General features: G+C 60.4%; 31 protein-coding genes, 1 tRNA gene and 1 pseudogene. 17 read left to right on the top strand and 16 right to left on the bottom strand.

Features of this window, described 5'->3' with window-relative positions:
- Positions 1-50 precede the first annotated feature (50 nt).
- The 10 genes from PVZ80_RS19285 to PVZ80_RS19240 form a co-directional block, all read right to left on the bottom strand.
- A complete protein-coding gene (locus PVZ80_RS19285; protein ID WP_273864401.1) occupies positions 51-2,006 on the bottom strand; it encodes an acetoacetate--CoA ligase in 1,956 nt (651 codons plus the stop codon).
- Positions 2,007-2,163: 157 nt separating this feature from the next.
- Complete coding sequence (locus PVZ80_RS19280; protein WP_009049626.1) at positions 2,164-2,949, bottom strand: 3-hydroxybutyrate dehydrogenase; 786 nt, start codon at positions 2,947-2,949, stop codon at positions 2,164-2,166.
- A 7-nt stretch (positions 2,950-2,956) separates the two neighbouring features.
- Positions 2,957-4,348, bottom strand: coding sequence for a GntP family permease (locus PVZ80_RS19275; protein WP_016703101.1), 1,392 nt, complete (start codon positions 4,346-4,348; stop codon positions 2,957-2,959).
- A 289-nt stretch (positions 4,349-4,637) separates the two neighbouring features.
- Entirely contained in the window at positions 4,638-6,056 is a 1,419-nt protein-coding gene (locus PVZ80_RS19270; protein ID WP_009049624.1) for a sigma-54 interaction domain-containing protein, read from the bottom strand.
- Positions 6,057-6,354: 298 nt separating this feature from the next.
- Complete coding sequence (locus PVZ80_RS19265; protein WP_124301822.1) at positions 6,355-7,929, bottom strand: ABC transporter ATP-binding protein; 1,575 nt, start codon at positions 7,927-7,929, stop codon at positions 6,355-6,357.
- Positions 7,930-7,972: 43 nt separating this feature from the next.
- Positions 7,973-8,995: an ABC transporter permease gene (locus PVZ80_RS19260; protein ID WP_009049622.1), complete on the bottom strand. Its 1,023-nt coding sequence runs from the start codon at positions 8,993-8,995 to the stop codon at positions 7,973-7,975.
- On the bottom strand, positions 8,995-10,056 hold the full coding sequence (locus tag PVZ80_RS19255) for a microcin C ABC transporter permease YejB (protein ID WP_009049621.1): 1,062 nt from the start codon (positions 10,054-10,056) through the stop codon (positions 8,995-8,997). The genes PVZ80_RS19260 and PVZ80_RS19255 overlap by 1 nt, the downstream gene beginning before the upstream one ends.
- Positions 10,056-11,924, bottom strand: a complete 1,869-nt coding sequence (locus PVZ80_RS19250; RefSeq protein WP_103331789.1) for an extracellular solute-binding protein — start codon at positions 11,922-11,924, stop codon at positions 10,056-10,058. Before PVZ80_RS19250 ends, PVZ80_RS19255 begins: the two co-directional genes overlap by 1 nt.
- 135 nt (positions 11,925-12,059) lie before the next feature.
- Positions 12,060-12,341, bottom strand: a complete 282-nt coding sequence (locus PVZ80_RS19245; protein WP_007924449.1) for a peptidylprolyl isomerase — start codon at positions 12,339-12,341, stop codon at positions 12,060-12,062.
- Between the two features lie 211 nt (positions 12,342-12,552).
- Positions 12,553-13,644: a 3-deoxy-7-phosphoheptulonate synthase gene (locus tag PVZ80_RS19240; RefSeq protein WP_273864400.1), complete on the bottom strand. Its 1,092-nt coding sequence runs from the start codon at positions 13,642-13,644 to the stop codon at positions 12,553-12,555.
- 641 nt (positions 13,645-14,285) lie between these two features.
- Between PVZ80_RS19240 and PVZ80_RS19235 the strand changes: the two genes are divergently transcribed.
- Positions 14,286-15,044, top strand: coding sequence for a carbon-nitrogen hydrolase family protein (locus tag PVZ80_RS19235; protein ID WP_101282761.1), 759 nt, complete (start codon positions 14,286-14,288; stop codon positions 15,042-15,044).
- On the top strand, positions 15,041-15,487 hold the full coding sequence (locus tag PVZ80_RS19230; protein WP_009049617.1) for a GNAT family N-acetyltransferase: 447 nt from the start codon (positions 15,041-15,043) through the stop codon (positions 15,485-15,487). Before PVZ80_RS19235 ends, PVZ80_RS19230 begins: the two co-directional genes overlap by 4 nt.
- A gap of 56 nt (positions 15,488-15,543) precedes the next feature.
- Here the strand turns inward: PVZ80_RS19230 and PVZ80_RS19225 are convergent, their stop codons facing one another.
- Entirely contained in the window at positions 15,544-15,774 is a 231-nt protein-coding gene (locus PVZ80_RS19225) for a DNA-binding protein (protein WP_009049616.1), read from the bottom strand.
- Between the two features lie 81 nt (positions 15,775-15,855).
- Between PVZ80_RS19225 and PVZ80_RS19220 the strand changes: the two genes are divergently transcribed.
- From PVZ80_RS19220 to uvrC, 3 genes are all read left to right on the top strand, one after another.
- Positions 15,856-16,221, top strand: coding sequence for a helix-turn-helix domain-containing protein (locus tag PVZ80_RS19220; protein ID WP_007924437.1), 366 nt, complete (start codon positions 15,856-15,858; stop codon positions 16,219-16,221).
- A 145-nt stretch (positions 16,222-16,366) separates the two neighbouring features.
- Positions 16,367-17,008, top strand: a complete 642-nt coding sequence (gacA, locus tag PVZ80_RS19215; RefSeq protein ID WP_009049615.1) for a response regulator transcription factor GacA — start codon at positions 16,367-16,369, stop codon at positions 17,006-17,008.
- Between the two features lie 2 nt (positions 17,009-17,010).
- Positions 17,011-18,834: an excinuclease ABC subunit UvrC gene (uvrC, locus tag PVZ80_RS19210; RefSeq protein ID WP_273864399.1), complete on the top strand. Its 1,824-nt coding sequence runs from the start codon at positions 17,011-17,013 to the stop codon at positions 18,832-18,834.
- Between the two features lie 8 nt (positions 18,835-18,842).
- On the opposite strand, the gene PVZ80_RS19205 is transcribed toward uvrC, so the two are convergent.
- Entirely contained in the window at positions 18,843-19,259 is a 417-nt protein-coding gene (locus tag PVZ80_RS19205) for a hypothetical protein (RefSeq protein ID WP_080710582.1), read from the bottom strand.
- A complete protein-coding gene (locus PVZ80_RS19200) occupies positions 19,246-20,376 on the bottom strand; it encodes a polymorphic toxin type 44 domain-containing protein (RefSeq protein ID WP_124345094.1) in 1,131 nt (376 codons plus the stop codon). Before PVZ80_RS19200 ends, PVZ80_RS19205 begins: the two co-directional genes overlap by 14 nt.
- A gap of 362 nt (positions 20,377-20,738) precedes the next feature.
- Here PVZ80_RS19200 and pgsA point away from each other — a divergent pair, with 362 nt between their 5' ends.
- From pgsA to PVZ80_RS19150, 9 genes and pseudogenes are all read left to right on the top strand, one after another.
- On the top strand, positions 20,739-21,299 hold the full coding sequence (gene pgsA, locus PVZ80_RS19195) for a CDP-diacylglycerol--glycerol-3-phosphate 3-phosphatidyltransferase (RefSeq protein WP_009049612.1): 561 nt from the start codon (positions 20,739-20,741) through the stop codon (positions 21,297-21,299).
- A gap of 63 nt (positions 21,300-21,362) precedes the next feature.
- Positions 21,363-21,438: transfer RNA gene (locus PVZ80_RS19190), tRNA-Gly, on the top strand.
- 236 nt (positions 21,439-21,674) lie between these two features.
- Positions 21,675-23,531: a tyrosine-type recombinase/integrase gene (locus tag PVZ80_RS19185; RefSeq protein WP_273864398.1), complete on the top strand. Its 1,857-nt coding sequence runs from the start codon at positions 21,675-21,677 to the stop codon at positions 23,529-23,531.
- Between the two features lie 608 nt (positions 23,532-24,139).
- A complete protein-coding gene (locus PVZ80_RS19180; protein WP_273829686.1) occupies positions 24,140-24,511 on the top strand; it encodes a TIR domain-containing protein in 372 nt (123 codons plus the stop codon).
- A 14-nt stretch (positions 24,512-24,525) separates the two neighbouring features.
- Positions 24,526-25,518, top strand: coding sequence for a caspase family protein (locus tag PVZ80_RS19175; RefSeq protein WP_273829687.1), 993 nt, complete (start codon positions 24,526-24,528; stop codon positions 25,516-25,518).
- Between the two features lie 9 nt (positions 25,519-25,527).
- On the top strand, positions 25,528-25,815 hold the full coding sequence (locus PVZ80_RS19170; protein WP_273829688.1) for a hypothetical protein: 288 nt from the start codon (positions 25,528-25,530) through the stop codon (positions 25,813-25,815).
- Positions 25,816-25,885: 70 nt separating this feature from the next.
- A pseudogene (locus PVZ80_RS33865) lies at positions 25,886-26,410 on the top strand (IS66 family transposase); the annotation flags it as partial.
- A gap of 35 nt (positions 26,411-26,445) precedes the next feature.
- The gene (locus PVZ80_RS19155; RefSeq protein WP_273864397.1) at positions 26,446-26,811 is read left to right on the top strand and encodes an NIPSNAP family protein; all 366 of its coding nucleotides are present in this window, start codon (positions 26,446-26,448) and stop codon (positions 26,809-26,811) included.
- 189 nt (positions 26,812-27,000) lie between these two features.
- Complete coding sequence (locus PVZ80_RS19150) at positions 27,001-31,347, top strand: ATP-binding protein (protein ID WP_273864396.1); 4,347 nt, start codon at positions 27,001-27,003, stop codon at positions 31,345-31,347.
- 77 nt (positions 31,348-31,424) lie between these two features.
- On the opposite strand, the gene PVZ80_RS19145 is transcribed toward PVZ80_RS19150, so the two are convergent.
- On the bottom strand, positions 31,425-31,670 hold the full coding sequence (locus tag PVZ80_RS19145) for an autotransporter outer membrane beta-barrel domain-containing protein (protein ID WP_273829691.1): 246 nt from the start codon (positions 31,668-31,670) through the stop codon (positions 31,425-31,427).
- A 145-nt stretch (positions 31,671-31,815) separates the two neighbouring features.
- Here PVZ80_RS19145 and PVZ80_RS19140 point away from each other — a divergent pair, with 145 nt between their 5' ends.
- Complete coding sequence (locus tag PVZ80_RS19140; protein ID WP_273864395.1) at positions 31,816-33,426, top strand: hypothetical protein; 1,611 nt, start codon at positions 31,816-31,818, stop codon at positions 33,424-33,426.
- A gap of 318 nt (positions 33,427-33,744) precedes the next feature.
- Here the strand turns inward: PVZ80_RS19140 and PVZ80_RS19135 are convergent, their stop codons facing one another.
- Entirely contained in the window at positions 33,745-34,062 is a 318-nt protein-coding gene (locus PVZ80_RS19135; RefSeq protein WP_273864394.1) for a hypothetical protein, read from the bottom strand.
- A 314-nt stretch (positions 34,063-34,376) separates the two neighbouring features.
- Here PVZ80_RS19135 and PVZ80_RS19130 point away from each other — a divergent pair, with 314 nt between their 5' ends.
- Positions 34,377-34,925 (top strand): helix-turn-helix domain-containing protein, encoded by a 549-nt coding sequence (locus PVZ80_RS19130; RefSeq protein ID WP_273864393.1) that lies wholly within the window; start codon positions 34,377-34,379, stop codon positions 34,923-34,925.
- Positions 34,922-36,193 (top strand): type II toxin-antitoxin system HipA family toxin, encoded by a 1,272-nt coding sequence (locus PVZ80_RS19125; RefSeq protein ID WP_273864392.1) that lies wholly within the window; start codon positions 34,922-34,924, stop codon positions 36,191-36,193. The genes PVZ80_RS19130 and PVZ80_RS19125 overlap by 4 nt, the downstream gene beginning before the upstream one ends.
- Before the next feature lie 174 nt (positions 36,194-36,367).
- On the opposite strand, the gene PVZ80_RS19120 is transcribed toward PVZ80_RS19125, so the two are convergent.
- Positions 36,368-41,527 carry an autotransporter outer membrane beta-barrel domain-containing protein gene (locus PVZ80_RS19120; RefSeq protein ID WP_273864391.1) on the bottom strand — a complete coding sequence of 1,720 codons (5,160 nt, stop codon included), beginning with the start codon at positions 41,525-41,527 and terminating at the stop codon, positions 36,368-36,370.
- Between the last annotated feature and the right edge of the window lie 301 nt (positions 41,528-41,828).

The following is a 41,828-nucleotide window of genomic DNA, read 5'->3' as shown; positions in this document are numbered from 1 at the left end:
CACGACTCTTCTGTAGGAGCGAGGCTTGCCCGCGATAGGGCCCCCAAGGCCTAGCTGCGCAATTCCACCCGATCGCGAAACTGCTCCAGCGCCTCGGGGTTGGCCAGGGCGTCGGTGTTTTTTACCGGCAGGCCGTGCACCACGTTGCGCACCGCCAGTTCGACGATCTTGCCGCTGATGGTCCGGGGAATGTCGCTGACCGCGAGGATCTTCGCCGGCACATGGCGGGGCGTGGTGTTGGCGCGGATCACCTGGCGGATCTGCTCCTGCAGGGCATCGTCCAGTTGCACGCCGTCCTGCAGGCGGACGAACAGCACCACCCGCACGTCGTTGTCCCATTGCTGACCGATGGCCAGGCTTTCCAGGACCTGTTCGAGTTTCTCCACCTGGCGGTAGATTTCCGCGGTGCCGATGCGCACGCCGCCGGGGTTGAGCACGGCATCGGAGCGGCCGTGAATCAGCCAGCTGCCATGGGCCAGTTGCTCGGCGTAGTCGCCCTGGGCCCAGACCCCGGGGAACTGGCTGAAGTAGGAGGCGCGCAGCTTCTCGTGCCGCGGGTCATGCCACAGGCCGATGGGCATGGCCGGGAAATGCCGGGTGCAGACCAGTTCGCCCTTTTCGCCGATCACCGCCTGGCCCTGGTCGTTCCACACCTCCACCGCCATGCCCAGGCCCTTGCCCTGCATTTCGCCACGGTGCACCGGCAACAGCGGGTTGCCGATGATGAAGCAGGAAATGATATCGGTGCCGCCGGACATCGAGGCCAGGCACAGGTCCTGTTTGAACGCCCGGTACACGTAGTCGAAGCTCTGCGGCGACAGCGGCGAGCCGGTGCTGAGCAGGGTCTTGAGGCTGGCCAGGGAATGGCTTTGGCGTGGCTCGATGCCGGCCTTTTCCAGGGCCACCAGGTACTTGGGGCTGGTGCCGAAAACACTGATGCCTTCCTGGTCGATCAGGTCGATCAAGTGTTCGGGCGCCGGGTGGAACGGCGAGCCGTCGTACAGTAGCACCGTGGCGCCCACCGCCAGGGCGGAGACCAGCCAGTTCCACATCATCCAGCCGCAGGTGGTGTAGTAGAACAGCACTTCGCCGGCGTGCAGGTCGGTGTGCAGGCCGTGCTCCTTGAGGTGCTGCAACAGCACGCCGCCGGTACTGTGGATGATGCACTTGGGCACGCCGGTGGTGCCGCTGGAATAGAGGATGTACAGCGGGTGGGCGAAGGGCACGGCGACGAACTGCGGCTCGCCGCCGGGGCGGTAGAAGTCGTCCCACAGCGCGACCCTGGCCGAGGTGCGGAAGTCTTCGGCGCGGGCTTCGGGCCGCGCGTACGGCACGATGATCAGCTGTTGCAGGGACGGCAGGCGTTCGAGGATTTCGTTGACCTTGGCCGTCTGGTCGATCTGTTTGCCGGCGTAGCGGTAGCCGGCGCAGGTGATCAGCACCTTGGGTTCGATCTGGCCGAACCTGTCGATCACCCCCTGGGTGCCGAAGTCCGGCGAGGAGCTGGACCAGACGGCGCCGAGGCTGGTGGTGGCGAGCATGGCCACCAGGGCCTGCCAGGTGTTGGGCATGCAGGCGGCGACCCGGTCGCCGAGGCCGACACCGGCGGCCCGCAGGCTGTGTTGCAGGCCGGCGACATGGGCCGCCAGCTGATTGTAGGTCAGCTGTTCGCGCTGGCCGTCCTCGTTGATCGCCACCACCGCGACGCCGTCGTCACGGCGCTTGAGCAGGTGTTCGGCGAAGTTCAGGGTGGCGTCGGGGAACCACTGGGCGGCGGGCATATTGCTGCCTTCGATCAGCACCGCGCTGGGGGGCGCATGGAACTCGACATCGAAGAAATCGACTATGGCCTGCCAGAAGGCTTCGCGCTGCTCGATACTCCATTGGTGCAGGGCGGGGTAGTCATCGATGTCCAGGTCGTAACGGTGATTGATCAAGCGCCGGAAGGCTTCCATGCGGGTCTTGCTGATGCGCTCGGCACTGGGTTGCCAGAGTAATTCGGACATGGGTGGCCTCTTGTTTTTCTGCTGCACACACAAAGCTGTTCCAACTCTGTAGCCGCTGCCGCAGGCTGCGATCGACCGGAACGGTCGTGGCGGTCTCAAGGTCGCGGAGGTCCTTCGGACCTATCGCAGCCTTCGGCAGCGGCTACAGGGGTCGCGTTTATTGCGCCAGCCAGCCGCCGTCGATATTCCACGCCGCGCCACGCACCTGGCTGCCGGCCTCACTGCACAAGAATAGGACCAACTCGCCCAGCTGCGAAGGCGTGACGAACTCCAGGGACGGCTGTTTTTCCGCCAGCAGGTCGTGCTGCGCCTGTTGCGGGTCGACACCGGCCGCAGCGCGGTCGTCGATCTGTTTCTGCACCAGCGGGGTCAGGACCCAGCCCGGGCAGATGGCGTTGCAGGTGACGTTGCTGGTGGCGGTCTCCAGGCCGACCACCTTGGTCAGGCCGATCACCCCGTGCTTGGCCGCCACATAGGCGGCCTTGCCCACCGAGCCGACCTGGCCATGCACCGAGGCGATATTGACGATCCGCCCCCAGCCCTTGGCGCGCATGCCCGGCAGGCTCAGGCGGGTGCTGTGGAACACCGACGACAGGTTGATGGCGATGATCGAGTCCCAGCGCTCCACCGGGAATTCCTCCACCGCCGCCACATGCTGGATGCCGGCGTTGTTGACCAGGATGTCGACGCCACCGAACTCGCGCTCGGCGTAGGCGAGCATGTCGGCGATCTGCGCCGGGTCGCTGACGTCGGCCGGGTGATGGCCGACCTTGCCGCCGCTGTCCTTATTGAGGCGCGCGACCTCGGCGATCACCGTCGAGGCATCGCCGAAGCCGTTGAGGATCAGGTTGGCGCCGGCCTTGGCCAGGCTCAGGGCTATCCCCAGGCCAATGCCGCTGGTGGAGCCGGTGACGAGGGCGGTCTTGCCCGCAAGATTGCTCATGAATACCTCACACAATGCCGGTGGCGTAGAAAGTGGCGATCACGACGAAGACGGCCAGGGTCTTGATCAGCGTAATGCAGAAAATGTCCTTGTAGGCTTGGCGGTGGGTCAGCCCGGTGACCGCCAGCAGGGTGATCACCGCGCCGTTGTGCGGCAGGGTGTCCATGCCGCCGCTGGCCATGGCGGCCACGCGGTGCAGCACTTCCAGGGGGATGTTGGCGGCATGGGCGGCGCTGATGAAAGTCTCCGACATGGCCGCCAGGGCGATGCTCATGCCGCCCGAGGCGGAGCCGGTGATGCCGGCCAGCAGGGTCACGGTGATAGCTTCGTTGACCAGCGGGTTGGGGATGCTTTTCAGCCAGTCCGACAGCACCAGGAAGCCCGGCAGGGAAGCGATCACCGCGCCGAAGCCGTATTCCGAAGCGGTGTTCATCGCCGCCAGCAAGGCGCCGCTGACCGCGCTCTTGCTGCCCTCGGCCAGCTTGCCGCGAATGGCCGAGAAGCCGAACACCAGGACCATGATGATGCCCACCAGCAAGGCGGCCTGGACCGCCCAGATGGCGGTGAGCTTGGCGACGTCGGTCTGCACCGGGGCGGCCATGCCGGCCAGGGCCAGGCTGTGGGTCTTGCCGTACCACAGGGGAATCCAGTGGGTGAACAGCAGGTTCATCAGGCCCACCAGCAACAGCGGCGACAGGGCGATCCAGGGGTTGGGCAGCTGGATGTCGGCGGCGGTTTCCGGCTCGTTGCGCAGGTCGCTGCCGTAGCCTTCACCGGCGTTGTGCGCCTTGTTGCGCTGGCGCTGCAGGAACAGCATGCCGGCGCAGAACACGAAAATGGTGCCGATCACTCCCAGCCAGGGCGCGGCCCAGGCGGTGGTGTTGAAGAAGGTGCTGGGGATGATGTTCTGGATCTGCGGGGTGCCGGGCAGGGCATCCATGGTGAAGGAGAACGCGCCGAGGGCGATGGTTGCCGGGATCAGGCGCTTGGGGATATTGCTCTGGCGGAACATCTCCGCGGCGAACGGATAGACCGCGAACACCACCACGAACAGCGAGACGCCGCCGTAGGTCAGCAGGGCGCAGACCAGCACGATCACCAGCATCGCCTGGCGGGTGCCGAGCAGGCGGATGGCCGCCGCGACGATGGAACGGGAGAAGCCCGACAGCTCGATCAGCTTGCCGAACACCGCGCCGAGCAGGAACACCGGGAAGTAGAGTTTGATGAAGCCGACCATCTTCTCCATGAACACGCCGGTGAAGGCCGGTGCCACGGCGGACGGGTCGGTGAGCAGGACGGCGCCGAGGGCGGCGATGGGGGCAAAGAGGATAACGCTGTAGCCACGGTAAGCAGCCAACATCAGCAGCGCGAGGGCTGCTAGGGCAATGATCACACTCATGGTGTGTCTCTCCAGGATTGTTATTTTTGTAGGGTGTTGCGGGTGTGGGCGGGGCTATAGCGAGTTTTGTGCCAGATGGTTAAGTATTTGATAAATAAGGATATTTGTATGATTTTTGAGAGGATGAGTGATGTTGTGTCTCTGTTTTGAGACTTTTGGTGGCTGAAAGGGCGTCATCGCGGGCAAGCCTCGCTCCTACAGACGCACTTATATGCTTCTGTAGGAGCGAGGCTTGCCCGCGATCAGCGCGTAGCGCTGGCTCTTTCTCTGTATGGAGATGCATGTCTCTTTATTGAGACTCTTCAATCCCCAGCGCCGCCATCTTCTTGTACAAAGTCGAGCGCCCCAGCCCCAGGCGCGCCGCGGCTTCCACCACCTTGCCGCCACAGTGCGCCAGGGCCGTCTCGATCACCTGGCGGTCGAAGCGCTCCCGCGCCGCGGCGAAGGTTTCGTTGGGCTGCACCTCGGCGGCCTGGGCGCTGGCCGCGCGCGGCACCGGGCTGAAGGTGCCGATGGCCGCGCGCAGGTCGCCGGCATTGAGCATCAGGTCGTCGCTGAGCAGGGCGGCGCGTTCCAGGACGTTGCGCAGTTCGCGGATATTGCCGGGCCAGGCGTGCTGGCCGAGCAGGGCCAGGGCATCGGGGGTCAGTTCGTGCTGGCTGCGCAGTTCTTCGAGGATGGCTTCGCTGAGCGCCGGCAGGTCGTCCAGGCGTTCGCGCAGCGGCGGCACCTGGATCGGCAGCACATTGAGGCGGTAGTACAGGTCGGCGCGGAATTCGCCGCGCTTGATCGCCGCTTCGAGGTCGGTGGAGGTGGCGGCGATCACCCGCACGTCGCTCTGGATCACCTCGTTGGAGCCCACCGGCTCGAACTCTTTCTCTTGCAGCACCCGCAGCAGCTTGCTTTGCAGGGGCAGGGGCATGTCGCCGATCTCGTCGAGAAACAGCGTGCCGCCCTGGGCGATCTGCAGCTTGCCGGCGCGGCCCTTGCGGTCGGCGCCGGTGAAGGCGCCGGGGGCGGTGCCGAAGAACTCGGCTTCCAGCAGGGTTTCCGGAATCGCCGCGCTGTTGATGCTGACAAAGGCCTTGTGCGCCCGTGGCGAAGCGGCGTGGATGGCCTGGGCCAGCAGCTCCTTGCCGGTGCCGGTCTCGCCTTGCAGCAGCACCGGCGAGTCGGCGCTGGCGCTGCGCCGGGCGCGGCGTTTGACTTCCAGACTGGCGGCGCTGGTGCCGATGAAGTGGGCGAAGTTGTATTTGGTCTGCCGCGCCCGCAGCAGCGAGCGGGTCGAGGCCAGTTCTTCCTGCATGCTCAGGTAGCGCTTGAGCATCGGCGACAGGCTGCGCAACTCGTCGAACAGGGCAAAGCCGATGGCGCCGATCACCGCCCCGGCATCGTCGTGGATCGGCAGGCGCATCACCACCAGCGGGTCCTTGGGGGTGTCCTGCATGTCCAGCAGGATCGGCCGCCCGGTGCGCACCACTTCGCGCAGCAGGCTGCCGGGGATCACGCTTTCGCAGGCCTTGCCGATGGCGAACGCCGCCGACTCCAGGCCGAAGCGCCGGGCGTAGCGCTCGTTCATCCAGACGATATTGGCGTCGCGGTCGACGATCACCGTGCCCTCGCTGGATTGCTCGATGATCTCGAACAGCGAACGGATCGCCAGTTGGCGAACCCGCTGGTAATCCTTGAGGCTTTCGGTGTCGTTCATGGGGAAGGTCCTGAAGGGAGCGCGGCGCCGATTATGCCGGGAATCTTCACGGCGACGCGACCATCAGGGTTGACGCTATCCCTGTAGCCGCTGCCGCAGGCTGCGATAAGGGCCGGAGGACCTTCAGCGATCTTGAGTACGTCGCGACCGTTCCGGTCGATCGCAGCCTGCGGCAGCGGCTACAGGGTTGTGCTTCTGTAGGAGCGAGGCTTGCCCGCGATGTAGGCGCTGCGGTATTGCAGGCACACCGCGTAGAGCCTATCGCGGGCAAGCCTCGCTCCTGCAGGAGAATGCAGGGTCAGGCCGGGTGGGCGGCGGCCAGCAGTTCCTGGGTGTAGGGATGCTGCGGCGCTTCGAACACTTCGTGGCTGGGGCCGCGTTCGACCACCTTGCCGTCCTTGATCACGATCATGTCGTGGGCCAGGGCGCGGACCACGGCCAGGTCGTGGCTGATGAACAGGTAGGTCAGGCCATGCCGCTCCTGGAGCTGGCGCAGCAGAGCCACCACCTGCTTCTGCACCGTGCGGTCGAGGGCCGAGGTGGGTTCGTCCAGCAGGATCAGCGCCGGCTTGAGCACCAGGGCGCGGGCGATGGCGATGCGCTGGCGCTGACCGCCGGAGAACTCGTGGGGGTAGCGATGGCGACTGGCCGGGTCCAGGCCGACTTCTTCCAGTGCCTGGATCACCTGCTGCTCGCATTGCTGGGCCGTGGAGTGGCTGTGCACTTCCAGGCCTTCGCTGATGATCTGTTGCACCGACATCCGTGGGCTGAGGCTGCCGAACGGGTCCTGGAACACCACCTGCATCTGCTTGCGCCACGGCCGCAGCTGCTTCTGGTTGAGACCGTCGAGGGCCTCGCCCTGGAAGCGGATGCTGCCTTCGGAATCCAGCAGACGCAGGATCGCCTGGCCCAGGGTCGACTTGCCCGATCCAGACTCACCGACGATGCCCAGGGTCTTGCCCCGTTGCAGGCTCAGGCTGATGCCGTCCACCGCCCGCAGGTATTGCTTGCGCCGGAACAGACCGCCGCCGATCTGGAACTGCACATTGAGGTCGTCCACCTGCAGCACCACTTCGCGCTCGTCCCGGGGCAGGGCTTCGCCTTCCGGCTCGGCGTTGAGCAGCACGCAGCTGTAAGGGTGCTTGGGCGCGGTGAACAGGGTTTCGCACGGCGCCTGTTCGACGATTTGCCCGGCCTTCATCACACAGACGCGCTGGGCGATGCTGCGCACCAGGTTGAGGTCGTGGCTGATCAGCAGTAGGGACATGCCCAGGCGCTGTTGCAGGGACTTGAGCAGCAGCAGGATCTTGCGCTGCACCGTCACGTCGAGGGCGGTGGTCGGTTCGTCGGCGATCAGCAGCTCCGGTTCGCAGGCCAGGGCCATGGCGATCATCACCCGCTGCCGTTGGCCGCCGGAGAGCTGGTGCGGATAGGCCTTGAGCCGTTCCTCGGGTTTCTGGATGCCCACCAGGTGTAGCAACTCGAGGATCCGCGCCTGGGCCGCCTTGCCGCCCAGGCCCTTGTGCAGCAGCAGGGTTTCGCCGATCTGCTTTTCGATGCTGTGCAGCGGGTTCAGCGAGGTCATCGGCTCCTGGAAAATCATGGCGATGCGGTCGCCGCGCAGCTTCTGCAAGGTCTGTGTATCGGCGCCGAGCAACTCCTGGCCGCGGTAGCGGATGCTGCCGCTGCTCAGGGTGTCGCAGTCGGGCAGCAATTGCAGGATCGAATGGGCGGTCACCGACTTGCCCGACCCCGACTCGCCGACCAGGGCCAGGCACTCGCCGGGGCGAATGTCCAGGCACAGGTCGCGCACCACCTTCTGGTCGCCGAAGGCGACGTTGAGGTTGCGGATTTCAATCAGGTTGTCAGTCATTTCAGTATCCGCCTGGTTCAATAACGTGGCTCAGGAACATGGCTCAAGAACGTGGATCGAAGGCATCGCGCAACGCCTCGCCGATAAACACCAGCAGCGAGAGGATCAGCGCCAGGGTGAAAAACGCCGTCAGGCCCAGCCAGGGCGCCTGCAGGTTCTGCTTGCCCTGGCCGATCAACTCGCCCAGGGACGCGCTGCCAGCCGGCATGCCGAAGCCGAGGAAATCCAGGGCGGTGAGGGTGGAAATCGCTCCGGTGAGAATGAACGGCAGGTAGCTCAGGGTGGCGTTCATCGCATTGGGCAGGATGTGCCGCACGATCACCTTGCGGTCGTTGAGGCCCAGGGCGCGGGCGGCCTTGACGTATTCCAGGTTGCGCCCGCGCAGGAATTCGGCGCGCACCACGTCCACCAGGGCCAGCCAGGAGAACAGCGCCATGATCCCCAGCAGCCACCAGAAATTCGGCTCGACGAAACCGGACAGGATAATCAGCAGGTACAGCACCGGCAGCCCCGACCAGACCTCCAGCAGGCGCTGGCCCAGCAGGTCGACCCAGCCGCCGTAATAGCCTTGCAGGGCGCCGGCGGCGATGCCGATCAGGGCGCTGATAAAGGTCAGGGCCAGGGCGAACAGGATCGACACCCGGGCGCCGTAGATCACCCGGGCCAGCACGTCCCGCGCCTGGTCGTCGGTGCCCAGCCAGTTGACCGCGGTCGGCGGGCTCGGTGCCGGGCGGCTGAGCTCGTAGTTGGGCGTGTCTTCGCTGAACGGGATCGGCGGGAACAGCAGCCAGCCGCCGTCCTGGCGGATCAGCTTTTGCACGTAGTCGCTGCGGTAGTCGGCCTGGAACGGCAGCTGGCCGCCGAACTCCTGCTCGGTGTAGCGCTTGAACACCGGGAAATACAGCGAGCCCTGGTAGCTGACCACCAAGGGTTTGTCGTTGGCGATCAGCTCGCCGCCGAGGGTGAGGAGGAACAGGCCGACAAACAGCCACAGCGACCACCAGCCACGGCGGTTTTTCTTGAAACGGTCCAAGCGCCGGCGCGCCAGCGGGGAGAGCTTGAGCATCAGGCGTTCCTCGCGGCGAAGTCGATACGCGGGTCGACCAGGGTGTAGCACAGGTCGCCGATGAGTTTTATCAGCAGGCCGAACAGGGTGAAGATGAACAGCGAGCCGAACACCACCGGATAGTCCCGCGACACCGCGGCCTCGTAGCTCATGCGCCCGAGGCCGTCGAGGGAGAAGATCACCTCGATCAGCAGGGAGCCGGCGAAGAACACGCTGATAAACGCCTGGGGAATGCCCGAGACCACCAGCAGCATGGCGTTGCGAAACACATGGCCGTAGAGCACCCGGCGTTCGCTCAGGCCCTTGGCCCGGGCGGTGACCACGTACTGGCGGGTGATTTCGTTGAGGAACGAGTTCTTGGTGAGGATGGTCAGGGTGGCGAAGCCGCCGATCACCAGGGAGGTCACCGGCAACACCAGGTGCCAGAAGTAGTCGACGACCTTGCCCAGGGTGCTCAGTTGCTCGAAGTTCTCCGAGACCAGCCCGCGCACCGGGAACCAGTTCAGCGAAGTGCCGCCGGCGAACATCACGATCAGGAACATGGCGAACAGGAAGGCCGGCATGGCGTAGCCGATGATGATCGCGGTGCTGCTCCAGATATCGAAATGGCTGCCGTGGTGCACCGCCTTGCGGATCCCCAGGGGGATCGACACCAGGTAGGTGATCAGCGTCGCCCAGAGCCCGAGGGAGATGGTCACCGGCATTTTCTGCAGGATCAGCTCGGTGACCGTGGCACCGCGGAAGAAGCTCTTGCCGAAGTCCAGCTGCGCGTAGCTCTTGAGCATCAGCCACAGGCGCTCGTGGGCCGGCTTGTCGAAGCCGTACTGTTTCTCGATGTCCTTGATCAGCTGCGGGTCGAGGCCACGGCTGGCCCGCGAGTTGCCGCTGACGCCGTCGCTCGAACCGCCGAGGTTGCCGCCACCGCCTATGCCTTGCAGGCGGGCGATGGCCTGTTCCACCGGGCCGCCGGGGGCGGCCTGGACGATGGCGAAGTTGACCAGCAGGATGATCAGCAGGGTCGGGATGATCAGCAGCAGGCGCCGCAGGATATACGCCAGCATCAGTGCGGCCCTCCAGGCTTGCCGCGCTGGACGCGCTCGGCCGCCATTTGCTCGTTGGTCAGGGGCGTGCGGCTCATTTCCCACCAGCTTTCGATGGCTTCGTCATTGCTGGCGGGAATGGCCGGCATGCCGAAGCGGTTCCACCACACGGTTGAGGTGCCCGGCGGGTAGTAGTTGGGGATCCAGTAGTAGTTCCATTGCAGCACCCGGTCCAGGGCGTGGGCGTAGCTCAGCATCTGCGGCTGGCTGGTGGCCTTGACCAGGCCGCTGATCAGGCTGTCCACCGCCGGGTTCTTCAGCACCATCAGGTTGCTCGAGCCGGGATCGTTGGCCGCCGCCGAACCGAAGTAGTTATACAGCTCCAGCCCCGGCGAGGTGGTCACCGGGTAGCCGGTGACGATCATGTCGTAGTCGCGGGCCATCAGCCGGTTGACGTACTGCGAGGCGTCGATGCGGCGGATTTCCAGGGTGATGCCGATCTGCGCCAGGTTGCGCTTGTACGGCAGCAGCAGGCGCTCGATGCCGTTCTGGCTGTTGAGGAAAGTGAAGCGCAGCGGTTCGCCGTCGGCGTTGACCAGCGTGTCGCCGTCGGGTTTCCAGCCGGCCGCTTCGAGCAGGGCCAGGGCTTGCAGTTGCTTGTCGCGGATCAGGCCGCTGCCATCGGTTTTTGGTGCCTCGAAGACCTGGGTGAAGACTTCGTCGGGGACCTGCCCGCGCAGCGGTTCGAGGATTTTCAGTTCCTCGGCATCCGGTAGCGCCCGCGCGGCCAGGGCGCTGTTGGAAAAGAAGCTCTGCTGGCGGATATACAGGTCGCGCATCATCTGCCGGTTGCTCCACTCGAAGTCCCAGAGCATGGCCAGGGCCTGGCGCACCCGGCGGTCCTGGAACATCGGTTTTTGCAGGTTGAACACGAAGCCCTGGGCCGGTTGCGGCGCCTGCTTGGCCAGGTGGGCCTTTTGCAGGCGGCCGTCGTCCAGGGCCGGGCTGTCGTAGCCGATGGAGAAGCCGGTGGCGGAGAACTCACGGTTGTAGTCGTAGGCGCCGCCGCGCAACACTTGGCGGGCGACGTCGGTGTCGCCGAAGTACTCGATGCTGAAGCGGTCGAAGTTGTACAGGCCGCGGCTGACCGGCAGGTCCTTGCCCCACCAGTCGGCATCGCGGGTGAAGGTGATGCTGTTGCCGTTGTCGACCTTGCTCACCTTGTACGGGCCGCTGCCCAGGGGCGCTTCGTAACCCCCGCCGCCGGCGAAGTCGCGGCTCTTCCACCAATGCTCGGGGAGCACCGGCAGGGTCGCGATATCCAGGGGCAGGGTGCGGTTTTCATTGCTCTTGAAGTCGAAGCGGATCACCCGCGGCGACTCGATCTCGACGTCCTTGACGTCGGCGAACTGGGTGCGGTAACGCAGGCTGCCCTGGGTCATCAGCAGGTTGTAGGTGTAGCGCACGTCTGCGGCGGTGATCGGCTTGCCGTCGGCGAAGCGCGCCTTGGGGTTGAGGTAGAAGCGCAGCCACAGGCCGTCGTCGGCGCGCTCCATCTTTTCTGCCACCAGGCCATAGACGGTGTAGGGCTCGTCCAGCGAGCGCTGGGCCAGGGGCGAGTAGATGTAGCCGTCGAGTTGCGAGACGCCGATGCCTTTGTCGATGTAGGGCAACACATGGTCGAAACGGCCGATCTCGATGGCCGAGCGGCGCATGCTCCCGCCCTTGGGCGCCCGTGGGTTGGTGTAGGCGAAGTGACTGAAGCCAGCGGGATATTTGGCCGGTTCGCCATAGACGGTCAGGGCGTGTTGCGGCGCGGCGTCGGCACTCGCGGTCCCCAGCAGCAGGGCCAGGGCGGTGAAGATCATGGAGGGGAAAAGCAGGCGCATTGTCAGCCTTAAGAGCCGGGTGATCGATGACCACGATTTGTACGCTACCGGCGCGCTGCTGACCAGCGCGGGCCGTAGCCCAAACACAACGGCCCACCAAGGGGCGGGCCGTCGTTCACGCAAATCGCGACAGGATCAGTCCTGGCGGCTGGTCACTTCCAGCAGGTGATAACCGAACTGGGTCTTCACCGGGCCTTGCACGACGTTGACCGGGGCGCTGAACACCACGGTGTCGAATTCCTTGACCATCTGGCCTGGGCCGAACGAGCCGAGGTTGCCGCCGTCACGGCTGGATGGGCAGGTGGAGTTCTTCTTGGCGACTTCGGCGAAGTCGGCGCCGGCTTCGATCTCGGCTTTCAGTTCGTTGCACTTGGCTTCGCTGGCAACGAGGATATGACGGGCGGTGGCTTTGGCCATGGGAGTTGCTCCTTTCAAGAAAGTGGTGAGCCTACCGGATTGTGTGGCCTATTTCTCGTCAAAGTTCCGTCAAGGCATTGCAGCAAAGGATGGCCGGTCGAGGTGCTTAATCTGTAGGAGCGAGGCTTGCCCGCGATGCAGGCGACGCGGTGGGTCAGTTACACCGCGTTATCGTTCATCGCGGGCAAGCCTCGCTCCTACCGGGGCGGGATCAGGCGGAAGCGGGAATGTCTTGCCGGGCGTTGCGCAACTGCCGGGCAGCACTACGCAGCAGCTGCTCGGTGGCGTCCCAGCCCAGGCAACCGTCCGTCACCGAAACCCCGTAGCGCAGCGTCGGGCTCAGGGGCTGGCAACCCTCGAACAGATGGCTTTCCAGCATCACCCCGACCAGGGACGAATCGCCCTGCAGGCGCTGCTCCAATACCTCGTCGAACACCGCCGGTTGGCGCAACGGATCCTTGCCGCTGTTGGCATGGCTGCAATCGACCATGATCCGCGCCGGGATCTTCAGCTTCTGCAGGTCGTGCTGGATCTGGGCCACGCTCTGGCGATCGTAGTTCGGGCCGCGATGGCCGCCGCGCAGCACCAGATGGGTGTCCGGGTTGCCCGGGGTCTGGATCACCGCCGGATGGCCCTGGTTGTCGACGCCGAAGTGGCGGTGCGGGTGCGCCGCCGAGCGCATGGCGTCGCAGGCGATACCGACGCCGCCGTCGGTGCCGTTCTTGAAGCCTACGGGCATGCTCAGGCCGCTGGCCATTTCCCGGTGGATCTGCGATTCGGTGGTGCGCGCGCCGATGGCGACCCAGCTCAGCAGGTCGTCGAAGTAGCCGGCGGCCATGGGTTGCAGCAATTCGGTGGCGATCGGCAGGCCCAGGCGGAGCATTTCACGCATCAGTTCACGGGACAGGGTCAGGCCGCCGGCCATGTCGTCGCTGCCGTCCAGGCGCGGGTCGTAGGCCAGGCCCTTCCAGCCGACGGTGGTGCGGGGTTTTTCGACGTAGGCGCGCATCACCAGCAGCAGTTCGTCGTTGACCTCGGCGGCCACGCTGGCGAGGTTGCTGGCGTATTCCAGGGCGGACTGGGGATCGTGGATCGAGCAGGGGCCGACGACCACCAGCAAACGGGAGTCTTCACCGTTGAGGATGGCGCGCACCGCCTGGCGATGGGCGGCGACTTGCTGGCTGAGGGCCGGGCTGAGCGGCAGTTGCTGCTTGAGCTCCAGCGAGCTGGGCAGGCGCTGGGTCAGGGTTTCGTTGGCGCAGTTGCGGGTGGACAGCGGCAGAGCGGAGACGGACGAGTTCATATTCAAGGCTTCCTGGGCAGGCGGCGGGTGGTGTCCCGCGCGCGGCCCTACTGGGGTGTTCGACAATTGGCCGGATTGGCTGTGCAGGTGTGTTTGCCACCAGTAGGTGACCGATCGGAGGCGGCAGGCTGTCCCGAACGGAGGCTGCTAAATCGCCAGGCGCAGCAGGTGTCGTAACGGTAATAAGTGGCGTAGTTCATGGTTTGAATCCTCGGTAAGTTCGGTGTGTTGCTGAAAGTCGCGGTTAAAAATCGTTGGCCCAGAAAAACAAAACCCCCGGTCGGGAGGCCGACCGGGGGTGAGATTTTCTCTGGTAGGCGACCCGTTCAAGTGGGCGCCGTTTGGGTATCAGGCGCGCCAGTGGCTAAACCAATACCCAAAATAAAAGCTCGCTGGAGCGCAGGCGTTTTTCACCCAGGCAGCCGCACCGACGCGCGAGGCGCTGGCAGTGTGACGATGCATGGAAAGGGTGAGGGACGACATGCTGTTTCTCCGTGAAGTGGGCCGAGCTTACTAGAGGCCGGGGGCGCGGTTCAATCAGAAATTCCTATTAGCTTGCCTGTCAGTGCCTATGAGTTAAGCGCTTTGAGGTTTTATGACACACTCGCCACGCCCTTATTTGTGCTTGTTCAGGACCCATCATGACCCCGCTGACCCTTGCCGCCGCCCAATCGATTTCCATCGCCGGCGACCTGCCGGGCAATATCGCCCGGCACCAGGCCTTTATTCGCGTCGCGGCGGAGCAGGGCGTGCAATTGCTGGTGTTTCCCGAGCTGTCCCTGACCGGTTACGAACCGGCGCTGGCGGCCGAGCTGGCGCTATTGCCGCAGAGCCCGCTGTTGCAGCCGTTGCGCGACCTGGCCCGGGAGCTGGGGGTGACGGCGGTGGTGGGCATGCCCATCCGCCTGTCGGCCGAGGGCCCGCTGTTGATCGGCGCCCTGCTACTGGCCGCCGACGGTTCGCTGGCGGTGTACAGCAAGCAGCATCTGCATGCTGGCGAGGAGCAGGTATTTAGCCCCGGCACGGGGGGCGCGAACCTCACATTCGCCGAGGACCAAGTCGCCCTGGCGGTGTGCGCCGATTTCTCCCAGGCCAGCCACGCACGTGCGGCGGCGCAGTCCGGTGCGGGAATCTATGCCGCCGGCGTGCTGATCAGCGAAAAAGGCTACGCCGCGGACACTGCCTTGTTGCAGGGCTATGCCGTGGAACACGCGATGCTGGTGCTGATGGCCAACCACGGCGGGCCGACCGGAGGCTGGGTGTCGGCCGGGCGTAGCGCGATCTGGGGCCCGGATGGCGGGCTGATCGTGACCGCGGCGGGCACTGGAGATGAGTTGCTGATCGCCCGGCGCACCGCCGGGCGCTGGAGTGGCCAGCAACTGAGGGTCGAAGCGCCTTGAACGGTTTCCAACTGCGTCCGGCCAGCACCCTGGAGGATCTGGTTTTTGCCCGCGACCTGACCCGCAGCTGCATGCTGGGGTATTACATCCGTCACGATCTGTTGTGGCTGGACGAAGCTTTCGATGTGGCCTGGGCCGGTCGGGAGAACCTGCTGATCTGCCAGGGCGCCAGGGTGCTGGGGTTCGTCAGCCTGAGTCGCGATTCCAGGGCTTTGTATATTCGCGAGTTGCATGTGCTCGAAGCGTTTCGCGGGCAAGGTGCCGGGGCCAGGGTCATCGAACAGGTACTGGCGATGGCGCGCGGCGAACGGCGTGGGCTGCTACGGTTGACGGTGTTCAAGGACAACCCGGCGCAGGCGCTTTATGGGCGCATGGGGCTGAAGGTGGTCGGGGAAGATGAGTGTTTTCTGCGGATGGAGCGAAGCAGCGCCGCGGATGCGTAGCCGCTGGTTGCTGTGCGCGGCGCGGTCGTTCCGAGCGGTGTGGCGACAGGCGAGGCTCAGGCGGGTTCCTGGTCGGGTCCCTCGGACTCGGCGAGGATGATGCCGTCTTTCATACCCAGCAATACCGCCACTTTGTGCGCCTCACCGCGTCGTCCTTTCTTGCGTCCGGCCAATACCTGGTAGGTGGTGGCTGGGTCGACCCCGTGTTCACGGGCGAACTGTTGAACCGATTTACCTTGATGTTCAAGCCAGGCCTTGGCTTGTGCGGCAGTGCGGATACCGGGCATAGTTCAAAACCGTTCAAATTTGTTCAATGCTTGAAGGGTGTAACACCCCTAGGGGTGCATAAAAAAGGATCATACATCCAAATGAGTGGAATCGGTTCGCGGTTAAGACAGGAAAGGGAACGCCTGGGGTTGTCGCAGAAGAAATTTGGTGAAGTTGGCGGCGTGGAAGCCAATGCCCAAGGCAGATATGAAAGTGGAGACCGGGTACCCAAGGCGGACTATTTGTCCCGGGTGGCGGCAAAAGGAGTCGATGTCCTTTATATAGTGACCGGCAGGCGGACCCCGACCAGGGCCGATAACCTCAGCCAGAGCGAAGAGAAAATCCTCGTCAGTTATCGGGCCTTGTACAAGGAAGATCAGGACGCGATCCGGCACCTGACCCATACCCTTGCCGAGCTTTCGGTTTCCAGCCTCATGAAAAGAAAGGCGGACGCCCGAGAGCCTTAGGGCAGGGCGTTCGCAGTGCATTAACCAGCCACCGGATACCCCTGTTGAACAGGTGCTTTTTATATGGCGCTTGTCATTAGGTCAGCACGCTGCTTTTTTGCTAAGGTGTCCGGCAACCTATAAGACCAAATCGCGAGGTGTCTGCTTGATTAGGGTGCTAGTAGTCGATGACCATGATCTCGTTCGTACAGGTATTACACGAATGCTGGCTGACATCGATGGCCTGCAAGTGGTCGGCCAGGCCGAGTCAGGGGAGGAATCCCTGCTCAAGGCCCGGGAATTGAAACCCGATGTGGTCCTCATGGACGTCAAGATGCCCGGGATCGGCGGTCTTGAAGCCACGCGCAAATTGTTGCGCAGTCACCCGGATATCAAGGTCGTGGCCGTCACTGTGTGTGAAGAAGATCCGTTCCCGACCCGTTTGCTGCAAGCGGGTGCGGCGGGGTATCTGACCAAGGGCGCGGGCCTCAATGAAATGGTGCAGGCCATCCGTCTGGTGTTTGCCGGCCAGCGTTACATCAGCCCGCAGATTGCCCAGCAACTGGTGTTCAAGTCATTCCAGCCGTCCAGTGAATCGCCGTTCGACGCCTTGTCGGAGCGCGAGATCCAGATTGCGCTGATGATTGTCGGCTGCCAGAAAGTGCAGATCATCTCCGACAAGCTGTGCCTGTCTCCGAAAACCGTGAATACCTACCGTTACCGTATCTTCGAGAAGCTCTCGATCAGCAGTGATGTCGAATTGACGTTGCTGGCGGTTCGCCACGGCATGGTCGATGCCAGCGCCTGACAATGAACGACCCGTTTGATCCCAGTGCTTTTCTTTCCACCTGCAGTGGCCGTCCTGGCGTGTATCGCATGTTCGATGACGATGCACGTCTGCTCTACGTCGGTAAAGCCAAGAACCTGAAGAGCCGCCTGGCCAGCTACTTTCGCAAGACTGGCCTGGCGCCGAAGACCGCCGCCCTGGTGGGGCGTATCGCGCAGATCGAAACCACCATCACCGCCAATGAAACCGAGGCCCTGCTGCTCGAGCAGACGCTGATCAAGGAATGGCGGCCGCCGTACAACATCCTGTTGCGCGACGATAAGTCCTATCCCTATGTGTTTCTCTCGGACGGTGAGTTTCCGCGTTTCAGCATCCATCGCGGGGCGAAAAAGCAGAAGGGCAAGTACTTCGGCCCGTACCCCAGCGCCGGGGCCATTCGCGAGAGCCTGAGCCTGCTGCAAAAGACCTTCATGGTCCGCCAGTGCGAGGACAGCTACTACAAGAACCGCACCCGGCCGTGCCTGCAGTATCAGATCAAGCGCTGCAAGGCACCGTGCGTCGGCCTGGTGGAGGCCGAGGTATACGCCGAAGATGTGCGCCACTCTGTGATGTTCCTCGAAGGGCGCAGCAATGCCCTGACCGATGAACTGTCGGCCGGCATGGAGCAGGCGGCCAGTACCCTGGACTTCGAGAAAGCCGCCGAGCTGCGTGACCAGATTTCCCTGCTGCGGCGGGTGCAGGACCAGCAGAGCATGGAAGGTGGCAGCGGCGATGTGGACGTGGTGGCGGCCTTCGTCAACCCGGGCGGCGCCTGCGTGCACCTGATCAGCGTGCGTGGCGGCCGGGTGCTGGGCAGCAAGAACTTCTTTCCCCAGGTGGGTATCGAGGAGGACGTGGCCGAGGTCATGTCGGCGTTCCTCGGCCAGTACTTTCTCAGCAGCCCGGAGCGCGACCTGCCCAGCGAGCTGATCGTCAACGTGGTCCACGAAGACTTCCCGACCCTGATCACCGCGATCCAGGCCTTGCGCGGCCGCGAGCTGAGCATCAGCCACCGGGTACGTGGCACGCGGGCGCGTTGGCAGCAGCTGGCGGTAACCAACGCCGAGCAGGCCCTGGGCGCGCGCCTGGCCAACCGCCAGCATGTGGCTGCACGTTTCGAAGCCCTGGCCGAAGTGTTGAACCTGGACGAACCGCCGCAACGCCTGGAGTGCTACGACATCAGCCACTCCAGCGGCGAGGCGACCGTGGCGTCCTGCGTGGTGTTCGGCCCGGAAGGTCCGCTGAAGTCCGATTACCGACGCTACAACATCGAAGGCGTCACCGCCGGCGACGACTATGCGGCGATGCACCAGGCCCTGACCCGGCGCTTCAGCAAGCTCAAGGACGGCGAGGGCAAACTGCCGGACATCCTGTTGGTGGACGGCGGCAAGGGCCAGCTGTCCATGGCCCGCGACGTGCTCAACGAGCTGGCGGTGCCCGACCTGATCCTGCTGGGGGTGGCCAAGGGCGCGACGCGCAAGGCCGGTTTCGAGACCCTCTACCTCAACGATGCCGCCCATGAGTTCACCCTCAAGGGCGATTCACCGGCGCTGCACCTGATCCAGCAGATCCGCGACGAAGCCCACCGTTTCGCAATCACCGGCCACCGTGCGCGCCGCGGCAAGACCCGCCGCACCTCGACCCTCGAAGGCGTGGCCGGCGTCGGTCCCAAGCGCCGTCGCGACCTGCTGAAGCATTTTGGCGGATTGCAGGAGCTGTCTCGCGCAAGCATCGACGAGATCGCCAAGGCACCGGGGATCAGTAAAAAGCTCGCTGAGTTGATTTATGCGAACTTGCATAGCGAGTAGGGGAGAGTTCAGGGGCGGAAAGGGTCAGGCTGACCGGGACACTGTTTCAGGCGGGCAATAACATCAGTGCCTGTTTTAGTGGTGTCGATCTTACCGCTCCCATCAAGGTAAATGTCCATTGTCCTCCACCGCTTTGGTGTGATGTAGATACACCGGGGCGGGGTCGTGTCGGCCCACCAATCGAACATCATAAAGAAATCCCTATCGGGGAAAATATGCCCTGCATCACCGGTTGTCTCTCCCGGCATCAAGTCCCGTCGAAATATTGAATGCTGCGTATTGAAGACGTATTTGAATGCTTTTGAGCCATCGCCTGAGTAGTAAATGACGACCCTTGGTAAAGCCAAATACCAGCATGCAATAAGGAAGCAAACGAATCCTGTAATCCACCGCCCTAAGTAGAGCTTTTTCTCACTTGCAGACATGTGGTTGAACCCCTTTCGCCCAGTCGCTTATGGGGACTGCCAGCACTTTGTCCATAATGATCTTCCCTGTAAGGCCACCATTTGGGTATTCCTTGTATAGGCTCATCCCGATAATGATCGAGACCCTATCGGGTACATCATCCCATGCGCGCATACCTTCAACACCCTTGGTCCTTTGCGGGCCATCAAACCTCTTAGGGTTTTTGATGAAGCGCCAAGTGTCTGATCCGATTTGCTCTACACCAGCACCGTCCAATAAGACACTCTCAGAAAGCCCACCTGCGACACCCACATATCCGTAGTGGATGTTCGACCAGATATCGTAGAAATATTCATAGGCCCCTTGCTTATGCCAAGGGTATTCACCAAAGAGTTTTTGCAGTATTGGCTTATGGTCCCATGGCCTGTTCTGACCGACGCGCTCAGTCCAGATAGCAAAAGCTTTCGCTTTCTTCCCCAGCGCCAAGCTGTAGAAGTCTGGCTCAAGAGCGAAGCGCATGTAAAAGGGCAGTTCCGCGTATTTCCTTGTTTCTGCTGCGGGGTCAAAGCTATTCAAGTCTTTCATTTGCCGCACAGACGGGCTGTTGATGTTGCGGTTCATCTCATCGGCAATGTAATTCGCCAGTTCCTCCATGCGGTCGGGGTCGGTACAAACCTTCTCCTCTGGCTGCTCCTCAGGCGCCTTAGGGGCCCCGTTAGGATCGACCAAAGCATTCGCATCCTTAGCCTTCTCGGTCAGCTTCGGGTCAGCCAACAAGGTCGCCATCTTTTCATCGTCCACCGAGCCATCCGGGCGAAACACGCCGAGTGCTGCGAAGTTGATGATGGCAGCCCCAGGAGCGGGCCCCATGACAAAGCCACCGAAAGTATCACCCGACCCTGTGATGATTGTCCCGCCGTGGCTGGTGGGGCTCCCTAAATGGGCCATGGGACGACCATTCAGAATGATCGAGGGAAACCCCGTGGTGATGACCGCGCCACAACCGCAAGTGTCTCCCACACGGGCTGCTCCCATGAAGTTGATGTTGATGTCACCAGAAGCGCAAGCAATAGGTGTCGTGCCGTGACCGGGAAGAGGGCAGAGGTGTTTGTCGCCCAGGCGAGCAGAAGAGAGCATTTTATCGTCCCTGCGTTGACTGATCCGCGAGGCTCTTTGTAGAGCCCCGCAAACCTAGCAAGCGGCGATGGGCAAGGCTTTAGGACGATTCTGAACTTGGATGGAGTCTGGCGAAGGCTGAGAGTCTGGCTGGAAAATCTGTATGGCCGCCGCACTACGTCTACAGATGATGGTTCCAGCAGGTTTGCGAACTGAGTCTTGTCCTGCTCGCGCAGGCCCCGGGAAGTTGCGCTTTCGAGGGGTTCAACGTGTTGGAACAGTGTTAGACACGCTGTGCGAGAAGCCCGTAGAATGGCCGTGCCTAGCTCATCTGCTGTCTTTTTCGAGTAGATTGCCAACTCACCTCGTAGCCAGTTGTGCCGATGAATATCCCTAATCTGATCACCGTTCTACGCGTTCTGCTCATCCCGATCTTCATTTTGCTGTTTTACCTGCCTTACAACTGGAGCTACATGGCCGCCAGTTCCGTCTTCGCGTTTGCCGCGGCCACCGACTGGCTCGATGGCTACCTGGCGCGGCGTCTGGAGCAAAGCACGCCGTTCGGGGCCTTCCTCGATCCGGTGGCCGACAAGTTGATGGTGGCGGTGGCCCTGGTACTGCTGGTGCAAGAGCACGGCAACCTGTGGCTGACCCTGCCGGCGGCGGTGATCATCGGACGTGAAATCGTCGTTTCCGCCCTCCGCGAGTGGATGGCCGAACTGGGTGCCCGCGCGCAAGTAGCGGTATCCAACATGGGCAAATGGAAAACCGCCGCGCAGATGCTGGCGCTGGTGATCCTGCTGGCCAACCCGCCGGCCTTCACTTTCTGGGTGCTGCTGGGTTATGCCCTGTTGCTGATCGCAGGAGGGCTGACCCTGTGGTCCATGCTGCAGTACCTGCGCGCTGCCTGGCCGCATCTGAAGACCGATGTGGAAAAGAAATAAAACTTTTTTGAATCAAGGGGTTGACGCAGTTTCGAATTTCTATAGAATGCACACCACCAAGACGCGGGAATAGCTCAGTTGGTAGAGCACGACCTTGCCAAGGTCGGGGTCGCGAGTTCGAGTCTCGTTTCCCGCTCCAAATTTTGATCTACAGAGTTCTTTGGAATTCCACTGAGGTCTGTAAGTCATTGAAAGAAGGGGCGAAAGCCCCTTTTTTCATTCCAGTGCTTTCCACTGGAATCCAGCACCAGCCAGCGCTTTTTAGTCCATTTTTTAGTCCATCAATACGGACGCGGGCTGGAGCGTATTGTTGCTGTATGGCAGCGGGCGACATGTCGACCATCTGTTCCTGAACCAGGTACAGAGGAGTTGGACATGGCACTTTCCGATACCACCGTTCGGCAGGCCAAAGCCCTTGGTCGGGCATACACGCTCGGCGACACTGATGGCCTTGCCTTGGCCGTATCACCCGAAGGCAACAAAAGCTGGCACTTTCGGTATTCCTGGAACAGCAAGCAGAAACGGCTGTCTCTTGGCACCTACCCCGAAATCTCCCTCAAAGAAGCCCGGACTCGTCGCGACGTAGCTCGTGAATTGGTTGCCCGCGGCATCAATCCCCGCAAGCAACGAAACCAGGACCGCAGGCGCGCCTTGCTTGCTGAGAATCACACCTTCCAGAAGGTGTTCGAGCAGTGGTTCGAGTTTCGCAAGAAGAGTCTGAAGGCGGGCCGTCAAAGCACGCAGGAGCAGATCCAGCGAATCTTCCTCAAGGACATTCTTCCGACCCTTGGGCCTCGATCTGTCTATGAGCTCAAGCGTCCAGACTTGCTGGACGTCCTTGAGAAGGTTGAACGTCGTGGGGCTTTTACAACGGCCGAGAAGTGTCGAACCTGGCTCTACCAGATGTTCCGCTACGCCCTGGTTAAGGTTCCGAACCTTGAGCAGAATCCGGCGTCTGATCTTGATGTGGTGGCGGCACCTAAGCCCCCTGTCCAACACAACCCCTTCCTGCGCATGGGCAGACTGCCCGAAATGCTGCAGAAGCTCCGCGCCTACACGGGACTGTTGCAAACTCAACTGGGGCTGCGGTTGCTGATGTTGACTGGCGTCCGTACGGGAGAGCTTCGCCTAGCGACGCCTGACCAATTCCACTTGGACCAAGGTCTCTGGGTCATCCCGCCGGAAATCGTCAAGCAGCTGCAACTGGAGATCAATAGGGACGGCAAACAACCAGAGGATATTCCCCCCTACATTGTCCCGCTGTCCCTGCAAGCACAAGAAGTCGTGCGGTACCTTATCGCTCAGATGAAGCCTGCGCAGAAATACCTGCTGGCAGGTCGCGGCGACCTGAAGAAGCGGATCAGTGAAAACACGCTCAACACCGCTCTGCAGCGCATGGGCTATGCCGGGTTGCTGACGGGGCATGGTATTCGAGCAACGATCTCTACGGCGCTCAATGAAATCGGCTATCCGAAGATCTGGGTGGATGCGCAGCTTTCACACTCAGATCCCGATAAGGTCAGCGCTTCGTACAACCACGCCGAATACGTGGAGCCTCGGCGGCACATGATGCAGGATTGGTCTGATCGACTCGATCTCTTGGAGCGTGGGTTGACTGAAGCTGCCACAACACGCCTGACCATTCAGTTGAAGGGAGTGCCACTGGGATCGTCCGGCCAGATACCGAACCTGATCCCGGCACCGGCGACGCCCCCGATCCCGGTTGCTGAGTCGCTGACGCTGACCAACTCCCACCTTGTAAACAATACGGATGACGTTGCTACCGTATTCCGGTTGCCAGCCGTGCCTGTGCCAGTCACTCCGATTGATCCGGTAGAGCCAGAGCTTTCACCAATTCAACGCGAGCGCGTTGCCATGCTCGAGGTCTACGAATCACCGCACAATCTGCCCGTGATTACGTTCGCAAGACTGGCAGGAAAGTCGCGTGATCAGGTCAATCGGGATATCAAGGCCAAACGGCTGCTCACGCTAAGTTTGGGCAACAGGGGGCAGCGCATCCCTGATTGGCAATTGGATCCAGAGTGCCAAGATCTGACCCGCACGCTGTTGAAGCAGGCAGAGGATGTCGATTCCTGGAGGGTCTACCAAGCTCTCTCCACGCCGCTGGAGCGTCTTGGGGGGCTTTCTCCTGTTGAGTCGATAGCGACGGTCGGGCTGGAGGCGGCTACGCGTAGTGCGCACAAGGCCTTGGCTAACCTTGAAGGGAAATAGCGCCTCCCAGACTGAGCCCTCAACGGGTGGGTGATCTGGGTGTGTGCGGCTTGGGACATCGCACTAGGGCGGCGGTGGGTGGGAGGGGCCTCTTCGCCCGGCGCTGGATCTTCGAAGAATGATGCCGCATCTAGCATGGCAAAAGCCCCCGGGTCGAACTCGGTCGCATTCGGACTGACGGTGGTGTCCAGTATGGTGCCACTGTCCAGTTCGTTTGGCGCTGAGTATCCAATTGGTTGGCGTTTCGTCGGATCTACGGCTGGTCCACAGCTGGCCAGCTTTCGGGCGTGATCTGCTTCAAACCTGGAGGAGTAGTCGTCTGCCTGTCCCAATTGGTTTCGGTTTGGTGCCGAAGGCCACCAGCGTCCGGCCCTGAGGCGACCGCCACAAGGGGCTTATAAGTCATTGATATATATGATTTCAATGAATCTCTTTTGTAGGGAAAATCTGAATTTTCAGGAAGCGGGCTGTTTTCCAGCTTTTCGGAAGCAGCATTTGTAGAATACCCATCGACAAGGACCAACTAAAAATGGGCTGGGGGCTCCCCGCTAGCCGATTTGGTTTCTTGCTTAACGACCGACAGCAACATCAATTCATGGAGACGAATAATGGCTGATAAAAAAGTGGTGTTCATTGCTTTCGCTATCGAAGACGAACGGCAGCGGGATTTCCTCAAAGGGCAATCGCTGAGTCCGCGAAAGCCGTTCGAGTTCATCGATATGTCCGTCAAAGAAGCTTACGACAGTGGCTGGAAAGATAAAGTCCGTACCCGAATCAAACGTTCTGATGGCGTCATTGTCTTGGTGAGCAAGAACTCCAAAACCTCTGAGGGGCAAAAGTGGGAAATCGACTGCGCCAAGGAGGAGAAGAAGCCGATCCGCGGAATCTGGGCATACTCGGATGACCGCACAGAGATCACGGGCGTAAGCACCTATGCCTGGAACGACAAGAACATCAACGACTTCATCGATTCCCTCTGAAGTAGGCGGCCTCTATGCGCAAGGCTTTGATCGTCGGAATTGATCATTACCAACATATCAACCCCCTCAGCGGATGTGTCAACGACGCCCATTCGGTCAAGGCCGCGCTGGAGCGTAACGCGGATGGAACTGTCAACTTCCCCACACCTCGGGTCATAACGGGGACCGGACCGCACGATATCGTGACTCGCCAAGAGCTCAAAGATGCTGTCCGAGAGCTGTTCAAAGGCGACTCTTCCATTGCACTGTTCTACTTCGCCGGGCACGGCTATATCGAAGACACAGGTGGTTTCCTGTGTGCCGGCGATTGCAGGACTGGTGATGACGGCCTGTCTTTGGCAGAGGTGATGACAATCGCTAGTAAGTCTGGAGCGAAAAACAAAGTCATCATCTTGGACAGTTGCCATAGCGGCATTGCAGGAAACTCTGCTCACACCGGTGCACTCGCTGAAATCCACGAAGGTATGACCATACTGACCGCCTCCACGGCGGACCAGTACGCGATGGAGGTACCAGGTGGGGGAGCGGGTGTCTTCACGAACCTGTTTGTCGATGCGCTGGGAGGTGCAGCAGCAAATCTACTGGGAGAAGTCACGCCAGGCAGTGTTTATGCGCACATCGACCAGTCCTTGGGACCGTGGGCTCAGCGCCCGGTCTTCAAAACGAACGTGAAAACGTTCGTATCGCTGCGCACGTCGGCGCCGCCAATCAGTCTGACCGACTTGCAGGCTCTGACCACCTACTTCCCAAGCCCCGACTTCGAGTTTGAACTCGATCCGTCGTTTGAACCCGAACGCCTGCAGGAGCAGCGTGACGACCCGTCCATTCCGCCGCCGGACCCGCAGAACAATGCTATCTTTGCGATTCTGCAGCGGTATGTGAAGGTCAACCTGGTGCGCCCCCACGGCGTATCCCACATGTGGCATGCCGCTATGCAAAGCAAGTCATGCAAGCTAACGGTACTGGGGCAACACTACTGGCGTCTCGTCAATAAGGGTCTGATCTAAGAGGTAGGAATGACCAATAGAAGCCCATCGCGCTCCCGAGAGGCGCTGATCGAAGAATTGGCTGCGATCGAGCATGAACGATGGGCTCATTGGCAGAACTATCTGCACCAGCAATGCCATCGGAATCCCGATGGCTCCTTGCTTATACCTGCTGACCTTGTAGCGCGATGGGAAATCCAGATCGCTACGCCGTACGCCGAACTTAGCGAAACTGAAAAGAACAGCGACCGCGAACAGGTTCTTCGGTATCTCCCAATTGTCGACCGTTCTTTCGGCTCCGATCCCAAAAAGCCTTAGCCTTGGTCGGGCAACATACACGGCACATGCCCGTTGCAGTGGCGCCAAGTGTCACAGGAGTGTGGAGCGTTACGACTTCAGGCTCAGCCGCGCCGGAGAACATGCACGTGCCTTCCGTCAGACTTGAAGGGCAAGCTGGTGCGCGACGATTTTGGCGAATACAACGCCAGTTTTGAACTCGACGTAACCGAGATCGGTTGCATGGCCCATGCGCGGCGCAAGTCCTTCGAGCGGCATGCCACCGCCAAGAGCCAACTCGTCGAATAGGCCCTGCGTTATATCCAGTTGCTTCACGAAATCGAACGTGAAGTCTACGATCTAGAGCTGGATTTGCGGCGTCGAAAGCGGCAAGAAAAGCGATACCGGTGATGGATATGCTGCATGCTCGGATGATTGCCCTGCGTGATCTCGCACCTGAAGCCTCAGCCGTCATCAGCGCATTGGATTACAGCCTGAAACGCTGGGCAGCGCTGCGTGCTACCTTGATGACGGGGCCGTACCCATTGACAATAATTGGCCAGAGAACCAGATCCGGGCGTGGGCTCTTGGATGCAAGAACTGGCTCTTCGCAGGGTCGCTACGCAGCGGCCAACGGGTGCTCATCTTGAAACTTCACATGGAAGACTTGGAATGACTCGAATTATGGAAATCCTGATGTACACCTTAAAGCCAGGATCGGGATTGGACTTTCATCAAATAATGCAGAGTGTAAGTGTTCCACTTCACCTAGAAGCTGGCATAGATGTCGTTTCTTATGGCTGCTCGTTGCATGATTGTGACAGCTATCACCTGATTCGCTCCTATGAAAGCGAGAGCCATCGCCAAGCATCTCAAGATGCTTTTTATGCAAGCGCTGCCTGGAAACAGGGCCCGAGAGAAGACATTATTAGTCGGATTGAAATCAGCACAACGACAGTTATGGCACTCGATCAAGACGTAATTGATGCCATCAGAGCTTCCGTAGATCTATCTAGCGCGGAAGCTCGATCCTCGTAGCTGACAATCGACAAAGGCAGACCCCGTGGCCTAAAACTCGGGGATCAGGTGGACGTGTTGGCCGGACGGTTACGTTGGAGGCAACACCCTACACGAGTCAGTCCATCCGTGCGTAATACCAGCACGGTTCCTCCGTACCAACTCCTTGCATGACGGTCCACTACGAAAGCCGTCCCAGGTAGTCCAAGCATGCGCACCTTCCGAATCTTTTTGTCCTCTCCTGGTGACTGTGAGGCCGAACGGGCCGCCGCTTTTACCATCATCGAGCAATTGAACGCCGATCCGCTAATCACGCAGTTTGCACGGCTAGAGGTCGTTGCCTGGGATTGGGGCGCGGGTGTTCCCTTCGATGCTCTCGCTTCCCCTCAGGTTTCAGTCAACGATCGCATGCCAGTGCCAGAGGCGTGCGATGTCTACATCGGCATCTTCCGCAGCCGGTTCGGCTCCCCGATTCCAGCCAACGAGTTTCGTAAAGACAACGGCGCGCCATTTCTATCGGGAAGCGAGTACGAATTTGACAGAGCCTGGAAGGCCAGACGCTTGGGTGGAAAAGCACCAGAAGTCTATGTCTATCGACTGCGCGGTCCTTCCCCGGCCACAAGTGATGCAGAACAGCTACGTCGACTGAATACCTTCTTCGACTCTCCCCCGTTCAGAGATCAGGGCCAGTGGGTGGGTTCGGTCAACTACTTTGACGATACAGCCGGCTTCGCAAGCCAACTGGCAGGACACCTTCGGGTGATCCTGAGCAAGTCGCACCCGCGCGCAAAGCAATCCCTTCGGGACTGGCTAGAGAGCAAAGCCCAACGACTACAGAGCGATGCTGGCCCTCGTTACACACGCGAGTCGCACGTTGAGTCAGATGCGAGCAGCTACTTCGATTGGCTTCTGAGCCGCGATTGCGTTGTCCAAGAGATTGATCACAAACTCTGCGCACTTTGGGAGGAGATCCAGTACCCCGAGTTTGAGCCATTCCTCGAAGAGATGCGCCAGCTTGCAAGGGAGCTCCGTGAGTGCCCCTTCAGTTGTCCTAACCCGACACGTATCGAGCAAACTCAGACTGGCGTTTACGCCGCGGCGAGGAGGCTGGAACGTTCAATCGACATTGGAAGCCAGCATCCCTCTGGCCTGACCATACATCGGGTGCGCGATATCATCGCCAAAGTACAAGACGTACTAGAGGCCAATGAGCTCAATTCGACGATTGCCGCGCGGCGGGTTCTGGTCGTCACCGGCCCCGCGGGTCAAGGTAAGACCCACACGCTGGTTCATGAAGTACAAAGCGTTCTGGCTTCCGGCGGAATTGCCCTTGGCACGCTTGGACAGACACTGGCGAGCGGCACGGATCTTCGAACAGCCCTGGCGCAAAGCTGGGGATATGCGGAAGCGTCCTTCGATGAGATGCTCAACGCCATGGAACAAGCTGCTGCCGAGTCTGGGCGGCGCGCGTTGATCATGATCGACGCACTCAATGAGACGCCGAATCGCACTCGTTGGAAGAACGAACTCAATGGTCTGATCGTTGATATTCTTCAGCGCCCGCACCTGACGTTGGCCCTGAGCGTGAGATCCGACTACAAGGCCCACGTTCTTCCTGAGGTCGACCCTGCTCGTCCACTATGGACGGAGCTAGAACATCACGGCTTTTCGGGTATCGAGCCCGAAGCGATGGAAGCTTACTGCGCGCACTACGGGGTCAAGGCTCCGGTAGCTCCGTTGATTGGCGAACTCAGCAACCCGCTCTACGTCCAGTTGCTGGTGAAGAGCCTTGTCGGGCGTCCCTCTCCCTCACATTGGTTACCATCTTGGCTAGATGTCTGGGGCGCATGGATTTCCCGTCTGGAGGCCGACGCTCAAGGACGATTTGCACTCGACCCATCTCGGGCCAAACCAGTCAGGCGAATCCTGAACAAGATTGCGGGAGCGATGCTGGAGGCCAACAAGTATGAGCTTCCACGCAGCATTGCCGATGAGATTGCTCGAGCTACCGCGGGCAACGATGAACTCGTAGGCTTCCTGTGCTCAGCAGGAGCATTGATGACGCGTATCGATGACGACGATGAGGTTGTCGAGTTCGGCTTTGAGCGATTGTCTGATACCTTCATTGCTGATCGATTGCTGAATCAGCTGTTTGAAAATCACTCTGATCAGGAACCCCGACGAGAGGCGCTCAGGAAGGCGATCGCACCTGGCGGTAAGCTCTCATGGCTTGCTGTTCCGGGACACGATAGTGTTGCTCTGTCGTCGCGCAGGGCTGGCTTATTGACGGCGTTGTGCCTGGCGGTGCCAAAGACTGCCGGGATTGAACTGCCCAGTTTGATCGCGGAGGCCCAGCCCCGGAGCAAAGAGGAGGTCCTAAGCGATTTGCAACTCTGCCGGGCCTTCGTCGATAGCATGAGATGGCGATGCGCTCCGTTTGAGTTCGCCGGCGACAGGCCCGCGTTGTGGGCGATGTATCGACGGCTTGGAGCACGCCTTGCACGCAATGATGATCTTGACGAGCTGATTCGCCTCGCCCTCATTCCTGGTCATCCATTTGCGATGGAGCGCTACCTGCATCCCCGACTACAGCGGATGCACTGTGTAGGGGCTCGTGATGCGTTTTGGACGATCAGACTGACCGATCCCTGGTTTGAAGAGGGCTCTAATCTGTCTGGGGTCGTGCGCTGGGCGAAGGTGTCGGATCTATCAGGTATTGACGCCGGGCTTGCTCTGGTCTCAGCCCGACTACTCGCATGGGCGAGCGCGAGCTCCCAGCAGCAACTGCGCGACGATGCCATCAGAGGTCTGGCTCGCATACTTGTCGCCTGCCCAAGCGTGCTCTCGGTCATACTCGACGAATTCCTACACGTCAATGACGACTACATCCTGGAAAGTGTTCTGGCTGCGACATGGGGTGTACTCATCCATGGGGGGCATCGAGACGCCTGCACGCAGGCCGCTCACCAGGTCCAGGAAGCGATATTTGCACCGGAGGTTCCGCACTGCCACCTAACGATCCGCCACTACGCGCGCCGAATCATTGAAGTGGCCGCTGAAAACGGATGGATCACAGGTATAGACCTGTCGACCGTACGGCCACCGTACCGAAGTAGCCTGCCCCTAAATTCCCTTCCCACTGTTGATGATCTACGTGCCCAAAGCTCTTCAGGTGGCTTTTACAGAATTCTGGGCTCGGCAACAGATGGTGATTTCTACTGCTATGTCATGGGGGGGACGTCTGGAGGCAAACCCTTCTCGTCGCAACCCCTTTCAAGTTCGGCCGAGCCGGTTCGGGATTTCTCCAGTAGACGAGCACGACCGACTCAGGCGCCATCAGGAATCTTCGACATTGATTTGGCCTCACGCTTTGTCGTATGGAACTGCCTGCGTCTTGGCTGGACCGATGCGAGATTCAGCGGCTATGACACCGGGCCCTTCACACGTTCTCATGTCCGAATTGAACTCCCTGGCATCACAGAGCGGATCGGAAAGAAATACCAATGGATTAGTTGGCAAACCATGCTGGCATTCCTTACCGATAACTACCAGATGACACCCAGCTCAGGCCGTCAAGCAAGGATCTATGACTCGCCGGTGCAGATCAGCTACATCGAGTTGTTTGATCCTTCACGCTGGCTAGCAGCTCCTTCAAAAGGGGCTGTGAACTCCCTCGCCAATGACTTCTGGAGCATACCGAGCCTACCCGCCTGGCCACCGGCGGAAATGGACGCCATAAGGCGTTGGGGTGAAAGCGATATTGGTGACCTGCCAGCGATCGACATTATCAACCGAGAGCCTCCCGTTCCTGCTGAGTGGGGCAGTGGTCCATGGATCAGCGTCGTTGCCGAGCATGTCTGGAAGCGTCCGCTTGTCCCAGGCCTATGGGGCCTAGGGATGGAGCAGGATGTCGATATCTGGCTGCAACTTACTCCTGGCCTAGTCCTATCGAAAGATCTTCCCGCATTGTTCCAGGCGTTGGAAGATCCTGAGCAGAATCGGCACTTTCTTGGTTGGGGAAGGATCGATCTACCCTCTGATTGGGATGCTCGTCTCGCCGAGTGGCCAGGCCTGCAGGTTGACCCTGAAGAACATATAAATTTTGACCGTACCGACCTACCGGTAAACACGTTGCCATTAGCCGGACGCTGTGGAAATCCCGATCGCCAGGACGAGGAGGGGGAAATCATCCTTCCCACACCATTGCTCTTTCAGAACTGGGGCCTATCTTTGGATCTCCAGCATGGCGTAGTTCGTGCGGGAGACCAGGTCATATTCGGGTTGATGGGGCGCAACGCACTCGTCGCGCGTCGCGACGCCTTGATGGAGATACTAGAGCAAACCCAGTGCTCATTGGTGTGGTGGCTGCGCGGTGAACGAAAGGCAGCTATTCGAAGGCCAGGTGTGCCAGAGACCGAATTCCCAGCTTGGGTTGACTCCTATGGTATGGCCTACTTGGCACCAGACGGTCGGGCGCACGTGACCTGGTTAGCACGGGATCGCCGATCCGCATCTGAGCCGAAGAACCATTCTGAGGTTCCCATCTCAGGCAGCTAGTTTGCGCACGTAAATTTCGTGGTTGTGCCCCGAACTGCTCGCTGAGCGTTCGGGGCACTTGTTGGATTCTGATTGGATCAGAACGCTACGTTCAAGCCAACTTGACCATTGAGGCTGGTCAAGCCTGAGCCATCAAAGCTCTTCTCCAGACCGATATGAGCATTGATCGTCACGTTCTTGAGAACCTGGCCTTCAACGCCGGTTTGCAGACGAAGTGCTGTGCGGGGCAGGTCGTTGCTGAAACCCACATCATCCTGGCTCGTGACGTGCCTACTGGCCGATTTGGCCTCCTTGTGTGTAGACTGCCGATCACGCCGTTGCATGGTCGGCGCGCTGCCCATCCCTAGGGCCCATCGGGCCACAGCGAAGTGGAATCAACCTGCTTTTTCAACCCTAGGCTTAGCTCTGTGCGAGCGCCAGGGAAGGTGGATGGGCGTCTCTGGTGCAAATTGCATAGAGGACACAACCATGAGCGATTCCGCACTTCTCGGGCACCAGCTCGACACTATCCATCGCCAGGCCAAGCGTTTTTCGGCAAGGCTCGATCTACCGATCACTGCGTCCAAAGCCATCTTGGCAAAGGCCTTCTATCGGTGTGCCGATTGGAGTGATTTGGAAGGGCGTTTGAAGAGTTTAGATCCGGACGAGCATGTTCAGTTGCTGGCCGCTTTACCCCAATCCGCCAAAGCCCGTTCGTATTTCGATGAGAATTGTCGGGACCTTGCTCGGGCGTTGAGTCAGCACATGTTGACCAACACAAACCTGGCGGGCCTGCTGGAGCATGTCCAAGAGGTCTTTGCCATTAGGTCTGGCCCGATAACACTTCAGGACGTGCTAACTACGCTCACGATGCCGCATTGGCGCCCGGCGGATATTGGCCCTGACCCTTGGGCGGTGGTGGAATCCGAGGTGGTAGTCAACGGAACTCGCCTCAAGTTGGTCGGCACACGAACGTATTTTCCGGGGCATTACGACTTTGGTCCACTGCACTCACACGGTGAGTACGCTGAGCCGTTCGAAGGCAAACTCCGCGTTGTCTGGACTGACCCGGTGGCATGGCACCAGGCGGCTCTAAATTTTCTTGAGGACCTGGAAGCAGAGGATGTACAGCTTCCTGTCGTCGAACTCACCGAAGAGATGGCGCGACACGAAGAGTGGTTTGAGGTGGCTCTAGCAACTGGTGGTGTCGCTGAGTACCGCACGGGGGACGATGAGTTGGTACCGGCCATCCTGGTGGGCCATGATTGTTACGTCGTTTTTGGCTATCCAGTTGAAGCGAATCCAGGGGACGGCTCCAACATCGAGTTGGCGGCGGTCGACGACAACTTCAGCCACGTTGTGATGCTGGACGAGCACGCGGTATGCCTTGAGTGGATTGCGTATGACTTGGAGACCCGGAGGCATCCAGGTCAATTCAACGAATACTTCGAATCGCTTAGACAGTCCCTTCTGAAGGGCGAAGGCTTACCAGTCACTCCTCGCGATGACGGTCAACCAGGATTGCTCTTCGTTCGTCCTGCGACTACTTTCGACATCCAGCAGGAGTTGATGGTTGAATTCACGCACCTCGCAGATGAGGTCGCATTCGTATTGAAGACTTCAAATCTCGCCCTAGCCCGAGAGCTCCTAGGCAAAGTCGTAGCTCGAGATCTAATGGTATATGACCGTGCCGGGCGCCCCAGCTACGTCGCTCAATTTTCGGTGCCTAAGTCTGAGGGATTACCTGAGCTCAGCCTGACATTCGATTCTGAAAGCCCAGGCATGACGACCATGTCGAATCTGATCCGCAGTTCTTACGGAAACACGCGAGAAGATAGCGTTGAGCTTTTGGTAGAAGTCGCCCCTCAACTCTTGAGGTTGGCCGATAGCATCGGTAAGAAAACGATGGATACGGCGCTTAGCCACGGGTTGGTCCTGCGCCTTCCTGTGGGGTTCTTGGAGGAGCTGGATCAGCCGCCTGCGCGCTGTTCGCAGATTCCTAGTGTTCCAGACCATATCGTCAGCGTGCTGGAACGTCCGCTACTCGGTGATGGCTCTCTTTCCATACGTCGTGCGCGATACTTGCGGGACAACTTCTAGTCCGTTCTTTTGGGGCGCTGCAACAATATCCGATCTTGCGTGCGCCTGATGTCGACGCTCGTCCAGTGAGGGCGAGCGCCTAAATGTCAGTTGCAGGGGCTGTCCCGGAGGATAAAGGTCACTCAAAGCTATTCCTCTCCGGGGAAGATCGAGTTGATGCAGTCTACACAGAGTTCAAGCTGCCCCTTCATCATGGCCACGTTGAACAACTGCTGGAGCCGAGGGTGGGAAGCTTCGTTGCGCAGGAGACGTACGCTTTGCCAGCGCAGCTTGGCAGCGTCCTCGATGATGTTGTGCTTAACGAGCCAAGCGATCGCATCAGAAAAGCTGCGCTGGTGCGTTCATCTGCACACATTTCGCACGCGCAGCAGCTTCAACTGATCGCAACAACTGATCGCAGCCCAAGGTCATCAGCGGATAAAAAAGTAGTCCGTACGTGATTGCACCTTGGGCCGTCCGGAACAGGATTTGAACTTCATCAGGGACTGACGAGTCCAGTGTCACTGCCATGACATAGCGAACCCATTCGACCGAACCATCCCCCTCCTCATGGGGCATGTAGACACCTCCCCATGCAGGATCTAGTGCTAACCAGTTCTCGGGCGTGACCTGCTTCAAACCTGGGGAAATAGTCATCTGCGCGTCCTATGGTTTCGGCCTAGTGCCGAAGACTACCGGCGTCCTGCCCAGAGGCTAGCCGAAAGCTTGAATTCACACACAGCAGCGGCATCCGAACAACATCCGCAGTTGGGGGCAAACCAGCACCGCCGAGAACCAGCTCCACGCTAAAAAGTGCCAATATTTTTACACTATTTCGACTTCTTTGATGGAATATTAGCGCTTTGGGGCGGTCTCTAACCAAAGACCGAGGTCTGAAGCAGTGGAATACGAGCCGCTTGGGTGCTAATATTTTGGCTACATCAGCATAGAAGTGGAGGAATATTAGCGCCATGGCGAAGAAGACCGCCCCCCTAATGCCGTCGACCCAGAAGCTACTCGCTGAATTCGGTGAGCGGCTCAAACTCGCACGCCTGCGTCGCAAGATCACGGCCAAGCAGATGGCGGAGCGTTCAGGTATGTCACCGATGACGCTGCGCTCTCTTGAATCGGGTGGGCCTGGAGTAACCATGGGGGCCTACCTCTCTGTCATGCAAGTCCTCGGCATTGAAAAAGACCTCGCCTTGCTGGGTGCTGATGATGAACTTGGTCGCCGGCTTCAGGATTCACGTCTTGTGAAGGCTAGCGCCGCACCAACATCCGCCCGTCCCAGAACTGGTGTGGGGGATAGAGTTCGTGATTCTCGCGAGGGAAGGATAGTCAGTAAACCAAGCACTCACAAAGAGAGCGGTAATAGGTCAGGCAGCAGAGGCAATGTGCCAAGCAGTACCCATGTCGACTCAGACCGAACCGCTGCTGGGACCTCTCGAAACACTTCAAAGAGTCTTGCTTCTCTCTTGAGGCCCTCTTCTAAGAAGAGAGAGGAAGGGAGCAAAAAATGACGATGATCGGAGTGTATGCAGATTGGGATGGCCTGCCACAACCTCAACGAATAGGCCTTCTGAACTCCCGTAGGACTCGCGCGCACGAGACGTTTGAATTTCAGTACGACCCTGCAGCGCTTGCAGACCCCGTCATTGGCCAACTGGTTCTTGACCCAAAAATCCTCCTATTCGAAGGCCCCCAGTATCCCGCCGCGCCCCAAGACAGGTTCGGTGTGTTCGCTGACTCCAGTCCCGATCGATGGGGTCGTCTGCTTATGGACCGTCGCCTCGCACGGGATATCCGCACAGGCATTCGGACTGCCGGCACTCGACTGTATGAAACGGACTACCTGCTCGGCGTGCACGATCTCTATCGCGTGGGTGCCTTGCGCTACAAGCGAGAAGATCAGGGTGAATTTCTCGATGATACGGTTGGACTAGCGGCCCCTCCTTTTGCAGAGATTCGAGCGCTGGAACAGGCAAGTCGGGCGCTGGAGGAGGATCCGAACAACGAGGCTCAACAAGGCCAGGAGTGGCTAAGGATGTTGATCGCTCCCGGTGGCTCCCTGGGTGGCGCTAGGCCCAAGGCAAGCGTGGCCGATGAACAGGGACACTTGTACATCGCCAAGTTTCCGAGCACTCGCGATGACTATGACGTCGGTGGATGGGAGATGGTCGTCAATGCCCTGGCAGTAGGTTGTGGGCTGAATGTCGCAGCCGCTGAAGCACGGAAATTTGCGAGTGACCACCACTGCTTCATGGTTCGCAGGTTTGATCGCACCGATGACGGGCGACGTTTGCACTTTGCTTCCGCAATGACTATGACTGGTCATGTCGATGGAGATGATGCGTCGACTGGAGTCAGCTACCTGGAACTGGCTGAGGTACTTATCAGGCATGGCTCCCAGACCAATGCAGATCTTCGCGAGCTTTGGTCCCGAATCGTTTTCAACATTCTCGTCTCCAACACGGACGATCACTTACGCAACCACGGATTCATCCTGGTACCTGGAGCTGGGTGGCGCCTCTCTGAAGCCTACGACATGAACCCGGTGCCCTTTGCCGACGGCCTGAAGCTCAACATCACCGAAGTGGACAATGCGTTAGATCTGGAGCTCGCCCGCGAAGTCGCAGCGTACTTTCGATTGGATCTAAACGAGGCCGATGAAACCATCGAAGAGTTCCAAGGGATCGTTTGCCAATGGAGAACGGTGGCCAGAGGACTGGGCCTACCAGCGCGTGAGCAAGATCGGATGGCAGAGGCCTTTCGAGCTGCAAACGGCTGATACCTCACAATTGCGGTGCTGAAGCCTATAGATCGACTGATGCCCGAAGCATTTGGCTGTGCCCGCGAGCAGAAGGCTCCCATCTCAGGCAGCCAGGTTGTGCACATAGATCTCGTGGTTGCGCCCCGAACTGCTCGTTGAGCGTTCGGGGCACTTGTTGGACGCTGGTAGGGATCAGAACGCTACGTTCAAACCAACTTGACCATTGAAGCTGGTCAAGCCTGAGCCATCAAAGCTCTTCTCCAGACCGATATGAGCATTGATCGTCACGTTCTTGAGAACCTGGCCTTCAACGCCAGTTTGCAGGCGAAGTGCTGTGCGGGGCAGATCGTTGCTGAAGCCCACATCACCTTGGCTTGGCGTACTGAAGCGTGTACGGGTGCGATCACCTACGCGTTGCAGCAGATCGGTGCCCACCCAGGCCGTGCCAGGCACCTGATCGGGACCTTGCAGATCCTTGTTCAGGCGCGCGCCCACGCGTAACAGCGCGGTATTGGTGTTGGGGAACGTCACACGACTGGCAGCATCCGACCCATCGCGCAGGTTCAGGTGCTGGAATACCATCTGCGCCTGGGGCTGAAGATTCAGACCTGGTGTCAACTCGTAGCGGCGACCGGCTTCGAGCGAAGCTGCGACCCCATACCCGCCACTGGATAGCTTCATACCTTCTTTCGAGCGACTTTTACTTCCGTAGTAGGTGCCTTGGAGGACCGCATCGAGGTAGCCACCATGACCGTCCAGCCAGGTGCCGTAGAGCCCGAGGCTGTGGCCGGTAAAGTCGTTATCACCGGCGCGTGCACGAGTACTTGCGGCATCGACGTGATCTGACCATCCCTTGCTCTGACCAATTGCCCCATACAGACCTGCACGCATGGACGAATCACCGCTCTGGCTTCCGTAGAAGTCGCCTCCGATTTGCAGCGCAGTGCTGTTGGCTTCGTTCCTTACGCTGCGGCCTTGCAGTCCATTTCCGGCGCCGCGAGTGCGGTCATTCTGGGCGATGGCCCGCATCCACACGCGTTGATCCTGTCCAAGCCCCAGATCGGCATTGATGCCGCGGCGCTCATGATAGGTACCCAACACGGCATCTCCATACCGAAGGGCTTGCCCAGGCAGCACACTGTAGAGCGAGGTCTCCGCGCGGTAGTCCGGCCGAACCCCACCCGCACCGTCACGTCCGCTGACCAGGAACCAGGCCTCCGGTGAACCGTTACCGCCACGACGCAGGTTGTACCTATACGGCCCTGCCAGCACCGGCCTCCCGAGGGCGAAGGCGCTGGCTTCGGTTGTGCCTCCATTTGAGGTGATCACTACCGGGATGCCGGCGCCTGTGGTCAGATCCCCAAGGCCACCAGCATTGTGAATATGTAACAGCGACAACCCCGTCGCCGTCCCTCCATCGATCACGATCCGATCCGTGAGCGAGTTGTTACTGCCCAGCACGGCGTACAGATCAATGCTGCCGCCCTGGCCGTTCAGATTCGACACGGTCAGAGAACGAGTGGCGCTCATCGGCAGCGGCGGGGCGGTAAACCCAATTTTCCCCGCATTACTCAACTTGCCGACCACAGAGCTCGAGGTGATTGCCCAGGAGCTGGCCGCGTCCACACTGACATCCAACGATTGGGCACTTCCGGTCAGTTGGGCGCCGCCACGCAACTGTAGCGCGCTGCCGGGCAGGCCGAGGATGTTGCTGCGCAGCCGGGCGCCTCCTCGACGACCGTCGAGTACCAGACTCCCGCTGTCTACCCGAGTGTCGCCGGTGTACTGCGTAGCTCCGCTGAGCGTCAATGTACCCGCGCCAGTCTTGGTCAGTCCGCCGCTACCGGAGATGGCACCGCTGAATTCGGAGCTGTCTGCTTCGGTGGCGTTCTTGGCCGTCAAAACGGCGCTGCCCAGGGTGATCGCTCCTGCGCCGGTCAGCCGGTTGGCCAGTTGCTGGTGCCCATCGAGGTCAAGCGTTGCGCCGCGATGGATGACCACATCGCTGCTCCCCATGAACACATTGTCTGCACCCGCGCGCAACACACCCTCCTTGACGGTGGTGCTTCCGCTGTAGGTGTTGCCGGCGTTGGACAATACCAGCACCCCCTGGCCGGACTTGGTCAGGCTCTTGCCGTCCCAGCCGCTGGCGAACGAACCAGTCTGGTTGGCCAACGCGACGTCCACGTCAAAGGCTGTGTCGGCTGCCATCGTGAAATTGCCAGTTCCCAGTGCCTGGCCACCCTGGGTCCACGCCAGGCGAAACCCGAGGGTGTAGTCCTTACCGTCCGCGGACACGGCGCCTATCGCGGGGAGGTAGTCCGGACCCACGTGCTGCAGCGGGCTGTTGGCGAATTCCCCGGTGATTCCACCCGTAGTGCGCAACACGGTGTAGGCCTTGTCCTGCACCGCGCTGGCGCGTACCGGCGTGCTGCCGGCGTCGAACCCCCGAATACTGAGAGTTCCCGCCAATTCGGCTGTTTGGGCAGTGATATCCGGGGAGGCCCCCAGCGTGATTCCGAGGTTGGAACCTGCGGCCAGGGAGAATTTGCCGCCGACCACGAGTGCCGTCCCCTGTGCACCGATATCCGTGGTTGCCCCGCCAAAGGTCGTGAAATCACCTGTGGTCACGAATGCACCACCATGCTCGAAGCGCAGCGTCCCCTCCCGAACCTCTACTGCCCCGATCTTCGAGCCCGCACCGGCCAATCCCAGAGCGCCGGCGCCGGTCTTGACCAACGTGCCTGCACCGCTGAATGTCCCTTTGAAACTGCTACTTTCAGCATTGGACGCATTGTTGGCCGTGAGCGTGGCGCTACCCAGGCGCACGTTGCCTTCGCCGGAGAGCCGGTTGGCGATCTGATCATGGTCGTTGAGATCGAGCGTTCCGGCACGATTGACGCTCACTTGCCGGCTCGCCGCGAAGACATTGATGGCGCCCGCCTGCAGGGTGCCTTTGCTGATCGTTGTGTCGCCGCTATAGCTGTTGGCCCCAGCCAGGACCAACGTGCCCAGGTCGGTCTTTTCGATGCCGCCTGTACCACGCAGTACGGAAGCGATCGTCGCGGTGAAGCCGGCGCCGGCAGACGTCCCATCGCCCACCCGAAGGATGTTGTTGATCGGCGCCAAGCTGATCGGGTCGCCCTGGATACGATACCCATCGGTGGCGAACTGCATTCCGGAAGAAAGCACGTCGCCCAGGCTATTGTCGACGGTCACAACTCCGGCGGTACCAGTGAAAGTGGCGAAGCTGCCGCTGGCATAGGCGTCATTGACCGCACCCGCGGCGTCCGTCCAGTTGTTGTTGCCGCTTGCTGCTTGCCAGACCCCATCCCCTCCGTCTGCGGCGCCGTTGTACTTCGGACCCGCATCACCGTCCCAGAATGTCAGGTTCAGTCCGGCGCGGTTTACCAGGTTGACTTGACCTGGAACCGCCGTCATCACCTTGTTGTCGCTGCCCTCGGGGGTACGGCCCAGTACCAGCCCCTTGTCGGTGAGCGTGCCCCCGTAGTTGAACAGGCGATACAGCCCCGGGCCGAAGGTGCCACCTTCAGATACCGAAACGTTGAGGGTGCCGTCCAGGACGAGATTGCCGCTTACCTCCGTGAGGTCATTGAGCGCGCCGCCTGCGGTTCCGGCTTGGCCGAGCCTGTACTCCAGAACAGAGCTGCGGGTGAGCGTGAGGTCACCATCGATGGTGAGTGTTCCTGCCGGACCACCCTGGCTACCCGGCGCGAGAGTGCCGGCGTTCCTAACGTCGCCGACGATGGTGCCGCTCCCCGACAATGTCCCGTCCCTGTCCACGACGACCGTTGGAGACGTGAGGCTGCCATCTACAAACAGCCGGCCATTTGTAACAGAGGTACCCTTCGTGAAGCCTCCGATACCCTTCAGGGTCCAGTCTTCGCCCTGCATGGACAAGCGCTGCATGTTGTGGAACTTGGACAGATCCTCGGTGTTCCTGCCTTTCAGAACGAGGGTGTTGCTACCCGCACCGCCAAGCACATCTCCGACCAGCACCGAGCCGGTATCCAGGGTAAGGGTGTTGGAGAAGGGGTTGAACTGGTCAAACTCGATGGCATTGCCCCCACGACCGACAATGATGCCGGAGTTGAACACATCGCCATCGACCCCATTCAGGGCAATGCCAGTGTGCCCTTCAATCGTTCCAGAGTTGGACACAATGACCCGGCCCGCATCCGATTCCCTACGGGTCAGATTGCCCGAACCCGCGTACGACTCAGCAAGGCTGCCCCGACTGTAGATACCGTACGCAGTGCCTTTAATGGAGCCGGAAGCATCATTCTGTATAACGGTATCGGACGGCTGATAGACCTCGCCGATGTATACGCCAGTGGCTGAGCCCGCATCCTTACCGGTGCCGGTAATGAAGTGAGTGCCGTTGCCCTCAATAGTCCCGGCATTGAACAGCACGTTGTTGACGTTGAAGATACTGCGTACGTAGGCCACGCCGCCTGCGCCGCCGATGTACCCTCCAGCCAGGTTGGAAATCGGGCCGCCACCGTAGGACCAGATGCCGGCCGCACCGCCACCTTTCACGGTACCAGCGTTGATCACATGGAGGTCGGTAAACAGGTCGATCCCAGCGATTCCTGACCGGCGTCCCTCGATGGTAGCGTCGGCATCATTCTTCACGACGCTAGTACCGTGAAGCACCATAATGCCGTCGCCAGAAGAAAGCGTCCCAAGGATCTTGCCTCCAGGCAGGTTGTGAAGGCTGCTTGAAACAGTCGCCGTGGACCCGGAAGTGAGCCGAATCCCGGTATAGCCTCCCCTGATCTCGCCACTGTTGACGATATCAGCGCCATCGCCATGATTGGGCAGAGAGAAGGCCACCCCATTGAACTGTCCGTCAATGATGCCGGCGTTGTCCAACTGCACTGGCCCCGATCCACCAACGCCCGTGTATCCGTCGATGCGTGCGCCGGAGGTGTTGCGCACGCGCAGGCCATCAATCCCGAAGATCCCGTTGGAGCCGCTGATTACCCCTTCATTGGTGACTGAGCCAGGACCGTTTAACCGCACGGCGGTTTCGCCTTGAGCCTGGATTGTTCCCCGATTGGTGATCGCCCAGGTGTCGCCAGCTTCGCCCACCATTGCCTCATCTTTCCCTGTTGTAATCGTCACCCCGGCTTCGACCAAGACCGTTGTGCCAGGCTTGGTCAACCTCACTGTCGTGGTCCGGTCCGTGTTGATCTTCTGATCGAATTCCTGCGCTACGGCAGCACCAGAAATCACCAGCATTCCCAGGGCCAAGCGGACAGCCAGAGTGATCACGCGCAGTTCGCTGGGAGTTGTTCCCGAGAACTGGCGCGGATCGAGAGAACACATGGGGGTATGACCCGCGTTCACAGAGCACATGTCGATGCCTCAGTCTGGAGGTCAAACCTGTGAGCACTGTCGGGCCGAGGCCGGAACCATGGAGACCACATGCCTCATGGAGCCCAAGGTAAGGTTTGCCTCACGTTGATTCGGAGAGTACGGATGGGTTCGCTACCTGCCCGCAATGGCAAGCAACGATGTCAGCGTGGCGCAGGCGCTCGCAAAAAGCGGCTAACAATCCGACGTGGCGCGGCTCCGCATTGTTTCCGGTCAGTACTGAAGTCGCGCCTGAAGCTACGGCGGGCCTTCC

Source organism: Pseudomonas sp. B3G-3, from assembly GCF_028640915.1.
GTDB lineage: Bacteria > Pseudomonadota > Gammaproteobacteria > Pseudomonadales > Pseudomonadaceae > Aquipseudomonas > Aquipseudomonas chlororaphis_I.
The sequence above is the reverse complement of the archived record's forward strand: the minus strand, read 5'-3'. Positions and strand labels throughout refer to the sequence as shown.

Coding starts and splice junctions, on each gene's coding strand:
- PVZ80_RS19175 (WP_273829687.1), top strand. CDS start 24,526: ATGCGCAAGGCTTTGATCGTCGGAATTGATCATTACCAACATATCAAC.
- PVZ80_RS19185 (WP_273864398.1), top strand. CDS start 21,675: ATGGCACTTTCCGATACCACCGTTCGGCAGGCCAAAGCCCTTGGTCGG.
- PVZ80_RS19245 (WP_007924449.1), bottom strand. CDS start 12,341: ATGGCCAAAGCCACCGCCCGTCATATCCTCGTTGCCAGCGAAGCCAAG.
- PVZ80_RS19260 (WP_009049622.1), bottom strand. CDS start 8,995: ATGCTCAAGCTCTCCCCGCTGGCGCGCCGGCGCTTGGACCGTTTCAAG.
- PVZ80_RS19180 (WP_273829686.1), top strand. CDS start 24,140: ATGGCTGATAAAAAAGTGGTGTTCATTGCTTTCGCTATCGAAGACGAA.
- PVZ80_RS19200 (WP_124345094.1), bottom strand. CDS start 20,376: ATGCTCTCTTCTGCTCGCCTGGGCGACAAACACCTCTGCCCTCTTCCC.
- PVZ80_RS19240 (WP_273864400.1), bottom strand. CDS start 13,644: ATGAACTCGTCCGTCTCCGCTCTGCCGCTGTCCACCCGCAACTGCGCC.
- pgsA (WP_009049612.1), top strand. CDS start 20,739: ATGAATATCCCTAATCTGATCACCGTTCTACGCGTTCTGCTCATCCCG.
- PVZ80_RS19155 (WP_273864397.1), top strand. CDS start 26,446: ATGACTCGAATTATGGAAATCCTGATGTACACCTTAAAGCCAGGATCG.
- PVZ80_RS19125 (WP_273864392.1), top strand. CDS start 34,922: ATGACGATGATCGGAGTGTATGCAGATTGGGATGGCCTGCCACAACCT.
- PVZ80_RS19280 (WP_009049626.1), bottom strand. CDS start 2,949: ATGAGCAATCTTGCGGGCAAGACCGCCCTCGTCACCGGCTCCACCAGC.
- PVZ80_RS19120 (WP_273864391.1), bottom strand. CDS start 41,527: ATGTGTTCTCTCGATCCGCGCCAGTTCTCGGGAACAACTCCCAGCGAA.
- PVZ80_RS19250 (WP_103331789.1), bottom strand. CDS start 11,924: ATGCGCCTGCTTTTCCCCTCCATGATCTTCACCGCCCTGGCCCTGCTG.
- PVZ80_RS19140 (WP_273864395.1), top strand. CDS start 31,816: ATGAGCGATTCCGCACTTCTCGGGCACCAGCTCGACACTATCCATCGC.
- PVZ80_RS19255 (WP_009049621.1), bottom strand. CDS start 10,056: ATGCTGGCGTATATCCTGCGGCGCCTGCTGCTGATCATCCCGACCCTG.
- PVZ80_RS19150 (WP_273864396.1), top strand. CDS start 27,001: ATGCGCACCTTCCGAATCTTTTTGTCCTCTCCTGGTGACTGTGAGGCC.
- PVZ80_RS19275 (WP_016703101.1), bottom strand. CDS start 4,348: ATGAGTGTGATCATTGCCCTAGCAGCCCTCGCGCTGCTGATGTTGGCT.
- PVZ80_RS19220 (WP_007924437.1), top strand. CDS start 15,856: ATGAGTGGAATCGGTTCGCGGTTAAGACAGGAAAGGGAACGCCTGGGG.
- PVZ80_RS19265 (WP_124301822.1), bottom strand. CDS start 7,929: ATGACTGACAACCTGATTGAAATCCGCAACCTCAACGTCGCCTTCGGC.
- PVZ80_RS19145 (WP_273829691.1), bottom strand. CDS start 31,670: ATGCAACGGCGTGATCGGCAGTCTACACACAAGGAGGCCAAATCGGCC.
- PVZ80_RS19135 (WP_273864394.1), bottom strand. CDS start 34,062: ATGACTATTTCCCCAGGTTTGAAGCAGGTCACGCCCGAGAACTGGTTA.
- PVZ80_RS19205 (WP_080710582.1), bottom strand. CDS start 19,259: ATGTCTGCAAGTGAGAAAAAGCTCTACTTAGGGCGGTGGATTACAGGA.
- PVZ80_RS19235 (WP_101282761.1), top strand. CDS start 14,286: ATGACCCCGCTGACCCTTGCCGCCGCCCAATCGATTTCCATCGCCGGC.
- uvrC (WP_273864399.1), top strand. CDS start 17,011: ATGAACGACCCGTTTGATCCCAGTGCTTTTCTTTCCACCTGCAGTGGC.
- PVZ80_RS19285 (WP_273864401.1), bottom strand. CDS start 2,006: ATGTCCGAATTACTCTGGCAACCCAGTGCCGAGCGCATCAGCAAGACC.
- PVZ80_RS19130 (WP_273864393.1), top strand. CDS start 34,377: ATGGCGAAGAAGACCGCCCCCCTAATGCCGTCGACCCAGAAGCTACTC.
- PVZ80_RS19170 (WP_273829688.1), top strand. CDS start 25,528: ATGACCAATAGAAGCCCATCGCGCTCCCGAGAGGCGCTGATCGAAGAA.
- PVZ80_RS19225 (WP_009049616.1), bottom strand. CDS start 15,774: ATGCCCGGTATCCGCACTGCCGCACAAGCCAAGGCCTGGCTTGAACAT.
- PVZ80_RS19270 (WP_009049624.1), bottom strand. CDS start 6,056: ATGAACGACACCGAAAGCCTCAAGGATTACCAGCGGGTTCGCCAACTG.